56 protein-coding genes, 12 tRNA genes, 1 rRNA gene and 5 pseudogenes (1 of these 74 only partly in view) are annotated in these 56,721 nt (G+C 44.1%); 13 read left to right on the top strand and 61 right to left on the bottom strand.

All coding sequences use genetic code 11. The features are described from left to right. From BLT91_RS25015 to BLT91_RS24990, 7 genes and pseudogenes are all read right to left on the bottom strand, one after another. Window positions 1-26, bottom strand: the 5' portion of a protein-coding gene (locus tag BLT91_RS25015; RefSeq protein ID WP_090826179.1) for a phytanoyl-CoA dioxygenase family protein. 346 nt of this gene lie to the left of the window's left edge; 26 of the gene's 372 nt are visible here — the first part of the coding sequence; the start codon lies at window positions 24-26; its stop codon lies beyond the left edge, outside the window. Between the two features lie 198 nt (window positions 27-224). Then, a pseudogene (locus tag BLT91_RS32380) lies at window positions 225-482 on the bottom strand (DUF1801 domain-containing protein); the annotation flags it as partial. A 113-nt stretch (window positions 483-595) separates the two neighbouring features. Continuing rightward, complete coding sequence (locus BLT91_RS25005; protein WP_090826176.1) at window positions 596-946, bottom strand: DoxX family protein; 351 nt, start codon at window positions 944-946, stop codon at window positions 596-598. Window positions 947-968: 22 nt separating this feature from the next. After that, a complete protein-coding gene (locus BLT91_RS25000; protein ID WP_090797025.1) occupies window positions 969-1,388 on the bottom strand; it encodes an SRPBCC family protein in 420 nt (139 codons plus the stop codon). Further along, complete coding sequence (locus BLT91_RS24995) at window positions 1,385-1,717, bottom strand: ArsR/SmtB family transcription factor (RefSeq protein ID WP_090826173.1); 333 nt, start codon at window positions 1,715-1,717, stop codon at window positions 1,385-1,387. Before BLT91_RS24995 ends, BLT91_RS25000 begins: the two co-directional genes overlap by 4 nt. 1,083 nt (window positions 1,718-2,800) lie before the next feature. Next, window positions 2,801-2,956: a hypothetical protein gene (locus BLT91_RS31985; RefSeq protein WP_175532518.1), complete on the bottom strand. Its 156-nt coding sequence runs from the start codon at window positions 2,954-2,956 to the stop codon at window positions 2,801-2,803. An 18-nt stretch (window positions 2,957-2,974) separates the two neighbouring features. Next, window positions 2,975-3,436 (bottom strand): hypothetical protein, encoded by a 462-nt coding sequence (locus BLT91_RS24990; protein ID WP_090826170.1) that lies wholly within the window; start codon window positions 3,434-3,436, stop codon window positions 2,975-2,977. Between the two features lie 468 nt (window positions 3,437-3,904). Between BLT91_RS24990 and BLT91_RS31980 the strand changes: the two genes are divergently transcribed. Then, the gene (locus BLT91_RS31980) at window positions 3,905-4,060 is read left to right on the top strand and encodes a kelch repeat-containing protein (protein WP_175532517.1); all 156 of its coding nucleotides are present in this window, start codon (window positions 3,905-3,907) and stop codon (window positions 4,058-4,060) included. 359 nt (window positions 4,061-4,419) lie between these two features. Here the strand turns inward: BLT91_RS31980 and BLT91_RS24985 are convergent, their stop codons facing one another. The 3 genes from BLT91_RS24985 to BLT91_RS30955 form a co-directional block, all read right to left on the bottom strand. Then, complete coding sequence (locus BLT91_RS24985; RefSeq protein WP_090826166.1) at window positions 4,420-5,706, bottom strand: Nramp family divalent metal transporter; 1,287 nt, start codon at window positions 5,704-5,706, stop codon at window positions 4,420-4,422. Between the two features lie 500 nt (window positions 5,707-6,206). After that, complete coding sequence (locus BLT91_RS24980) at window positions 6,207-6,431, bottom strand: fascin domain-containing protein (RefSeq protein WP_090826163.1); 225 nt, start codon at window positions 6,429-6,431, stop codon at window positions 6,207-6,209. After that, window positions 6,403-6,615 (bottom strand): fascin domain-containing protein, encoded by a 213-nt coding sequence (locus tag BLT91_RS30955; RefSeq protein WP_141225077.1) that lies wholly within the window; start codon window positions 6,613-6,615, stop codon window positions 6,403-6,405. Before BLT91_RS30955 ends, BLT91_RS24980 begins: the two co-directional genes overlap by 29 nt. 74 nt (window positions 6,616-6,689) lie before the next feature. On the opposite strand from BLT91_RS30955, the gene BLT91_RS33670 reads away from it, so the two are divergent. Continuing rightward, on the top strand, window positions 6,690-6,824 hold the full coding sequence (locus BLT91_RS33670; RefSeq protein ID WP_302847549.1) for a hypothetical protein: 135 nt from the start codon (window positions 6,690-6,692) through the stop codon (window positions 6,822-6,824). A gap of 528 nt (window positions 6,825-7,352) precedes the next feature. On the opposite strand, the gene BLT91_RS24975 is transcribed toward BLT91_RS33670, so the two are convergent. Further along, window positions 7,353-7,622 carry a hypothetical protein gene (locus tag BLT91_RS24975; RefSeq protein WP_090826160.1) on the bottom strand — a complete coding sequence of 90 codons (270 nt, stop codon included), beginning with the start codon at window positions 7,620-7,622 and terminating at the stop codon, window positions 7,353-7,355. 37 nt (window positions 7,623-7,659) lie between these two features. Continuing rightward, window positions 7,660-8,214 carry a hypothetical protein gene (locus tag BLT91_RS24970; protein ID WP_090826157.1) on the bottom strand — a complete coding sequence of 185 codons (555 nt, stop codon included), beginning with the start codon at window positions 8,212-8,214 and terminating at the stop codon, window positions 7,660-7,662. 274 nt (window positions 8,215-8,488) lie between these two features. On the opposite strand from BLT91_RS24970, the gene BLT91_RS24965 reads away from it, so the two are divergent. Then, window positions 8,489-9,751 carry a glycosyltransferase family protein gene (locus BLT91_RS24965; RefSeq protein WP_090826154.1) on the top strand — a complete coding sequence of 421 codons (1,263 nt, stop codon included), beginning with the start codon at window positions 8,489-8,491 and terminating at the stop codon, window positions 9,749-9,751. Between the two features lie 21 nt (window positions 9,752-9,772). After that, window positions 9,773-10,906 carry a DegT/DnrJ/EryC1/StrS family aminotransferase gene (locus tag BLT91_RS24960; protein ID WP_090826218.1) on the top strand — a complete coding sequence of 378 codons (1,134 nt, stop codon included), beginning with the start codon at window positions 9,773-9,775 and terminating at the stop codon, window positions 10,904-10,906. A 9-nt stretch (window positions 10,907-10,915) separates the two neighbouring features. On the opposite strand, the gene BLT91_RS24955 is transcribed toward BLT91_RS24960, so the two are convergent. From BLT91_RS24955 to BLT91_RS31965, 8 genes are all read right to left on the bottom strand, one after another. After that, the gene (locus BLT91_RS24955; RefSeq protein WP_090826151.1) at window positions 10,916-11,131 is read right to left on the bottom strand and encodes a hypothetical protein; all 216 of its coding nucleotides are present in this window, start codon (window positions 11,129-11,131) and stop codon (window positions 10,916-10,918) included. A 254-nt stretch (window positions 11,132-11,385) separates the two neighbouring features. Then, the gene (locus BLT91_RS24950; protein WP_090826148.1) at window positions 11,386-11,793 is read right to left on the bottom strand and encodes a VOC family protein; all 408 of its coding nucleotides are present in this window, start codon (window positions 11,791-11,793) and stop codon (window positions 11,386-11,388) included. Beyond that, a complete protein-coding gene (locus BLT91_RS24945; protein WP_090826145.1) occupies window positions 11,793-12,374 on the bottom strand; it encodes a GNAT family N-acetyltransferase in 582 nt (193 codons plus the stop codon). Before BLT91_RS24945 ends, BLT91_RS24950 begins: the two co-directional genes overlap by 1 nt. Next, a complete protein-coding gene (locus tag BLT91_RS24940; RefSeq protein WP_090826142.1) occupies window positions 12,371-12,604 on the bottom strand; it encodes a phosphopantetheine-binding protein in 234 nt (77 codons plus the stop codon). The genes BLT91_RS24945 and BLT91_RS24940 overlap by 4 nt, the downstream gene beginning before the upstream one ends. Further along, window positions 12,601-14,391: an HAD-IIIC family phosphatase gene (locus BLT91_RS24935; protein ID WP_254777135.1), complete on the bottom strand. Its 1,791-nt coding sequence runs from the start codon at window positions 14,389-14,391 to the stop codon at window positions 12,601-12,603. Before BLT91_RS24935 ends, BLT91_RS24940 begins: the two co-directional genes overlap by 4 nt. 724 nt (window positions 14,392-15,115) lie before the next feature. After that, the gene (locus BLT91_RS31970; RefSeq protein ID WP_175532516.1) at window positions 15,116-15,292 is read right to left on the bottom strand and encodes a YhjD family protein; all 177 of its coding nucleotides are present in this window, start codon (window positions 15,290-15,292) and stop codon (window positions 15,116-15,118) included. 427 nt (window positions 15,293-15,719) lie between these two features. After that, on the bottom strand, window positions 15,720-16,067 hold the full coding sequence (locus tag BLT91_RS24930; RefSeq protein WP_090826139.1) for a VOC family protein: 348 nt from the start codon (window positions 16,065-16,067) through the stop codon (window positions 15,720-15,722). 263 nt (window positions 16,068-16,330) lie between these two features. Further along, window positions 16,331-16,501 (bottom strand): hypothetical protein, encoded by a 171-nt coding sequence (locus BLT91_RS31965; RefSeq protein WP_175532515.1) that lies wholly within the window; start codon window positions 16,499-16,501, stop codon window positions 16,331-16,333. Between the two features lie 571 nt (window positions 16,502-17,072). On the opposite strand from BLT91_RS31965, the gene BLT91_RS24925 reads away from it, so the two are divergent. Both BLT91_RS24925 and BLT91_RS24920 read left to right on the top strand, forming a co-directional pair. Next, complete coding sequence (locus BLT91_RS24925) at window positions 17,073-18,137, top strand: LLM class flavin-dependent oxidoreductase (RefSeq protein WP_090826136.1); 1,065 nt, start codon at window positions 17,073-17,075, stop codon at window positions 18,135-18,137. Between the two features lie 416 nt (window positions 18,138-18,553). Further along, window positions 18,554-19,342, top strand: a complete 789-nt coding sequence (locus BLT91_RS24920; RefSeq protein WP_090826133.1) for an SDR family oxidoreductase — start codon at window positions 18,554-18,556, stop codon at window positions 19,340-19,342. A 420-nt stretch (window positions 19,343-19,762) separates the two neighbouring features. On the opposite strand, the gene BLT91_RS24915 is transcribed toward BLT91_RS24920, so the two are convergent. The 7 genes from BLT91_RS24915 to BLT91_RS24895 form a co-directional block, all read right to left on the bottom strand. Continuing rightward, on the bottom strand, window positions 19,763-20,179 hold the full coding sequence (locus BLT91_RS24915; protein WP_090826130.1) for a helix-turn-helix domain-containing protein: 417 nt from the start codon (window positions 20,177-20,179) through the stop codon (window positions 19,763-19,765). 183 nt (window positions 20,180-20,362) lie between these two features. Next, window positions 20,363-21,835 (bottom strand): S-layer homology domain-containing protein, encoded by a 1,473-nt coding sequence (locus BLT91_RS24910; RefSeq protein WP_090826127.1) that lies wholly within the window; start codon window positions 21,833-21,835, stop codon window positions 20,363-20,365. A 168-nt stretch (window positions 21,836-22,003) separates the two neighbouring features. Then, window positions 22,004-22,168: a hypothetical protein gene (locus BLT91_RS31960; protein WP_175532514.1), complete on the bottom strand. Its 165-nt coding sequence runs from the start codon at window positions 22,166-22,168 to the stop codon at window positions 22,004-22,006. 12 nt (window positions 22,169-22,180) lie between these two features. Continuing rightward, complete coding sequence (locus tag BLT91_RS31955; RefSeq protein ID WP_175532513.1) at window positions 22,181-22,336, bottom strand: hypothetical protein; 156 nt, start codon at window positions 22,334-22,336, stop codon at window positions 22,181-22,183. A 259-nt stretch (window positions 22,337-22,595) separates the two neighbouring features. Then, on the bottom strand, window positions 22,596-23,048 hold the full coding sequence (locus BLT91_RS24905) for a MarR family winged helix-turn-helix transcriptional regulator (RefSeq protein WP_090826124.1): 453 nt from the start codon (window positions 23,046-23,048) through the stop codon (window positions 22,596-22,598). Window positions 23,049-23,077: 29 nt separating this feature from the next. Further along, entirely contained in the window at window positions 23,078-23,845 is a 768-nt protein-coding gene (locus BLT91_RS24900) for a pirin family protein (protein WP_090826121.1), read from the bottom strand. 35 nt (window positions 23,846-23,880) lie between these two features. Continuing rightward, window positions 23,881-24,231 (bottom strand): DoxX family protein, encoded by a 351-nt coding sequence (locus BLT91_RS24895; protein ID WP_090826119.1) that lies wholly within the window; start codon window positions 24,229-24,231, stop codon window positions 23,881-23,883. A gap of 648 nt (window positions 24,232-24,879) precedes the next feature. On the opposite strand from BLT91_RS24895, the gene BLT91_RS30950 reads away from it, so the two are divergent. Next, window positions 24,880-25,137, top strand: coding sequence for a hypothetical protein (locus tag BLT91_RS30950; protein WP_141225076.1), 258 nt, complete (start codon window positions 24,880-24,882; stop codon window positions 25,135-25,137). A gap of 256 nt (window positions 25,138-25,393) precedes the next feature. Here the strand turns inward: BLT91_RS30950 and BLT91_RS24890 are convergent, their stop codons facing one another. From BLT91_RS24890 to BLT91_RS24875, 4 genes and pseudogenes are all read right to left on the bottom strand, one after another. Beyond that, complete coding sequence (locus tag BLT91_RS24890) at window positions 25,394-26,134, bottom strand: SDR family oxidoreductase (protein WP_090826116.1); 741 nt, start codon at window positions 26,132-26,134, stop codon at window positions 25,394-25,396. A gap of 347 nt (window positions 26,135-26,481) precedes the next feature. Next, complete coding sequence (locus tag BLT91_RS24885; RefSeq protein WP_090826113.1) at window positions 26,482-26,784, bottom strand: hypothetical protein; 303 nt, start codon at window positions 26,782-26,784, stop codon at window positions 26,482-26,484. A gap of 192 nt (window positions 26,785-26,976) precedes the next feature. Further along, a complete protein-coding gene (locus BLT91_RS24880) occupies window positions 26,977-27,321 on the bottom strand; it encodes a helix-turn-helix domain-containing protein (RefSeq protein ID WP_090826110.1) in 345 nt (114 codons plus the stop codon). Between the two features lie 481 nt (window positions 27,322-27,802). Next, a pseudogene (locus tag BLT91_RS24875) lies at window positions 27,803-28,531 on the bottom strand (PIN-like domain-containing protein); the annotation flags it as partial. Between the two features lie 373 nt (window positions 28,532-28,904). Between BLT91_RS24875 and BLT91_RS34010 the strand changes: the two are divergent. Both BLT91_RS34010 and BLT91_RS24870 read left to right on the top strand, forming a co-directional pair. Beyond that, window positions 28,905-29,132 (top strand): annotated as a pseudogene (locus tag BLT91_RS34010) (hypothetical protein); the annotation flags it as partial. Continuing rightward, a complete protein-coding gene (locus BLT91_RS24870) occupies window positions 29,106-29,831 on the top strand; it encodes a cyclase family protein (RefSeq protein WP_368086854.1) in 726 nt (241 codons plus the stop codon). The pseudogene BLT91_RS34010 and the gene BLT91_RS24870, both read left to right, overlap by 27 nt. On the opposite strand, the gene BLT91_RS24865 is transcribed toward BLT91_RS24870, so the two are convergent. From BLT91_RS24865 to BLT91_RS24855, 3 genes are all read right to left on the bottom strand, one after another. After that, window positions 29,828-30,736, bottom strand: coding sequence for a LysR family transcriptional regulator (locus BLT91_RS24865; protein ID WP_175532512.1), 909 nt, complete (start codon window positions 30,734-30,736; stop codon window positions 29,828-29,830). The genes BLT91_RS24870 and BLT91_RS24865 overlap by 4 nt on opposite strands. A 241-nt stretch (window positions 30,737-30,977) precedes the next feature. Further along, entirely contained in the window at window positions 30,978-31,841 is an 864-nt protein-coding gene (gene sigJ, locus BLT91_RS24860; RefSeq protein ID WP_090826100.1) for an RNA polymerase sigma factor SigJ, read from the bottom strand. Continuing rightward, window positions 31,819-33,120, bottom strand: a complete 1,302-nt coding sequence (locus tag BLT91_RS24855) for an NAD(P)/FAD-dependent oxidoreductase (RefSeq protein WP_090826097.1) — start codon at window positions 33,118-33,120, stop codon at window positions 31,819-31,821. The genes sigJ and BLT91_RS24855 overlap by 23 nt, the downstream gene beginning before the upstream one ends. A 244-nt stretch (window positions 33,121-33,364) precedes the next feature. On the opposite strand from BLT91_RS24855, the pseudogene BLT91_RS24850 reads away from it, so the two are divergent. Further along, window positions 33,365-34,168: pseudogene (locus BLT91_RS24850) on the top strand (tyrosine-type recombinase/integrase); the annotation flags it as partial. On the opposite strand, the pseudogene BLT91_RS24845 reads toward BLT91_RS24850, so the two are convergent. The 4 genes and pseudogenes from BLT91_RS24845 to BLT91_RS24830 form a co-directional block, all read right to left on the bottom strand. Next, window positions 34,099-34,694, bottom strand: a pseudogene (locus BLT91_RS24845) (transaldolase family protein); the annotation flags it as partial. The pseudogenes BLT91_RS24850 and BLT91_RS24845 sit on opposite strands and share 70 nt — an antisense overlap. A gap of 54 nt (window positions 34,695-34,748) precedes the next feature. Continuing rightward, window positions 34,749-36,248: a glucose-6-phosphate dehydrogenase gene (gene zwf / locus BLT91_RS24840; RefSeq protein WP_090826091.1), complete on the bottom strand. Its 1,500-nt coding sequence runs from the start codon at window positions 36,246-36,248 to the stop codon at window positions 34,749-34,751. Window positions 36,249-36,701: 453 nt separating this feature from the next. Continuing rightward, window positions 36,702-37,445, bottom strand: a complete 744-nt coding sequence (locus BLT91_RS24835; RefSeq protein WP_090826088.1) for an SDR family NAD(P)-dependent oxidoreductase — start codon at window positions 37,443-37,445, stop codon at window positions 36,702-36,704. Between the two features lie 261 nt (window positions 37,446-37,706). After that, on the bottom strand, window positions 37,707-38,465 hold the full coding sequence (locus BLT91_RS24830; RefSeq protein WP_217635276.1) for a glucose 1-dehydrogenase: 759 nt from the start codon (window positions 38,463-38,465) through the stop codon (window positions 37,707-37,709). A gap of 350 nt (window positions 38,466-38,815) precedes the next feature. On the opposite strand from BLT91_RS24830, the gene BLT91_RS24825 reads away from it, so the two are divergent. Beyond that, window positions 38,816-39,103: an ArsR/SmtB family transcription factor gene (locus BLT91_RS24825; RefSeq protein ID WP_090826085.1), complete on the top strand. Its 288-nt coding sequence runs from the start codon at window positions 38,816-38,818 to the stop codon at window positions 39,101-39,103. A gap of 363 nt (window positions 39,104-39,466) precedes the next feature. Here BLT91_RS24825 and BLT91_RS24820 read toward each other — a convergent pair whose 3' ends face one another. Beyond that, window positions 39,467-40,639, bottom strand: coding sequence for an MFS transporter (locus BLT91_RS24820; RefSeq protein ID WP_090826082.1), 1,173 nt, complete (start codon window positions 40,637-40,639; stop codon window positions 39,467-39,469). A gap of 627 nt (window positions 40,640-41,266) precedes the next feature. Between BLT91_RS24820 and BLT91_RS24815 the strand changes: the two genes are divergently transcribed. After that, window positions 41,267-42,457, top strand: a complete 1,191-nt coding sequence (locus BLT91_RS24815) for an MFS transporter (RefSeq protein ID WP_090826079.1) — start codon at window positions 41,267-41,269, stop codon at window positions 42,455-42,457. A 152-nt stretch (window positions 42,458-42,609) separates the two neighbouring features. Next, a complete protein-coding gene (locus BLT91_RS24810; protein ID WP_090826076.1) occupies window positions 42,610-42,900 on the top strand; it encodes an ArsR/SmtB family transcription factor in 291 nt (96 codons plus the stop codon). An 801-nt stretch (window positions 42,901-43,701) separates the two neighbouring features. On the opposite strand, the gene BLT91_RS24805 is transcribed toward BLT91_RS24810, so the two are convergent. The 22 genes from BLT91_RS24805 to rrf form a co-directional block, all read right to left on the bottom strand. After that, on the bottom strand, window positions 43,702-43,971 hold the full coding sequence (locus BLT91_RS24805) for a helix-turn-helix domain-containing protein (RefSeq protein WP_090826073.1): 270 nt from the start codon (window positions 43,969-43,971) through the stop codon (window positions 43,702-43,704). Window positions 43,972-44,138: 167 nt separating this feature from the next. Beyond that, a complete protein-coding gene (gene glmS, locus BLT91_RS24800) occupies window positions 44,139-45,968 on the bottom strand; it encodes a glutamine--fructose-6-phosphate transaminase (isomerizing) (protein WP_090826071.1) in 1,830 nt (609 codons plus the stop codon). A gap of 452 nt (window positions 45,969-46,420) precedes the next feature. Continuing rightward, window positions 46,421-47,761: a phosphoglucosamine mutase gene (gene glmM / locus BLT91_RS24795; RefSeq protein WP_090826068.1), complete on the bottom strand. Its 1,341-nt coding sequence runs from the start codon at window positions 47,759-47,761 to the stop codon at window positions 46,421-46,423. Between the two features lie 30 nt (window positions 47,762-47,791). Continuing rightward, a complete protein-coding gene (locus BLT91_RS24790) occupies window positions 47,792-49,036 on the bottom strand; it encodes a CdaR family protein (protein WP_090826065.1) in 1,245 nt (414 codons plus the stop codon). Next, the gene (cdaA, locus tag BLT91_RS24785; RefSeq protein WP_090826062.1) at window positions 49,029-49,844 is read right to left on the bottom strand and encodes a diadenylate cyclase CdaA; all 816 of its coding nucleotides are present in this window, start codon (window positions 49,842-49,844) and stop codon (window positions 49,029-49,031) included. Before cdaA ends, BLT91_RS24790 begins: the two co-directional genes overlap by 8 nt. Window positions 49,845-50,022: 178 nt before the next feature. Beyond that, window positions 50,023-50,628: a zf-HC2 domain-containing protein gene (locus tag BLT91_RS24780; RefSeq protein WP_090826060.1), complete on the bottom strand. Its 606-nt coding sequence runs from the start codon at window positions 50,626-50,628 to the stop codon at window positions 50,023-50,025. A 69-nt stretch (window positions 50,629-50,697) separates the two neighbouring features. After that, window positions 50,698-51,294 carry an RNA polymerase sigma factor SigW gene (gene sigW / locus BLT91_RS24775; protein ID WP_090826057.1) on the bottom strand — a complete coding sequence of 199 codons (597 nt, stop codon included), beginning with the start codon at window positions 51,292-51,294 and terminating at the stop codon, window positions 50,698-50,700. A 56-nt stretch (window positions 51,295-51,350) separates the two neighbouring features. Continuing rightward, window positions 51,351-52,220 carry a DMT family transporter gene (locus BLT91_RS24770; RefSeq protein WP_175532511.1) on the bottom strand — a complete coding sequence of 290 codons (870 nt, stop codon included), beginning with the start codon at window positions 52,218-52,220 and terminating at the stop codon, window positions 51,351-51,353. 123 nt (window positions 52,221-52,343) lie between these two features. After that, window positions 52,344-55,130 (bottom strand): phosphoenolpyruvate carboxylase, encoded by a 2,787-nt coding sequence (ppc, locus tag BLT91_RS24765; protein WP_090826032.1) that lies wholly within the window; start codon window positions 55,128-55,130, stop codon window positions 52,344-52,346. A 282-nt stretch (window positions 55,131-55,412) separates the two neighbouring features. Further along, window positions 55,413-55,483, bottom strand: a tRNA-Gly gene (locus tag BLT91_RS24760). 6 nt (window positions 55,484-55,489) lie between these two features. Then, a tRNA-Pro gene (locus BLT91_RS24755) sits at window positions 55,490-55,563 on the bottom strand. A 23-nt stretch (window positions 55,564-55,586) separates the two neighbouring features. Further along, window positions 55,587-55,663, bottom strand: a tRNA-Arg gene (locus tag BLT91_RS24750). 46 nt (window positions 55,664-55,709) lie between these two features. Continuing rightward, window positions 55,710-55,784, bottom strand: a tRNA-Gly gene (locus BLT91_RS24745). A gap of 59 nt (window positions 55,785-55,843) precedes the next feature. Beyond that, a tRNA-Leu gene (locus BLT91_RS24740) sits at window positions 55,844-55,923 on the bottom strand. A gap of 19 nt (window positions 55,924-55,942) precedes the next feature. Then, a tRNA-Lys gene (locus tag BLT91_RS24735) sits at window positions 55,943-56,018 on the bottom strand. A gap of 10 nt (window positions 56,019-56,028) precedes the next feature. Next, window positions 56,029-56,100: transfer RNA gene (locus tag BLT91_RS24730), tRNA-Gln, on the bottom strand. Window positions 56,101-56,109: 9 nt separating this feature from the next. Next, a tRNA-Thr gene (locus BLT91_RS24725) sits at window positions 56,110-56,182 on the bottom strand. 12 nt (window positions 56,183-56,194) lie between these two features. Continuing rightward, window positions 56,195-56,270 (bottom strand) — tRNA-Val (locus BLT91_RS24720). 77 nt (window positions 56,271-56,347) lie between these two features. Beyond that, window positions 56,348-56,422: transfer RNA gene (locus BLT91_RS24715), tRNA-Glu, on the bottom strand. A gap of 11 nt (window positions 56,423-56,433) precedes the next feature. Then, window positions 56,434-56,509 (bottom strand) — tRNA-Thr (locus tag BLT91_RS24710). Between the two features lie 2 nt (window positions 56,510-56,511). After that, window positions 56,512-56,587 (bottom strand) — tRNA-Asn (locus BLT91_RS24705). Between the two features lie 5 nt (window positions 56,588-56,592). Then, window positions 56,593-56,709: ribosomal RNA gene (gene rrf / locus BLT91_RS24700) — 5S ribosomal RNA — on the bottom strand. Window positions 56,710-56,721: the final 12 nt, after the last annotated feature.

Raw genomic sequence — 56,721 nt, 5'->3', positions numbered from 1 at the left:
CCGGATTTTAAAGTGAGTTGATCCATGCAATATTCCTCCTTACGGACGAGAGACACTGGATCGGTCACCCAAATTTTATCCTGAACAGCATTGCAGCAGGTCGTGTTCATTTCATCGAAAGAACTGGTTTTGCATAGTACTCGCCATGTTGACGCCTCCTTTTTGGAAATGAAAAAGAGCCCTGCATAGTGGGCTCTCCTACATTTTGCTATAATATTTTCCAATCACTCATGGTCATATTTGCGTTTGGAGGGTTTTGACGTGTTCAGTGCAATGGCGGCGCGGACGAGTGCCATTAGAGCATCCTCATCAATCTGGTCGCCTTTGTGGAAGTCGATGGCCTGCCATTTGATGCCTTCAAGACTGGCGTTGAAGAGCCTTGAAGGATCCTTCAGCGAGGCGCCCTTTAAAAAGGTCATCTTCACGACGTTCTTGTACGTTTCACCGGTGCAGATTACCCCGTCGTGCGACCAGACTGGTGTCCCTCTCCACTTCTACTCCTCGGCAACTTCGGGGTCCTCCTGCTTGATCAGCGCGCGTAGCCGAGAGAGCATCAGCTCTGATGGCGACTCGAGTTTCATTGACCCGCTCTTCTTCATGCTACCTGGTGCAAGACTACCAGAGTCGCTGCAATCAAAGTAATCACAAAGGCCGGTATCGCACTTCCAACAGGATGCTTGACTCTGAAATGTGAAAGGCATGCCACCAGCATCGTAATGCCAATCCAAATGCCTGCCCATACGGCTGCTACCGGATTCCAGTATCCGATAACAAGTCCGGCTGCCCCGGCTAGTTGAACGAGCCCAGTAACAACTCGAAACCATTGCGGCAGTTTAATCGACTCGAACATTTCAACAAAATTTTTCGCACCAGCCAGCTTGCTTCCGCCGCCAAAGGCCATGGAGACGAGCAGAAAACTTTGTAAAATAACAAAAATGATATTCATAAGGCTCTCCTTCCTTTTACAACTAGGCCAATACCTTTTCAAGCTCGCCGCACCATTTACCCCAGCCATACCTAGCGCCTTCGAGACCTTGAGCATTGGCGAATCCGGTTTGTTCGAGATGAAGGTTAACCTTTCCGTCCCCTAAATCCTGCAGCGTCCAGGTTACCGTGTGCTTCTCCCCTCCGCTGGCCCAAGTATAGGACACCCGGTTTGGTGCGTCCACGATAAGCACTTCGCCGTCAATAATGCCATCCCAATATTCGGACGGCTGAGTGCGAAACTGAAAACGGTGTCCTACGACGGGCTCAAAATCATTATCCATCGCCTGACCATTGTGGATGTTGACCACCCACTTGGCAAGCTTGCTTGAATCGGTTAAGGCGGACCAAAGCTTCTCGATCGATGTCGTGTACTGAAAATCCAAGGATAATGCTAAACTCATTCTTCTTCCTCCTCCTCTAATAGTTGGTTCAAGCGCAACATATTCGTACTCCAGAACTTGCCGTAGAAAGCCACCCAATTTTGAATTTCTCTGAGTGGAGAGGCGTTTAGCCTAAATCGCGTTTCTCTGCCGACTTTTCGGTCAAGTACCAGTCCGGCTTCTTTAAGGATTGTCAAATGCTTGGATACCGCTGTACGGCCCATTTGAAACTGTGCCGTTAATTCATGAAGCGGTATCTCCTCTGCCTCTGCTAACAGACGAATTAGTCGGCGCCTAGTCGGATCTGCAATCGCGTCAAAAACATCCCGCAATTGGTTGTTCTCGCTCATAACGCCCCCTCCTAAAAATCTTATTTTCTGTATTATAAATCTATTGATGTACGAAGGGACCGCCGTTTATTTCATCACCTCCTCATAATTGTTTCAAGTGAAACTTATCCAGGTTCCAAACTTTCCAAATGGCTAACTCCTAATTGGACACCATTTAGTGACACTTTAATTATAGGTCACCATTTGGTGTCGTGTCAACAACATTTTTAAACTCCAAAATAAAAATTGTCAGTCAGCAATGTGTGTCAACTATTGATTTTATGCCATTTGGCTCCTTGATTACATGTTAAAAAGTCTCAGTTCGATAATGCCGAAGCTTTAATCATTCATCTAGTATAATCACTTCCTCCATTGCTAAAAAAAACGTTCACACTGTAGAGTGAACGCCTAATTACTTCGAAACTTTATTGTCTACCAACATTATGTTAGCGTTAGTTCATTGGTACTTGAAATCACAAGCGGCTAAAGTAACTCAACTTTATGTAGAAGAGTTATTTGTGATATCTCCCAATCTTTAACTCCATAAAAAGCATAATCTCATCCATATCTCTATTATATGTGCGTTATTCTCTTCTTTAACAGACTCACCGAGGATTAGCCAACTCAAATTAGTTTTAAAAACCCTGTAAATAGATAAGATAGTGTCTATGACGGGTTATATTTATTCCTTTTCAAGCTCACTAAGTGTCGCTTGAGAAATACCAATTAAATTTGAAAATTCGTTCTGATTTAATCGATTGATTTCTGAATTACCCTAATTCGATCACTTAAGGAAGATAGCATAATTGTCTCCTTTCAATATAAAAAAGAAAGTCCCGATGAGTTTTATTCTTCATCGGGATTTTTCTCTCAGAGATCATTTTCCAACATTTTTTACTACTCTCCGACTTTCTTTACTACTTTCCAATATTCTTTACTACTTTCCAACTTTTTTACATAGGTGTTCAGTGAAAATAAAGTATTAGACTACCGATTAACAATTAACTAATCAGGGTTTGCTGAACAATCTGCGAAGCTGTTGCCAAGCGCAAAATCGGATTCAATTAAGTGCCAGCGGGAACCGTCAGCAGAATAACGTAAAACCTACGCTAAGACCTTATCGAACGGATTATTTTCGGTCAAATTCAAAACCACCATAATCAATGACCACGAGCTGCTTATATACGACTCTCGTTCCGCCGGAACCGATGTATTTTTTCCGTTTACTTTTTTCTTCAAATACTCGTTCATTATAGTCAAGGCCATATCCCTCCTTTGTCAATTGCGTTTGAAGTAACACTTATAAAACTTGAAATTTCCATAATCAATCACGATGATCTCTCCATTGGATCTTAATCCTAAGTTGTGATAATTTGGATACCCTTGATAATTTACAACCTCATAAGGTATAATCCCATTTTTCCTAAATTTAGCTCTTAATTTGAATAGTTTTCGCTTATAGTAACCCTTTGATTTGGGAAGATTCGGTTTGTACTTCTTCATGATAATCCAGCCATACTCATTTCCGTGATCTAAAATATTTGCAAGATGCTTCTTTATGCAGGATGGAGCGGTAGTATAGGTGAATACTTCTCTTTTGTTGCTTATTATCCCGTATTTTGATTTGGCTACTTTTAATACATAGCCATTTCTCAGATCATAAACGATCCGTTTCGAGCCAGTGACGATTATCTTTGCTTGTCTAATCATTTTATTAATATCTTTATGCCTATCACTCATACCCGCCTTGCCTCCCCCTATTATACAGCCATAGATATGTTATTCTATTCAATCAAACAACAATCTTTAATAGTTATTTACATATTTTTTACATTTTGGGGGCCAGAATACACGTTCAATACAGTCTTGGTCTGCTTTTTCTGTGATTCAAATATCGATAGGGTATGGCCTCGTCTTTAAACCGGAAGAGCCCAAAAGGCGGAGTATTGCATAAGAGGAGGTATTATCCAACCGGAGAACTCGAAAAAAAGGATCCCGGACACGACGAGGTCGTGAAAAGTGGCGACGGGAAAGCAGAACAGTTTCACCCGGGATTCTATGAATATTTAGACTTCCATGATACACCGTACGGCACTTGTTTGTTACACTCGGCTTGTCAGCGCCCGAGGGCGGCAACATGTATGTGTTGCCGCCAGGGCAAGCTGGGTACGGTCCGTGTCGGAGATCAGGGCGTGATTTACGCCGCCCATGTCACGTACAGCGGCGGCTGGAGATGCTGCTTCCTCCACAACTGTTATCGGAGACGATGTGTATGTTCTGGCTACGCGCGGCAAATCAGTCGCAAATAAAATTTACAAAATCAACCTGAAGACGAATAAAAGCGATAAGATCGTTTCCTTCTGATTTAGTTCATTAGTCTTTCGTATATATCTGACTTTTTCTCCAAGATTCAAAGGTATCAGCTCCAAAATAAAAAATACCCTGTATTATGTTGCATAAGTACAGGGTTTAGCTTCATGATGTCTGATTGCTTGAGTGAGTAAAATGCATAAACGCCATGTAGTCTAATACTTTATTTTCTCAGTCTACAACTTTATTTTCCTAGTCTAATACTTTATTTCAGTCTAATAGCAAACATATGCTTCATAATACAAAAAGCCCTTGTGAATCAAGGACCTTTAAGATGCTAAACTACCACCCAACTCCATAAGCATCAATCAGAGTGTGCCTGTTAAAACTCGAAACTTCAAAGTTTAATCATCTTAGCCAAACGGTAGGCTGCCGCCTACTGTTTGATAAATGAGTAATAGATTTAGTGCTAGAACGAGAATTCCACAAAATATGGATAAGATGTTTATGATCGGTTTATTTGTCATGACTCCCATAATATCTTTACGCCTAGTAAAGTAAATCAAGGCGATAACCTGAGTAGGTAATATAATGCTTAGCACAACTTGGCTAAGCACGATGGATTGGGTCGGGTCAACTCCTGATGCAATAATAATGAATGCTGGCAGCATGGTAATCACTCGGCGCAGCCAGATCGGAATAGTGAATCCGACAAACCCTTGCATAATTACCTGACCCGCCATGGTATCAATTATGGAACTAGATAGACTGGCAGTCAGCAAAGAAACTACGAAAATTCCTGCTGCGGCTGATCCGAGCAACGGCGTCAATATTAGAAACGCTGATTGAATATCCGTAATTTCATTGTTCCCTGTTGAATGAAAGATTGCGGATGCCATAAACATAATTGCGAGATTCACCATGCAGGTAAACGCCATTGCAATAATAAGTTCAATGGTTGTAAACCGCCCAATTCTTATTTTTTCAGTATCGTTTCGTGGAACGATACGTTTTTGTGTTAAACCGGAATGCAGGTATACGGCGTTCGGATCGACCATTGCTCCAATAATACCAACAATCAGTATAATACTCTCAGAATTACCTATCCACGGTACAAGACTATGATAGGCAATCTGTGTAAAATCAGGCTTCAAAAGAAACGTTTCGATGATAAAAGACACCCCGATAACGAGTGCGAGTGCAGTCATAAACCTTTCCAGCGGACGAAAACCGAATCGGTCCAGCATGAGAATTAAATAGGTCGTCATGCCTGTCATCAACGCGGCTGCGAGCATTGGAATATGAAATAACAGATTCAGGCCTAGCGCTGCACCCATAAATCCGGCGAATCCGTTTGCCATTGCGGCTATCTCTGAAAGAATCCACATGGACCATGGAATCCATTTTGGAAAATGATCACGGCACATCTCCGGTAGATTTTTACCTGTTGCGATGCCGAGTTTCGCCGACAGATTTTGAAATAAAATGGCCATGAGAGAGCCTAATACAACTACCCACAACAGGTTGTAACCAAATTTCGAACCAGCTTCGATGTTCGTTGCATAATTTCCGGGATCGATATAAGCCATTGAGACTATCACGCCTGGTCCTAAAAAAGGAATCAAGGCGCGGATACCCTTGCGCTTACCGGCAATTGCTTCACGAGCTGCTTCTATTGTTTTGTTTCTCCTACCATTCATAGAGTTCACCCCCTTTCTACTTTCTACTTTCTACTAGTAGATGAGAGACAAAGGGGATCAGTAACAGATAAATATCACAAGGAATTTACCTATTTTTATAATATAGCCGAGAACACTTTCCGGCCGGTGTTCACAAACATATTATCGTCACACTTCTTCCCTAGGATATCTTCGTGTCATTTGCCACCAAGCCCAAATTAACAGCTAAATATTCCCCGACCGTTCCCATCTGCCTCATAATGGGTAATGTTCATTAATTGGTGCCGCAAAGAGAAGGCACGGGCCTTCGTTCATTCATAGCGCGCGGTAGTGTACGAATGTAGAATGAAAACGATTTCATAATTATTTGCAGTTTACATTTTACTAGTTCTTATCCCTCGTCTAATACGAACGATCAAACGAAAACAAAAACAACCAGCCTTCAAAGGCTGGTTGTTGACAGAGCGTGCATGGGATTTTTATCCGCGAATAGCGTCATGCGGTGCTTTTTGGGATTAATTTTAAGGCGCGGATGCAATGATAAACTCTTCCAAACCGGACGCAACATCCCTGTTCGCATAAAGAACGACGCCTAGGTTCAAATCGGCGGAGACGTATTTATTATTGGCCACCGCTTGAAGAGCCACTTTGCCGCTGCCTCGATCGATGATGCGGAACTTTTCCCAGACTTGAATGGTTGTTGCCCTTGCGATAAATTTAGTGCTCTGGTTCAGATCGGCCGTCAATAATTATTGTTAGCCTTGGACAAAAACGATACTGTTCCGTACGAATTGTCTTCTCCCAATCCCCTACAGTCGTTCGGTTTGCGACCAACGGACTGGCCCCCGCGTTCTCGGCGGTTACGAAGTGATTATTCGCCAATGCTTGGATGCTGGACGTGGCTGTAGGCGCTTGGTCTGAATACTTCATGACTACATTGATAAATCCTGTATTGGCTTGAAAAAAGCTCGTGGCGAATTTGAAGAAAAAGTAAAGAGAACTACATGCAAAAAAATTACCACGGCGTTGAAGTCGTGGTTAATTTACGCGGAGAGCCACAGGCGCTGTGCGGTTGGCACATTAATGAAGCACTTGAAAAGCTTTTTAACAATCAACAAAAGGATGTCCAAAACCAATAGATATCCCTTTATAATTAACATTGAAAGTAGACGTATAAAACCCAACTCAGATTGAGTTGAGTTTCTTCTTTATCGCATTCTGGCCTCAAAATCAATACGCGGAATTCCCAGACAAAGGCTTAGAGAGGAAAACCTTCCAATTTTCATAAGGAAGGTTCTTTAGCATACCTTTTTTTCAGTATAAAGCCTTTGTCAGAATAATTTAAGAGAAAAATGTTGACAAGATGTTAGCAGGTTTTTCAACCAACAACCAAAAAGGAACCACCTGAAGGAGGCTCCTTACTATTCATAACTATCATCAACTCTAAGGCAAATAACCATTTTCTTCGAAGCGAGATGTTTGTCTACCAACTTATAAAATATGTCCAATCAGTACCAATAACATAAGCGTATATTTAATCCATAAGTTATTAAGGAGGCTTGAATATGGGAAGTGGATGCCCATCTAAAAAAACTACGGCAGCATAATTGACTAACAGAACATCTTTTCCCATTCCTGCTCCAATGCAGTCAGATACGCATCGGGGTCTAGATTAAAGCGTCTAATTCGTCCGCGGAAGGTAATATTCGTCGTAACAGGTAAACAGGCCGTTCCAGAAACCTTTTGTGTACCGTACGTAGTACGTTGTCCACCATAAGGACGTCATCGGCCTTTGTGTATGTTAGTTTCATCCATTCCAGCAACGCTGTCATTTCCCAACGAACGGTTTCACTGGTTTTGTCGGTGTCGGGTTCTAAGAGATCCGCAATATGCTCCAGAGGCTTTCGTAATCGAGCCACAGCATCGTAGACAGGCATTAGCAGATCAATCTTACTGAATATTCTGACGATACCTTTAAGGAGCTAGGGCCCCTTTTTTATCCAAGCATCTGGCTAACGAGGCTTGAATCGCTTGCGCGCGTTCATAGATCAGCATGCCAGGCAACTCGAGTGGAGGATCTCCGTCTTCTAATAGCAAGGCGCGTGTGGCCACGATATATTTCTTGGCAATACGTGCTTCAGCCATTTCCAGCGTCGTTTGTTCACCTGCAGAAACGCTCATGGTGACATCTTCGTTTTTGCTAACGCGACTTTCCGTTTGTTCGATTTTACGCTCGACGTCTCGAATCCCGCGCATGCTCTTCTTCAGTTCTGTCTTGAGCTTGCGATCCGCGTCCACCACCGATTTCGCAATATCCTTCAAATAGTGATACTGGCAATACTGATACGGAAAACCGGGCAGCAGGCCTTCAAACGCCAAGCGGATCGAATGCTGACCATCGCTTACGATACCGACAATGGGAAAACCGAGCTCGATGATTGGTTTGATTAACGTTTGTAAATCCTCCACTGTTCCGCTCTTCATATTTTTCGCGGCGAGTACCGTCCCGCTGAATACTTCGCGTAGCACATACAGCGTTTCGTTTCCCTTCTCAGGTTAAACGCCGTCCATGGATAAGATGATGCCGCCGTTTTGTTCCGTCATTTCTGCCAGCACCTTGCGAACATGGTCATCGAGACTAGCCGCACGGCGAATATGGCTAAAATGAATGGATTGAAACGGTATATTTTGCTATCTCCTCGGATGCGGTTTGAAATGGCGGGACGCAATGGAGGTCGATGGTGCATGTTCAGGACGTTACAAGTAAGTTTCGCCATGGCGAAACTCACAGGAGGTGATCAGCATGATCCGCGTAGGGAAAAAAACGACGGCCTCTGCAGCTAAACGCTCGGTGCTGGCTAAGAACCAGATCGCGCGCAAAGCTAACAAAAAGAAAGTAGGAAGAAAGATCAACAGATCTGATTACAATAAAGGTTACAATGTGGGTTTTGATCAAGCATATAATGATGGATTCAACGCAGGGTATAGTCAAGTTGTAGAACAGTATAGTCAAGTAGAACAAGGGAATCAAATTAATTCCATGGAGCCTAATACTTTATTGACGCCGATTGCTCTGGTCATCCCAGCTTCTATGGAATTGCCGTCGTTAAAAATGATGATTTACCATCCGTTCGAACAAATGAAAAAGCTAGGTCAATACAATTTCCAAGTGAGAACAGAGGATTCCGTTAGCCGGGAAGATATTGCATCAGCTGATATCGTTGTATTTGTTCGCAACGTAGAACCTGACGCTTATCGATATTTGGAAGTGGCGCATGAGATGGGAAAACGAACGGTCTATTGTATTGATGATAACTTCCTTGAAATTCCTCAGGGGGCTCTGGCTCAGTATTACCAAGAACCCGTGCGCAAGGAGGCATTCATTAATTTTCTGAGAAATGCTCAAATCATTCATGTTAATTCCGATTATTTCGCGGATTACATTCGTCTTCATTTTAATTCTCGGGTTGCTAATTTTCCGGCAACGGTTGACTTTGAATGGCTGGACCAAGCAGTAGAGCCTGCTAGACAAGACGGTCAAATAGTAATCGGTTATGCAGGGACATACAAGGAGAATGATTTCAAACCGATTATCCCTGCAATCAAACGGCTTCTTAATCAATATGGTTCAAGGATAAGGGTAGAATTTTTTGGTTTTATCCCTTCGTCTTTACAAGGGTACCCGGGTGTAACCCATTTATCATATGAAGGGGATTACCGCAGTTTTATTCATAAGTTGTATCAGGTCACATGGGATATCGGGTTGGCCCCGCTTGCGGATACATTGTTTAATTATTGCAAAACGAATAATAAGTTCCGTGAATACGGAGCTTGCATGATTCCCGGAATTTACAGTGAGGCTCCTGCCTATAAGGGTTCGGTAAACCATAGAGAAACAGGATATATCGTGCCGCATAATGAGGAAGGTTGGTACAATGGCATCAAGCAGATGATCGAGAATCCGGATCTGCGGCAGAAAATAAAGGGGCAGGCAGAAGATTATGCAAGAAGGCACTTCTCGATTGATTCCTGTGTCATGAACTGGCGTAATATGATTTTGAATTAAGACAAAAGGAGGAGATGTTTGTTGAAATCCAAACATATTCCGGTATTACAACCATGCATCGGGCAAGAAGAAGTCGATGCCGTAGTCGAAGTGTTAAAGTCCGGTTGGCTTGGATTAGGGCCGAAGACCGAACAGTTTGAAACAGAGTTTGCCGCTTACGTAGGAAGCCGTTTCATGGTAGCTCTTAATTCCGGGACAGCTGCCCTGCACCTGGCCTTGGAGGTTCTTGACATTGGACCGGGGGATGAAGTGATAGTCCCCCCCATGACTTTCATTTCCACTGTTCATGCTGTTAGTTATGTAGGAGCAACGCCTGTTTTTGCCGATGTGGAGAAAGACACGATGAATATTTCAGTAGCGGAAATCGAACAGAAAATAACGGAAAAAACGAAAGCGATCATTGTCGTTCATTTGGCGGGGCATCCGTGCGATATGGACGCTATCCATGAACTTGCGGCTTCCAAAGGGATTAAAGTTGTAGAAGACGCAGCGCACGCATGCGGTGCAGCCTATAAGGGACGTACCATCGGTTCAGTTAGCGACATCACTTGCTTCAGCTTTCATGCTGTCAAAAATTTGACCTGCGGTGAAGGCGGGGGGATCACCTGCAATCAAGAATGGATAGCGAGAAAGCTGAGGGAAAAAAGATGGGTTGGCATTTCCAAAGATACTTGGATGAGATCCTCGACGGAAAGGGTATACGCATGGCAATATTTTGTCGATAAGGTTGGGTACAAGTATCATATGAGCGACATTCAGGCCGCAATGGGCATCGTGCAGCTTCACAAATTAAAGCAACTCAACGGTCGGCGCAAGGAAATCGCAAGCCGTTACCTGCAGGAATTCAAAGATATTCCGTGGATGGAGCTTCCTAAGGAGAAACCGTATGCGCAAAGCTCCTGGCACTTATTTCAAATCAAGCTGACGAATGAGGATATGAGAGACCGATTAATCGGCCATTTGAAGGATCATAATATAGCGCCGGGGGTCCATTATTATCCTTGCCATCTACATCCCTGCTACATTCATCTAAAGGCAAGCGTTCCTGTTTCTTCAGAAATATGGAAAAAAATTCTAACCGTTCCTATACATCCGAATATGACAGACGAAGATCTGGAACGGGTTATTGATTGCGTCCGACATTTTCAAGCTTAACTGAATTTGTTAGCGGAAGTCCATCGAGGTCGCCACCACGGCCTCTTCATGCTGCGCCACTTGCTCTTTAACCCCCGCAACTTGTTCTGTTTTCTTGAGACCTGTACTGTGTTCTTGAAGAGAATGATCATGATTTTTACCAGTTAGTTCATCTGTACCAAGTTTGTGTTTCGCTTTAGTAAGAATATCACTTAAGTCAAAAATATGACCTATTACTATATTCATGGTGAAGCAGAGTCGTCTCTTGAGACAGGCATGATGAAAATGCAACATTTGGAGACTGGTGACCAAATCTATCCGAGGAAACAGAAAAAGTTGAGACTGCCAGATCAGAAAAACAAGTTACTCGTGATACGTATATGATAAGGAATTGGGATTGGTTTAGTTCAAGCAAAAATAAGATCGCTCTCTGCCTGTGGAACCAGGTGGAGGGCGATCTTTTTCGACAGCCTAAAGGAAACTTAAAGGCTCCCACGTTTTTAGACTTGTATAAGCTCAACGATGAGGAGCGTACGCAACATGAGAAAGGTAATCGTACGCCCGTTAAACACAACCGCCGGAGTCGGTGAAACGATCACACGGGCCCCTTGGGCTTCCAGATCAGAGATTGCCTTATGAATATTCGTGCATTCGAAGCATTGGTGGTACATTTTAAGGCCTTTTGTCAAAATGTTACGCACAGGAGAATATTCCCCTGCTGGTTCAATTAATTCAATGCGAATGGGGCCATTTACCATGAAAATGCCGTTAATACGCTGAAGCGGATCGTGAAACGGCGTACCTTCTATTACATAACCGAGCGACTCATGCGCTTCGATTTCGGCTGCTAACGAATGGCACGCTAAGCCGATGTGATGAAAAGTAAACTCATTAGTTTCAGCTTGCATTACGTCACTTCCTCTAAAAGGCGCTCAGCCATACGGGCGGAAGGCTCAAGCCTTTTCTTGATATATGGCCATCTGTCGGCTGTAACGGTATGGATGATCATATCCATAGGCTTGCCTTGGATGGTGATTCCTTCAGGTTCAATCCCTGACCTTTCAGCCCCGCTGTTATCATGAAAAGAAACAACCTGCTTATTATTGATGACGGTTCTGCTGTATACACTGGATAATCCCAGAATATCAAAAGCCACATGATACATAAGCCACACACTGCCAGGAGCGGCGGGAAACGTCGAGTTCATAATAATTCTGCCCCATTCGGCTATATCCCTGTTCCGGTCATAAATTGCAATGGTTCCTATGGGAGTATTAGAGCGGACTGTTTCGATGCAAAAATAATAATCACCCTCCCGTTCGAAATATCGCTTCAGCCACGCTACATGGACAGAGAATTGTTCATCAAATTCACCAATATATTTTGCTAATTTCGGATCACGCCGCAATTCAAAAATAAACTCGGCATCATCCATCGTCACCGGCCTCAGCCTGATTCCGTAATTTTGAACGGTAATAGAGTGATTCATTTGTCTCCCCCCAATATGCCTACAATATCCTCAAGGCAATTGATGTTCGCAACTTGTTCGGCAGAAAATCTAACATGGAACTCCTCTTCAAGCAGAAGGATCAGTTCCAAATGCTTAAGTGAGTCCCATTGTTCTGTATTGCTGCGATAAATATTGTGATCGGCAGAAACCGGGATTCGTAAAACTTCCGACAGCACTGCGCTTGCCATACTGCGAATTTCGTCCTTCATATGATTTCCTCCACTTTTGCAGGATGATTGGAACATGATGCGCTGACATGAGCGAATAGATCGGTGACGGTTTGATCTATGCCTGGATCGTTTACGAATCGTTGTAACCATTCGCGCGCCGGCGCATTCCGCGGTCCTTCCTGTACCGTTATGATTAATTGCTTAATACCGAGCTCCATTAATCTCTTCAGCAAGCTGGCAAAGGCGAGCGTTTCAATTTCCCTGCCTAAGGCGCGGCAACTGAAAAGCACTTCGATCAGTGTAGCTTTTTCTTGTTCAAGGCGACATATGAATGTGCCAATGATGCCGCTGTCTGAAAGTGTATCAACTAGTTGGACTGTCATAGCCATATATTCGCGTTTTTTTATGATTTGCTCGACTTCCGTTTTACTCATACGCCGCAGCGCGAGATTAAATTGATTCGTTTTATGACTTAATTCATATACCCGGTCTAGGTGGCTCGGTTCGTTGATATATAGGCGAACAATCATCTGAAGACTCTCTAAATAGGAAACATAATCAGACGTCTGCTTTTTAAGCTCTTCCCGGGCTTGATTGGCTTGTATATCCGCTGTTCTTAACGAAGCACTATCATCTTGGCGGAGTTGATAAAGGCCGGGATAGTTACAAATTTTGATAAGGGTTTGTTCTCCAGCCGGATCAGCACGTAGCAATCGGACTGTAGGAGCATGATTGGCCATTTTAAGCAGCTCTGCAGGGTTGTCATCGATGAAAAGTATAGCAGAAGGGTCGATGCTTAGCTTCCGGGATATGTCGATCAAATTCTCTGGTTTGGAATTCCAATTAGCGTTAATGACAGCAAAATCATTCCAGCTTAGTGGGAAATCTGTTCTTTCGTTAAAAAGCCTGAGTACATCTTTCTCCTCATTTCGGCTGCAAATCGTTAACAGTATGCCTGACTGTTTCAGACGCAATAGAACATTTTGCAACTCATAGTGGGCTTTGTTTAAGGTAATTCCATCTTCGCCATCCTCGCCTAATACTCCGGCATATAACGTATCGTCTAAATCCAATGCAATGGCTTTGATTCTAGGAGACAACACGGCAGGCAATAGATGTACCGCTAAATGACGTGCAATTAAAATCGTTGTTTGATCGGAGAAAGGATAGTGGCTTACGCTATCGTTTCTGCTATCGAAGAAAACACCGTCCTGTTCAAGGGCGAGATATGAAAGATCAATTATCCAGCAATCCGAAAGCTCGTCTGAAAGACGGGACAGTGTTTCGTTAAGCTGGCGAACCCACTTGCGTTTTCCGGTCTTAACGCTAAACAACATATCTTCCATCTGAAATTGTAAAGGCCAGTTATTGATTAAAATTGGTTTGTCCGTTTTACTCCTTAAAGTAAGTATTCTCTCCCTTAACCAGACACAGGCAACATCTACCGTCATAGCATCGCGATATAATCTCCAGTCTAGCCAAAGGATAAATACGTCTGCGCTGGCATTACTGCCAATAGATGAAAGGGACGTATCGTACGACGATAAATCAAATGTTTCGTCCACTCCCCATATTTGCATAAAAGGAGATATCACATTGCTAATAAATTCAAACGGTAATGTTCGTTCAACTCTGATGTTTACCTTTAGTTGACTCGGAGATCGCTGTATACGATTAATTTGTTTTCTAGTAGGTAAAGGACCTAGCAGTGTATCTAATTGATCCAAATACGTTAACTGACGGTTGATAGTACTCCCTCCTTCAAAACAGATAGCCTCTCGGCATTCGCCGAGGCTGATGGGACAAGGTTTTGCTTGACCCCCCAAAATAGCCTTCCTCCATTTTCATCCCACATTCGGACTACCAACGCTTTGTCGGCGACGATTCTTCGCGACCTGTATGCTAAATAAAACGTAATGGCTACGACAAATCCCAGAAGCGTTTTAAGCGGACCTGTCCACTCATGGAGAGCCGAACAGTCTGTTCCTGCAAGATGCCTTGCTCTACCAAAATGTGGTACATCCGCATGTATAGCATTATGATGTGCTAACACATCGACGCTTGGTACGCTCCACAGTAAGAAAGAACTTGGAGCCCCAGCAGACACATGTGTTTTCGCTTGCTTCCTAGCCTCGGTTCCATTTTCAAAAAATGAGACCTGCTATGCTCTTTTTTGAAAGTGGATTTCATATCCAAGTTTTCCATGCTTGTTTTTCCCGAATAGAGGCTCATTTCCGCTAGGATTGTTGCTCAAACTCCGAGAGACTATCAGAATAAATTTCTTTATTATAATATAAATTGGCAGTGCAAATGGAAACGGCTGCTATCATGCTATCAAGAGGCCAATTTCGATATAGAGTCGGCATTGTTCGAGGTAAACCAAACAAAAATTGTAACGTAACATAAATTGAAAATGATTGTTTTAAATCAAACTCTGGTGAAGAGTATCTGTTAGATGATAAATTGACCTGGTTGAGTCGCCTTTTCAACGCTTGCATAGAAAGACTGGCAGTCGGATAGGAATATTGTCCGTTCGTATTTTTTGCCCATCTAAACGCGCCTCCGCATGTTCATTAGAGTGGTCATTAGTTCTGCTTTGACCAAACTTCGAAGCATCGTGAAATAATAGATGTATCCTCGGACTTTGTATTCTACCTTAATACCAACTGCATTCGCGGTTGTGCTTAGCACTTTAATATCACGTTTATTCATACTGTTCTTAATCATTTGTAATTGAGGGTAAATAGCGCTCTCCACCTCTCCAAATAAAAGAGAACATGGTTATAAAACGATTTTATCTTTATATATCTTCAGCTCCTCCATGTCCCTGGTTAACATATCGAGCAAAATAGGCAATAATGTATACTCTTTTATTATTTGAACATCCTCGTCATTCTCAATTTTTGAAACAACACTCATTTTTCCTCACCGCCAATCGTATTCGCTATGCAAGTACTAAAAACAAAAATATCCCCCACAGGCCATTTACTGCCAATGAGGGATTTGCTATCCATACTTCAACAATTAAGGTTATTCAATAGATAATAGTCTTTAGTAATGCTGCCCGTTACTTGCATTAACAAAAGAAGCTGCCGCGAGGCAAGCTCTTCACTATCGTTTTCCGTTAGCTCAATAGCAAATGAATTATAACTCGTTATTTCTCCCAAAGCTCGACCAGTCGACCTTCAGGATCTTCAATCCAAATAAACTTTCCAAATTCACTAATCTCTTTTTTCTTTGCAAGAGGTACACCAATATGTTCAAGATGCTTAATAGTCTCGTTTAGATTATGTACTTGGAAATTTAACATCACTTGTTGTTCTGTTGGAAAATAACTGTCATTCTCGGTAAAGAAAGAAAAGATAGTCTCATTTCCTAATTGGGGTTTTATCACAGTCCCATTCCAATTTTCTAATTCAATCTTCAATACTTCACTGTACCATTTTTTTATAACTTCAAGATTCTTCGTTCTCCAAAATATTCCTCCAAAACCTTTTATCATCGTATCTAACTCCTGTCTGTCATCAAACTTTTTAGCTATCCGATTACATTAGATATTCGAGATTTAAATTTAAGTTCCTTTTTCAACTAAACTGCCCTTTACTTTAACAAAAAAATGAGCAGACAGTCCTGGCCCTGACTACCTGCTCATTATTCAGTTTAACTATAGTTACCCGGGAGTTTAACAAAGGATGCTGTTTGATCTCCTAGCAGCCAATCAACAATAAGATCTTGAAGTTCATTTGGCCGAGATATCGATAGTCTTTATTGAATTGTCTCATCTTCTTCTTGCTCATCGTATTTGTTAATATGAGCCGTGATGGCTTCTACCGCTTCATTCACATTAGTTGTAGCAGCAACCTCTTTTACTTCATCCTCAGTTTTATCCAGAAAGTTTGCTTGATCGGCTTTAATTGCATCTAAGCTGTTACTCATATAAAACTCCTCCATTTTTAAGGTAAGGTTTATTCTTCAAATTCAATTTAGTTTTTGCTTTTGGGCCTGAAATTATACCAAGATGTGGAGTCAAAATCAGTGGTTCATACACTAATAAAAGCGCTTCTACGAGATTCATTTATATCGTTCTAGTAATCGACGAGCTTTAATAAAAAGTATTAAAGGTATGGTTAGCTAGTTCGATTAGCTCGGATACTTCTAATTTATTATCACCTAACTGCTCCTTATTCCCATTGAAATAGTAAACAAATCGAGCCAAAAATCCATTCTCACGAGGTACCAATCAATGTTCAAATATATTTTAACTTAAATCGTATGTAAACCAACCTGCAGAAATTATAACACTTTTGAGTTGTTTAAATGCCTCTTCTTCATCGAACAGCAGGCCACCGAGCTTATCATCGGCAGCCTGCTTAATCTTTGTTAAGAGGGTGGCTCCGGTGCCGATATTATGTACATCACGTCAGCTGATAACCGTCTTCGCTTACTTTTATTGAGTTACATTAAAATATAAAGTATAATAAGCGTATCTAGAAGGGAGCGAATCATTATGTCCGATCTTACAACTTCTTCAATCGAAATAGGACTAAGCACATTCCTCGAGGCTGCTCCGAGAGCCGGCGGCGTCACCCACGCCGAACGGCTCCGACAAGCGGTTGAGGAGATTAATCTGGCCGAGCAAGTCGGTCTGGACGTCTATGCGATCGGCGAACATCATCGCGCGGATTACGCGAGCTCGGCACCAGCCGTTATTCTGGCCGCTGCCGCTTCCACGACAAAACGAATCCGGCTCTCGAGCGCCGTGACCGTGTTGTCTTCGGACGATCCGGTTCGCGTGTACCAAGCTTTCTCCACCTTGGACGGCCTGTCCAATGGACGGGCGGAAATTATGGCAGGCCGCGGCTCGTTTATCGAATCTTTCCCATTGTTTGGATACGACTTGAACCACTACGATAGACTATTCGAGGAGAAGCTGGAGCTTCTGCTCGCGATCCGCGAATCGGAGAAAGTAAGCTGGCGCGGCGGCCACCGCCCCGCTATCGACAACCTGGGCGTCTATCCGCGATCCGTACAGGAACCGTTGCCCGTATGGATTGGAACCGGCGGAAATCCGGAGTCCGCGATTCGCGCCGGCATGCTAGGATTGCCAGTCGTCTTTGCGATCATCGGCGGCATGCCGGAGAGGTTCGCTTCTCTAGTCAACCTCTATAAGGAAGCGGCCGCGAAGGCCGGACACGACGTAAGCAAGCTGCAGATCGCGACGCATTCACACGGCTTCATCTCGGATACGACCGAGAAGGCCGCCGACTTGTTCTACCCGTCGACGGCAGCCCAGATGAACACTATTGGGCGCGAGCGCGGCTGGCCGCCATACACCCGCGAATCGTTCGACGCCGCCCGCAGCCTTCGTGGAGCGCTCTACGTCGGCGATCCCGAGTATGTTGCGGAGAAGATCGTGCTGCTTCGCAAGAACCTGGGCCTAACGCGCTTCCTCCTGCACGTGGACGTCAGCACGATGCCGCACCACGAATTACTGCGCACCATCGAACTGCTCGGCACGAAGGTCGCGCCGATCGTCCACAAGGAGCTTGCTCGCGGGGCCTCGCAGGGGTGAGCTTGGCTGTGAATGCCGATTTTTATCGGCATTCACGAAGCGTTCGCAGCGCGTGGAGGCCAGCAATGCGGTCCATCACTCAGCAATGGGTCCTAACCAAGGTGCAAACCCCTGAGTTTATTATATATCCATATTACTAGATATCCCCATAATATTGATTCGCTTTTTTCTAAAACTGGATTTAATTGCAAAGGGCAGCCGATCAACTTTGACCGGCTGCCTTCATCTTAATATTGAACTAAAGGTTCTTCGTTAGTATTCCTGTGGAACGAATTAATATGGAGTTTGAATAAAAAAAAGCGCCTCTGTATGAAGGGAGTACGCAACGGGTCAAAAACGCTTCATATCTGCTGCAACTTCATGTACACTTATTGGTGAAAAGTAACTATTTCAGGGGATTGGAAAGGACGGATCATATGAAAATGAGCGGCAACACGGTTTTGATTACCGGAGGCTCATCCGGAATCGGTTATGAATTTGCGGATCAGCTCTTGAAGCTTGGAAACACAGTCATCATCACAGGGCGGGATCAAGCAAAGCTCGATGCGACGAAGAGAAAGCTGCCTGCAGTTCATACGTTTCAAGGCGATGCGGGGAACCCCCAGGCCATTGCATCTTTGTATGATGCCGTAGTGAAGCAATTCCCCAAACTCAATGTACTGATCAATAATGCAGGTTTTATGCGGAAAATCAATCTTCATAATCAGGAGATCGATCTGGACGAAATCAACCGCGAGATTGAAACGAACCTGAGCGGCCCAATCCGTATGGTGAAGCAGTTCCTGCCGCATTTGAAAACGCAGGAAACGGCGGCGATCATAAACGTCTCATCGGGCCTGGCGTTCGTACCGTTGCCTATCTCGCCCGTATATTGCGCGGCGAAAGCCGGCCTTCACTCGTATACGCAATCGCTCAGAGCACAGCTCAAACACACGAAAGTCCAAGTATTCGAACTCGCTCCTCCGCTTACGCAAACACCGCTGGTCGATATGTTTGATCCTGCAGATTTGGCAGGGAGCAAAGCGATGAGCGTGTCCAAAATGGTTGGGTTCGCGATTAGAGGGATGGAGCACGATGATTTTGAAATTCGGCCCGGCCAGAGCAACGCCTTGAAGCTCATGAACCGGATCGCGCCGAAGTTTATTTTTAAGCAGCTTAGCAAGCCGGTTGACAATATGCTTGGGCTTAGACAGACGAAGAAGTAGTAGGTTTGAGATTTGCGTTTCTGGAGTTTGGCAGGCGCGCTGTTGCTGCACTTTGGTTTTGCCTACTTAGAGATGGGGAAACAATAGAGCTCCCTTATCCGGTTTTGCACAATTTCCTTTACTGAGCAACCTAGTGCACAGCACAGTACGTGAAATACGGATATATACAGTCATGCTTCAGTAGCTAACGTTTCCGTTAGTTGAGTAATGGAATTAACGGATAAAATAACAAGCTGCCTCCATAAATCACCATTAGGAATCCAATTAAAGTGCCTAAACAAAGATAAATAATGCTGTGTACTAAAGTTGATACTTACCTTTGATAGCAAAAAATGTTGACACAATTCCTACAATCAAGGCAGAAATGCGATTACAGAAAAAATGGGCATCTTACAACAACACTATATCAACCGGAAGGTTTTAGAAAAATTCTTTGAAAAAATTGCTCAAAGTATGATTGAAGCTGTTTTTCTTGGTTGTGGTTCGTCTTCTTGTGCTTTTTTTCTTCCTTTGAGGATGTTGCTTTACATCTGATACTTTGGCTTCTACTTCTTTTTCCTTGTTTATATTCCGGTTTAGATGATATGTCCATCTGACTTCTTCGTTTTTTAGCATATTTCGGATCACATAACCATGTTTTTCAAGTTCGTTAATCCCCATCTTAATAGAACGTTCACTATCTTTGCTCGTTTTTTGAATCATTTCTAAGGTAAGGCCCTTTTTCTCGTTCGCTAAAACAATATATAAAAAAAGTCCTTTGGCTTTGAATGATATCTGGACATCATTCAATATAGTATGGGTTAAGTGCCAAATTTCTTCGTTATCGTTCTCTTCCATACACTCTTCCCCCTCCCATGATTTAGGATTTACCCGGCCGTTTTCAATTTATATCTTTATTCGATTTATCGAGTGGAATATCCTGCTATAAAAGGAACAATCGCTAATCTACCCGTAAAAATAACAAAGAGCAGCCCTTCGGTCCTGAACTATCGTTTCTCGTAAGTGATGTTTACCGTCGCTTTACTCCTTTAGTTGAATCCAGCTGTCATACTCGTGGATGGCCCAGCCGGAGAAGGAGGGACGCTTTTGAAGCGTATCGGTCACTTTACCGAGCTCCTGCATCATGACGGCTTGTCCTTTGGTGAAGAAGGTGATGGGGCCTTCGCCGCTAGGCTTCGTTTCGACGGCGACGATGACGGACTTGCCGTTCCGGTCCGCTTGGTCCATTTCAGTCGAAATGCTGGAGAGGATATCTTCCGAATTATCGCGGTAGGCCATTAGGGTCGTTTGGTCCAACTGGCGGATCATCCATTCGGACAACGTGCTTCTTCCGCCTTGCCCATCCGGCACGTTAAATTTCTCGAGCCAGCTCGGCAGGTCCGCTCCGGCAATCAAATCGAGGGTACCCGCTTTGGTTTGCTGTACGAAGCCGCTGATCGTATCCCGCCAGTTCCCAAGCAGCGCATCGCTTTGTTGGGTCCAGACCGGCATGGTGAACGGCTCGACGTCGAGATGGATACCCTTGAAGCGGGCATCGGTCCCGGCGCTGGCATTGTAGGTTTTTACCCAATCGATCAGTTTGTACATTTTCGGCTGGTTGTCGGGCAGGATCCAATTCGGCGCTCCTCCCATGGCATGCACGTCCATGCCGAGAGCGCCCGCTTCCCGAATAAAGTCGGCGTATTGACTGGCCGGCACATCGATGTCCACTTGCAAAAATACGAGATTGATCCGGTGCTGCTTCAGATACTGCAAAACCTCGGATTTGTTCTGCAGAAAGGTACCGGTATTCCATACATACGTGGCCTTTTTCTGCGCGCGGTTTTCAGGAGCGGCCACAGCTGCAGGCTCGGCGGTTGCCACAGGGGTTTTAGGGGTCGACAGCTCTTTCAACGCCGGATCGAGCAGCGCTGCCATTTCCTGCCGGGTCATCGTATCGTGGGGCCGGTACGACCATCCGCCGGCGGTCTGGCTGACGTCCGGGCCGAACCAACGGTGGCCAATGGCAGTATTGACGGCTTCCTGCGCCCAGTCTGCGGGCTTGTCGGAGAAAGCGACCTCCGGACCCACGGTCAGGCCGTGATTCCTTGCATATCGCCATACCATGGAGGCGGCTTCTTCGCGTCTGACCGGCTGATCCGGGGAAAAGGCCGCCGCCGATGTACCTTCGACGATCCCCGCCTGGGTGGCCGCGCGAATGTAGGGCTCCGCCCAGTGGCCACGGATATCGTCAAAAGTGCTTAAACCGCCCGGGTCTTTTAGGCTGAATGCGGATGCTGCGAATTTGGCGAACTGGGCGCGGGTCAACGTTTGTTCCGGCCCATATTGACCGGGCGCAATCCCGTCGGTGACTCCGAGCGTTTTTAAGTCCTCTATGTATGCATGATAGGGGCTTGTCTCCGGCACGTCTGCGAAGCTTGCGGCAAAGGCGGAATGGGTGCCCATGGAGCAGGTAACGAAAGCGGCGATTAGCAGAAATGGACATTTTTTCATTCGAACGTGAGCCCTCCCAACGATTAAACCCGTTTTAATAAGCTTTCGAAATTAGAAGCGGGCATTGGTCGGTCTATTATATAAATACCTTGGATGAATTACTCCTGCAGGCTTCGCCAAGGGGTTAAACAAGAACATATCTCGAGTCGCATTTTTTAAGAGGCTGCCCTATATGATGGTAGCCTCTTTATCGCTATTCTGCCCTTTCGGAGCAAAATGCACAGCCAACGACAACAAACGATGGATTGGTTCCATCGCCGTACCATAGTTTTCCGTTAGCTCAAAAACGTCTTTTGAACAATCCGTGCAGGTATTCTTCCCCTCAATTCTCATACTCCCGACTCCTCAAGCTGTGCTTTTATTCTCTGTCAAAGGTTGGATCTTATGTTGCTGTTCAGCCGTGACAGCTACTACTGCTTTATCTTCCGCGGCTGGATAATCCAAGGTAAAATACCCTTTTCCGATTCGCTCAATATCATCATTTGTTGCCGGTCTAACCACAAAAGCTCTATCCTTGATCCGAATAATTTCTTAACCATAGGTATCAAGCAAATAACCCTCAAGCGGTTTCATCATAAACTCCCCCTACAGTTCAAGCAGTTCAAGGAGTAACCTTTTCGGACTCCCGTAACGGCTGGCTCTCTCTTGTTATCGCTGCTGCTCGCATAAAATAAAAGGAACTATTATAGACAATCGTCTGCAATAGTTCCTTTAAAATTTGGATTGTATAACTTTTCGATTGCGCTTCAGAGAGGAAATATTAATTTAAACTTTGACTAGCACTGAGTCCGAGCCTTTTTAAGAGATCCGTTAATAGTATTTTTTCCTCATTGTTTAAAGAAGACAAATTTTTGGAAATCACTTCAACGTGTTGAGGAAAGATTTCTTGAAATAGACCATGACCTTTGTCCGTTAAAACTACATTTGAAGCTCGCCGGTCTATTGGGCTGGAATGCCTTTTTACGAATTCATTTTTTTCAAGCTTATCCACGACGTAAGTGATGCTCCCACTTGGAATAGACAATTTTTCACTAATTTTTTGGATTGTGTGGGGTCCCTTATTATAAAGGAGTTCCAGAATCGAAAAATTCTCTACACTAATTCCATGTCTTTCTATATCTTTTGCGACATGATCAAAAATAGTTTTACTAGCCTTTAGCCAAACTCTGAAAAGCCGTAAATCAAACTGACTTTGCTCATTTCCTTGATACATTCCTCATCAAACCACCTATTCCATTATGGTTATCTTCGTTTATTGTATAAAGGATAATCAACTTCGGTTGGAATTTCAATCAAAAAGATTCTAAGGTCTTTATCTAAAGCTTGAATTGCTAATTCTCCACCTTGCCCTGATTGAACGATTACAAAATCTTTATGTGTAAAACGAGCTGGATGATTCGTGTCTATTGTTAAAGCCCCATCGCCTCTGATGGCTAAACCAGCTAATGTCCGCTTTTGCGAAAGATTATGGGTATATCTTGTTCCATTTGGGATTCGGATATCCCACATTTGAGCATCTGTCACGATTTTCATTGGTGAATCGTCTCCAAGTATTGTCTTAATCGTCACACCTTCTTTATCGATTACGGAAAAATCCTCAGAGTTGTATTGTGAATAAGTTGGTACATTTTTTATTGCCTGACTTAAATGTGGTTCGAACCAGATCTGAAAAGCTTCCGATGGTTCTTTTAATGCTTCTGCATGATATACGCCGGAGCCTGTTTGCATGAGTTGGGTGCCCCCTTCTTCGACAACACTTTCTGTATCGAGCGTATCACGATGATACGCTTTACCTTTGATTACATAAGTGATGATTTCAAAACCTTGATGCGGATGTAACCCAATTTCTGCTGGTCCCTCAGAAGTTCCCCAAGCCCAATAAAATAATGGTCCTAACCGGTTTATTAATGAGCCTTCTCCAGGAAAACCAATCGGCTTTTGCTCTTTTATTTTACCGCCGTCGAATTCCCCGATCGCTTGATCCTGTGGATTAATTATTTTAACTTCCATCAATATCTTCTCCTTCTATAGGTTAGATGGGGTTATCAAAGCAAAGTTCCGAAATTTATCAGCTCTACTAATCCTAAAATTAATAAAATGATTGGCATCATCATTTGTCGTACATTGTCTTTGATTCTAATATGAGTAAAAATCGCCCCGATCATCGTAATAGCAATTAATAAACTACCCCAAGCGGCGAATGTCCCGTTCCAAATGCCTGCAATAACCAAAACCGCTGAAATGACTTCTACCAGTCCTGTGAATACTCTAAACCACCCGGGATACCCATAATGATTAAATCCCTCCACCATCTGTTTCGATCCGAACTTCATAAATCCAAACATTAAAAAACTTAATCCTAAAATAACTTGAAGAACGGTTGATAAAATACTCATGAACGATCTCTCCTTATATCTTAAAATTATTTATCCTACATTTAGTTATCATAAGTATAGGATATGTATATATCCTAGCATTAGGATATGTTTTTTGTCAACAGAAAAGTGGTGATCTCACATCAGCTATCATCGGCGGTGCAAGCCCGACCATTAGCGCTCTTTATAACGATGCCGATCTTAAAGCAAAAAATCCGATCTACGCTGATCCTGGTTTCGTAGCCGGTATCTCTGCTGCGGTCTCCCGTCCGGTTTTTCCAGTATATCTGAAGCTGTCCGACACCATGCAACCGGAAATTTCCAACGCTTGCGCTACCAGCTATAAGGTGCAGATATCCAACGACAGCGGTTCACCTGTCAATTGGACCGATGTGTTCTCAACCACAAGCGGGAATTTAACTACCTCTTATTAAGAAATATGCATAACCGTGAGGCATTTCACAGCTTACATAGTCCACATGGAGACCAAGTCAGACTTAAAGAGGCTCCTCATCGAAACGGGATATATCTTTCACCTCTTTAGTTTATTTCATAACAAAAAAGGGGGCAGATGATATTCCACTCTATAATTTATTTAGGAATGCTGTTACCGCTGAAGGATAATGCCCAATTGCTGATGGGATTGCCTGTCCTAGTGTTGCTAATATAATGACCATATTGCTTCCCATGTATCTGGGCCTTCGGCAGCTGTCGTCTCGCGATGCGACTAATCTGATTCAAGCGCTCCCTCAACGGAATCAGGAGACTTGCTCGGATATTGCTTATCTTAATGTGGATATTCCAAGCTTTACGTTAACTTACAAAGGCGGTCAGTATGGCGTTCGGTTCAGCGACTTTTGCAGTGCTCTCCCAAGCCTCTTCTATGCCGGCACCAAGTATCAGCTCCAGGACTCCTATAAAGTCTGAAAAATAAAGCCTCCCAGCAAACTGACGGATAGGCGGTCGAGCTATCGGTAGCGGCATGATCACCTACCCACCGCGCGACAGCGCCACGGAAGGGGCATACTAGACGGCGCAGAGCAGCCCCGTTCCACCGCTCGCCGGATCATGTGACCGCAACGCTGATCGCCGACCGGCAATCAGCGGGAATCACGAGAGTGGTGCTTGTCTTCGCTCACCAATGCACTGCAGCCAGATGCACCGCGGGTATATGGTGCTGCGTTCAAAACATCCCGCCGCCGGCGCCGATCGACTGACCGGTGATCCAGCGGCCTTGCTCCGATACCAGGAACCCGACGATATCAGCGATGTCTTCCGGCTCACCGACGCGGCCCAGTGGCGTTTTGGCGATCTCTCTGTCGATAAACTCCTGTCCGACATTGATCAGGGCCGGGGTGAGGGTAGCGCCTGGAAGCACGCTGTTGAAGGTGATGCCCCGAGCGCCCACTTCATGCGCGAGAACTCGAACCAAGTGTTCAACGGCGGCCTTACTCGCCGCATAGATTCCTGTTGTGGCAGTAGGCATGCGAGTCAGTCCGGCTGAGATCGCCACTACCCGCCCGCCATCCGGGATTCGGATGGCGGCTTCACGGAGCGCAATGAAGCTCGCACGTGTGTTGGTGGCAAACACTTTGTCGAAAATTTCATCCGTCGTGTCGATGATGGTGTCGTGGGGAATGACCGCGGCGTTGAGCACCAAGATGTCCACGTGACCGAACTGCTTCTCAGTGAAGTCGAACAGACCTCGCATCTGCGCGGATTCGGAGATGTCGGCCTCCGCGGCGATCGCGCTACCACCGCCTTGTACTTTTCCTTGCACGACCTTCTCTGCGTCTTGACTTTCACTGGGGTAGTAGTTGACTACCACGCTGGCTCCGTCCCGGCAGAGGCGTTCGGCGATGGCCTTGCCGAGTTCCCTCGACGCTCCGGTCACCAACGCAACTTTTCCTTTTAATCCATCCATGTAAATTCCTCCTCTAAATTTTATCCTTGTTCCAGTTATTCTTATTTATAGTTATCCTTTTTATAGATATCCTAACTAAAGGATATTTATATCCTATCATTAGGATATATTGATGTCAACTAAAAACTATCCTGCCCATTAGCACAAAAGGCTGCACGCGGCAGCCTTTTGTGGGTTTGTTCAACTATAGTTCTTCGTTAGCAGAACGAATAGTAGGAATAATATTTCAATTAGGCTATGTTAAATCATAATGTTGATTTTCATCCAAAACCCTGTTGAAAAGGCGGTTATGATTTAGCTGTCTTGACCGTTAGTTTTAGTTTCATGCTGGATTCACTCGTTCACCTTTAACAAAAATCAATTTTGTTCTGACCATATTGTTTTAGCAGCTTAGTTCTTTGCTCCTCCGTTATGCTTTCGACTCCTACTATAACCTTACGTTTTTCTTCATCCACGCTAACTGTATAAATTATAATTCCTTGGCTTTTAAATTCGTCTATTTGTTCCGTTACTTGGTGCTGGATTTCCCGTAATTCAGTGATACTTACTTTTTTATGGGCGCACGTCCTGTATTGTTCTTCATTCGTTAGACCAACCAGAATACGTGCTAATTTACCAACTAATTTAAACAAGGAACGGTACTTTTTCATGTGCCTTGTATGTACGTTATGTTCATGCCACTTCCGAAACAACGGATTGTTACCAATAAGACGTAAGGTCGCTAGATACAAATACTTTCGCAGCGGTACAGGAAGGTTCAATGACAGTTAGTTAGTCTATACTTAAAAAAATAGTCCCGATGACTGTAATAGCTCATCGGGACTAACTAGAAGATCACGACTTTATATCCGATTTGATTTTCCTTTATTTAAAGAAATCTTTATTTTAATGATTTCATATATTTCTTTTTGATCAACCCCATCTAACAACCTATAGTTAGAAATCAAATAATTCTCCTTCTGATAAATAAGAAATTTAAATACATCATTCTCAATAATTATTAAATCATCAATATTGCAATTAAATTGTTTCTTTATATTTAATAAGGTATCAAAAGATGGATTACAATTTCCTTGCTCAATCTCACTTAAATTCCCTTGAGAAATGCCTATTCTGCTCGAGAACTCCACTTGATTCATATTATTTAATTTTCGTAATCTACGAATATTGGGCCCAATATTTATCATTATTTCACATCCAATTAAATAATAGGTGACCCGAACATCTAATTGATCGGGTCACTTGAATGAAAGCCGTTAATTTAGACAAGAATTAATTATTGCGGTTCCATACTTTTGTTACTTGTTCCATATTTTTATTACTGGTTCCACACTTTTTTATCACCAGACAGTTGTAACAGATTACAATAAAGTATTGTTTTCGATATACTTATATTCAAAGGCATTTTCTATATAATGAATAACTAAAAATTACAATAAAGTTTTGTTCTTATTTGCATTTCATTACACATTTTATTGTTTGCTAATAACAAAAAAGTGTTGTTTTCAAGTTCCCTATTATTAAAGGCATTTTCGGACTTTCAATAACCACTTCTCAATAAATTTATGCAAATGCCTCAATATAACCATTTTAATCCAGATCGAAATCCCTTGGGGTTCCCAAGCGGGAATTTCACTATATTGCGGATTAGAAATGATTTTGGTTGGCCTAATCATCTTCTGATTCATCAGGTTCTTCATATTCAAAATCATCATACTCGTCCTCATATTCGTCTCCAAGTGGATCTGTTGAACTGATAACAACAACGTCACCAAATTCGATTGATGTCGATTCGATATCAAGGGTCTTATTAGACTCATCGTGCTGACCTGAAAGTACATCTATGCTTATAGTTACATCAACTTGAGAAACCATAGTCCCACTCAATTCCATATTAGGTTCCTTACTATCAAAATGATAATTATGGTCAACAGCGGCTTCAAACTCAATTGTACAATCAATAAGAACATAATCATCTGAAATCTCATAAGAACTATTTAGTATCTGAATACTCTCAATTACATCTATCATTACAAAATCAGAATTATGATCAGAATTCGCCATTTCTGATAAAGTATCTTGTATTTTACCATACATATTTTCATGAATATACTCTTCGATCTGTCGAAGTAACTCATCATCAAGATCAAGTTTATCGATTAATGCCTCAACATTTTTACTCACAAGTTGGAGGCTCATCCGAACAAAGTCGTTGAAATAGATGACGAATACTTCAGAATTATTTTCTTTTGACTCATTTAGAAGTTCTTCCCTGACTCCAACAATCTCATTTCCCACCAACTTAAACCAATCTTCCTTCTTATCTCGGGTAATGAATAGTAATGGCTTTTTATCTTCATTAGATTTTTTTAAAATCTCTTTCCATACGATTAAATCACCAAACTCATTAGCCTAGCAATCCTTACTCTTTTCATTCGTTCAACCTATTCTAAATGGGATGAAATCCTGCGAATTCACGAGCTTTCGTGAGAAAATTAAATCATATTGAGGGAGCGTAACGATTTACTGTTGATATGGTTCACCGCGCTGTCTGTAACGGCAAGTTTAAGGGGCATCCTTTGCGGGATAGCCCTTTCTTTGAGTTTGCTAATTCAACTCTCTTTCTCCGTTAACAAGGTGCTCGCTGGCCCATTCCATACGATTCATTAATTCCGAACAGGAAATTCGAGATATCCGTATGGGAATGATTCCAATTTAAACTATGATAAGAATAGGTCTTACAACATAATTGAGAAAGGACGAAACAACGATGACGGAAACTGCATTTGTGAACGAAAAGAGGGTACAGTTCGATTTTGAAGTGGATTTTTCCAATGGAGGGGGAATTCAAGGTCAAGGCTTTCGACTCGACATCGAAGGTGAGGATATATCGGATCACGAATTGGCGGATTACATTATAAAAGATCTGCGTTTGCTCATGGTTGGTGAGGTGCGAATTCTCAATAAACAAATCATCCGGGAACGTCATAAGCGCAAAGCGACCGTTGCAAGCAATACAGGAAACCGATCTACTCTTATCGATCTCAGCCACACGGTTGTGAGCGGCCAGGAGACCTATCCGGGCTTTCCGAAACTGCAAGTCTCCGATTATCTGACGTATGAGGACTCTGAAGGTCGTTATGCCCCCGGTGTGACCTTTCACATCGGCCGTGTCGATATGGTAGCCAACACCGGTACCGCCATTGACAGTCCTGCACACCGATATGCCGGCAAACCTGATGTTTCCGGTCTTCCCATCGAGTCGGTCGCGGACCTCGACGGAATTGTCATTCGGCTTGAAGGAATGGAAGGAAGAGCGGTCTCTAGAAAAGCGTTAGCCGCGTGTAATGTCCTTGGCCGAGCCGTTCTTATCGAAACCGGACATGCGAAATTATGGGGCACACCGGAATACTTTAAAGCCCCCCCATATTTGACCCGCGATGCTGCGGAATACTTGCGTGACGAGGGAGCTACTCTCGTTGCTATTGACAGTCTGAATGTCGATGACACTAACGACTTGCATCGTCCAGCCCATTCTGTTCTTCTCGAAGCAGGAATACCGATCGTGGAGAACCTCTGCAACATGGAGCAGCTGCCGACCGAAGGGTTCCGTTTTTCAGCGGTTCCTATGAAGCTTCGAGGCATGAGCGCTTTTCCCGTTCGCGCATGGGCTCGATTGGCTTCAAGCACGGATTAGATTGAATTCGCTTCAGGGCTATTTTGGGAAAAGAACCGAGTTGTCACATCAATAAATGCTTGTACAGCCGGAGATTTCCACCTCCGCTTATGCCACACCAATTGGGTATAAAGCCGATGCTTAGAAAAATCCATGTTGAGCGCAGCCAATCGGCCGTCTAAAAGTTCGGACAGAACAGCCATCTCGGGAAGAACAGCAATTCCCAACTTATTGATCGCGCATTGCTTGATCGCTTCGATGCTGGAGAGCTCTATTCGTTTAACAACGGAGATAAGACCCCGCTCGGCGATCGATTGCTCAAACAATTTGCGATATCTGCACGAAGGTTCGGTTAGTAGAAAGGTTTCTTTTTCAAGAGCGGTATGGTCCAAACCGGAGCGAGCTAGAATATGCCCAGGATGGGTAAGCAGGAGCACCTTTTCCAGAAGCAATGGCATAGTAACCAAACTATTTGAATGAATTCTATCATCAGTTATGATTGCCAGATCGAGATCTTCCAATAGAGCGCGATGCAGATCCGAATACGTGCTTGGTTTCAACTGGACTTCAGCTTCGGGGTGCATGTCATGAAACTGCTTTAAAACAAGAGGAAATCGATAAATGCACAAGCTTTCCAACATCCCGACTCTAATGATTCCGGATGAATCACTCTTCCCTAAAGCAGCACATTTCGCTTCGTTCATCAAGCTCAATAACTGATAAGCAAACGGAAGAAACCTCTGGCCGGGACCGGTTAGGCCTATGGTTCTTCCATTTCGTTCAAACAGAGTGATCCCCATCTCCTTCTCCAGATGTTGAATATGTGCAGTGACGCTGGATTGAGCGTAATTCAGCTTTTCCGCAGCTTTGAGAAAGCTTAATTCTTGAGCAACTGTGCAAAATGTTTCAAGATATTTAAAGTCCATACATGACTCACCTCGCTGTGCTCTGGTTTTATTTTTCCGCATCATTTTTAATTATAGACAATTCTGACACTATTTTGCGCCCGGTCTTTCCCAACTAGATATGTGGGTTGTGGTAAGGCTGTTGTCTCGAAGTATCCCCGCCAAAAAACTTGCCGTTACTTATGGTACGGTTCACCGTGCTATCTGTAACGTTAAGTTTTAGGGCCATCCTATTCGGGATGGCCCTGTTTTTTTCGTCGTTCTATAGATGTCTTAACTTTTCCGGATTGGCGACATTATAGATCGCTTCGATCTTATGATCTCGATAAGCAAAAGAATAAACATATTGAATCCCTTCATCCAAACGAAGGCGGATTCCGGGGAGCCCATTCACCATGAGGAACGAGTACGTAAATTTACCTGCATGCATGTTCAACACTTTTTGATGTAACTTCAGCACTTGCTCAAACCCGACAACAGGCACTTGTGCCGCGCTTACTTTGCCTCCGCCGTCCGTGTAGAGCACAACATTCTCACTAACCAGTTCAAGAAGCTTCGTCGTATTTCCTTGCAACAGTGAATTCACAAACTCTTTAATCTTATCCTCCGCAATGGAAACCGACGGTTGTTGGTCCGGGTCGAAATGGATGCTTTTTTTGGCGCGGTGGAAAATTTGCCGGCAATTCGCACTGCTTTTCCCGACTATATCGGCAATCTCTTCAAACGAATAATGAAAAATCTCTCGAAGAAGAAAAACCGCCCTTTCCGTTGCACTCAATTGCTGCAGAAGCAGAAGATAAGCCGTGGAAATCGACTCCGACCGCAAATACCTATTGGATGGATCGTCGTCCGAAGCCCCTTTTTCAATCAGGGGCTCCGGAAGCCATGGACCGACATACATTTCCCGTTTTTTGGCTGACGAGCGCAGAAGATCAAGACAGCGACACGTTACGATTCTGTATAAGAATGCCCTTTCGTTTCGGATTGTCCCGACGTCAGACAGTCCGTCATAGCTCAAAAAAGCGTCTTGTACGATATCTTCCGCATCCATGACGCTGCCGAGCATTCGATAGGCTAACGAAAACAGCTCCGTTTTATAACGTTTATATAATTCCTCTGTGCTCATAAAAGGCATTCCTCTCCTTACCCTCAAGGGAGAGCATGTGTTGTATGGCTCTTTTGGCGCTTGCCGTCGCGGCATCGACCAATACTTCACCGTGCGACGCCCATTCTCCTGCTACATATAATCCTTGTATTTCCGGAACAGCGGGTCCGGGATTCTCGAGACGTTTCAAATGCATAAAGTCGTGACAAACCGTTATTTTAGGAAGGTATTGATTGACAATCAATTCTTCCCGCCATCCCGGCTGCATCAAATCCAGCACGCCTTCCAGTTCGCGCAAATCTTTATCCGGGTCCGGTTCTTTCCCTTGGTACTTAATGAGCGATATGACTTGCGCGCCATCGTCGCTTAGATAAGCCGAACGCGATTGATTGGAAATAAGCACGGTCTGATCGATCCCGTATGCAAATTGTTGTTTGGGCTTGGGAAGTCGTTTCAAGGCCACATCCAGGCAAGCCGCGGTGACCTCAATCGCTTGTTCTTTCCAGGTATGAAGGGCGGTTTTTTCTGCAAAGGGCACCAACTCATTTGCGATAGAAGGCGATGTGGCAAGGATAACATGGTGCGTATCGATTTTCGTTCCGTCTTCAAAGAGAACCTGCCGCACGATCCCGCCACGGGTATCGATGGACGAGACTTTGGTATTTGTTAATAACCGCACTCCCAGGTCGGATGCCTTTTTCCGCAATTCCTCGATCAATTCGCCCCAGCCACGATCCAGGTACAACGCGCCTTTAAGGGCATTCTGCAGCTGTTTCAATACAGGACCCGCGGCTGGCAAATCCGGCCCGACAACATAACTGGCGGCACGAAGTAACGAATAAAAGATATTGCGCACCATGGGATCTCGCAAATTCCCTTCTACCCATTCGCGGATACTGATCCGGTCAAATTGACGAGTATCCGCTTTTGAAAGTTTCATAAGACAGGAAGCAAACTCCATCTTTCCTTTCCAAGACAACAGCGGGGTCGTAAACAAGGATTTCTTATCCGAAGGCAAGATGTTCAATTTCCCTTTCCAAACGCCATAAGCGAACGATGAAGGCCGCTTTCCTTGCAAGGTCAGCCCGAATTCCCGGAAAGTCGCGTGCGCATCTCCCTTATACAAGGCATGATTGCCCAGATTGAAGTAAGCTCCTTTTTTCTTGTTGGAAATGGCTCTGCCGCCTAAGCGATTCTGTTTTTCAATGACCACCGTTTGTTTCCCGGCTATGGCTGCGTAAATTGCAGCGGTTAAACCCGCAATCCCTCCACCAACTACGACCACATCAACCTTTTGCATCGCTCATCATCCCTTTCAAATTTTACCTATATGTCGGGCAAGGGATGTGAAGTGTGACAGATACGCAAAAAAAATTTAAGGAGAATCTCTTCGCTTACCCGGATTTTTCAATTCGTTTCCTACTTCATGCTTGTTTCTACTCTTCACTTCACCACTATTTATGATATATGGGAAAAATGCATTATTAGGGAGTGTCGATGTGAGAGTATAAGAAGTATTTCTTGATGATTATAGAAAGAGATATTTGCTGTTAGACGAAGAAGGTGTTCCAGTTGTTCCAGTGATTAAATATTTTAAATATCTCGACTTGACAGGGAAAAGCAATAACACCCTAAAGACTTACTGTTATGCGTTAAAACAGTATTTCACTTATCTTGTAGAGCTGCAGAAAGATTATAAAGAAATAGGAGTTAAGGATCTGGCTGACTTTGTAGGATGGTTGCGTAATCCGTTTGAAAGCGGAAGAGTCACTCCATTACGACAGGTTGAAGCGAAAAGAACAGAAAAATCAGTGAATCTTATTATCACGGTGGTAACAAACCTTTATGATTACTTGTACCGTAATCAAGAGATCCAAAACGATATGACTGATAAACTGATAAGGCAGGTATTTAGAAGAGGACATGTCCAATATAAGGGTTTCCTACACCATGTAGATGAGGGAAAACCGACGAATAAGAATATCTTAAAGATGAAAGAACCCAAAAGGAAGCCTAAGGCTTTGCATAAGGACGAAGTAGAACACATCTATCAGTCCACAACGAACATACGGGATCGATTGTTGATTCAATTGTTGTTTGAGTCAGGACTTCGTATTGGTGAAGCGTTATCTCTCTTTATGGAAGACTTCGTATTCGATCACAAGAATGGCCATCGAATACGCTTAACAGATCGCGGTGAATTAGAGAACGGAGCCAAACTAAAGACGGGTGCACGGGAATTGCATGTTTCTCAGGGACTCATGGATTTATACGACGACTACCTATACAACGTGATTGATGATCTTGAGATTGATACAAATTTCGTATTTGTTAAACTGCGGGGTAAGGTGTCTTTAGCTTTAATACCTTGATCGGTTAGTGGATGCTTGGAAATTTGTTCGATGACCGCAAACGGAATCGAAGCAATATGCGCGCCGGCCATCTCAATACGAGTCACGTGATCCGGATGGCGGACGGACGCCGCGATAATTTGCGAATCCAGGTTATGAATACGGAACAATACCACGACTTTCGTAACGAACTGAACGCCGTCTTCCGAAATGTCATCCAGGCGGCCAAGGAACGGCGAGACATAGGAATCGCCCGCGCGAGCGGCCAGCAGCGCTTGGTTCACGGTGAAAATCAGCGTGACGTTCGTTTTCATACCTTTGTCGCTCAAGTAAGGCAAGCTTCAAGTCCACCGAGCGTCATCGGAAGGTTGATGGTGATGTTTTTGTCAAAATTATTGATTTTGATCAGTTCGTTCGCTTGTGCGATCATGTCTTTGGCTATTACCGCATCCGGCGTTACTTCGGCGGAAACCGATTCAACCCCGGGCACTTCCCGCAAAATCTCGGCGATTCGATCTTCAAAAAGATTCGGTCGACGCAGCTCCCATCTTCAACCTTGGAACCGGAATTGGTCGGTTTATGGCATCGAAAGCAGAGGTTCGATTTGTTGTTCAGGTTTGGCATCGAACCACCAATGATAGCCGTCTTTCGCCAATAACGCATCTGTCTCGGAAGATCCATAATATCCTGCTTCATACAAATGGAGTGGAACTAGATTCTCTTCGAATGCTCCTAAGATGGGCTGGACCCATTTCCACGACAATTCGACTTCGTCCCGATGCGCAAAGAACGTGGGATTTCCGTGCAAAGCGTCGTAAATCAAATTTTCGTAAGCCTCTGGAATATCTTCTTGACTCTCATGGAAGTCGAGTTGAATGGATTTATATCCCCCTTTGTGCTGCGGATCCCTCGTATTTAGTTGAAGTGTAATGCCTTCGTTAGGACTAATTTCAAAAACCAGTAGATTAGGTGCTTTTCCATCGGTAGTTCCCTGTGAAGCATCTAATCGCTCCTTGAATTCAATCACGATCCGCGTTGATTTCTCGTTCATTCTTTTGCCTGTTCTGATATAAAAAGGAACACCGCGCCAAAAATAATCATCGATTTGCAATCTTGCGGCAATAAAAGTGTCGTTCATGGATGTTGGAGCGATTCCCGGTTCGGACGTGTAGCCGATTACCGGCTTTCCTTGAACGATACCTGCTTTGTACTGTCCTCGGATTACGCTTGCGCTTACCTCCTCTTTTTGCAGCGGCTCGAGGGCTTCCATCACCTTTTTTTTCTTAAAGCGCACCATTTCGAAGTTGCTGTTCTTCGGCAGGTGACTTGTCAGCATCATCAGTAATTGCAGCATATGGTTCTGGAACATGTCTCTTACCGCGCCTACATGATCGTAGTAACCCGCTCTATCTTCTACGCCGACGGTTTCGTTAGCCGTAATCTGCACGTTGGCAATGTAATGATTGGTCCACAATGCATTAAGGACCGGATTTTGCTGCAAAATCTCAAGCTTCTGCACCATTGGCTTGCCAAGATAATGATCGATTCGGAAAATCTCATGTTCCGCAAAAGCCTGGGCCAGCTTCCGGTTTAAATCCCGAGCAGATTGCAAATCGCGGCCGAACGGCTTCTCAATCACAAGACGCTTCCAGCCATTCTCGGAACCGAGCCCGCTTTCCTGAATGTTCGCAGCGATCGTTTCGAAAAATTCCGGTCCGACAGATAAATAGAATAGGCGATTCGGAGAAACGTGAAGCTCCTCTTCCCGCTGCTCGATAAGATGCAAAAGCTTCTTATAATCCTCTTTACGGCTAATATCCAGAACGCTGTAACGGAATGCTCGCAGGAAGTCTCTGATCAGTGCAGCATTGTTCGCTTCGCGTCTGGAAAAATTATGAATGGATTGCTCGACACTTGCCTTAAAGGATTCATCATTCATTTCTCTTCTTCCAAGACCGATCAAGGCGAACGATTGAGGTAGCTTTTGATCGATAAACAAATTGTACAGGGCAGGGTATATTTTTCTTTTGGCTAAATCCCCTGTCGCTCCAAACAAAATAAACGTGGTTGGATCCATGTTCTTCTCCTTCCGGCATCGCTCTCTTGCTCTCTGTCATTGACGACAGCCGCAGCAATAGCAACAAGACCTCTTTCCTATCCTCTCAAGTTCTGGTTTTTCATCGTAGTATCGTATATAAAACAATACATTTTATTTCACAAAAGATATGGGGGCTTAGGTACAACTGAACCGTTCTTTCCGTTAACTTGATCTAATTCACAGTTCGCATCGGTAACGGTACAAGCGAAATCTCTCAGTTGATCCTAATCGTTTTCGGTACGACCGTTAACCGAAATCTGATTTATCGTTTGCTTTCTTATGTCCTAAAAAAAAGGGGGTGCCCTTCAGATCGTCATGAGATCTAAAGACACGCCCCTTTTTCTGCACTTGGATGAGAGATCTTACATGATGTCGTTTCTAATCATGCCTGGTTCGGTATAACTTTGAAAAAAACTGAGAGAATGTCAATAATTAAACAGCGGTTTGTCCACCGTCGACGGCAAGGTTTGCACCGTGAATGAAGCTAGCACGATCCGTCGCGAGGAAGACGACGGCCTCGGCAATCTCATCCGCTGAAGCAGGACGGCCTGCCGGTGCTTGGGCAGCAAGTTGATCAAGACCTTCGCCCATTGCGTCAGTTCCTTCCGTGCGCGTAGGTCCTGGGCTGACGGTATTGACACGGACACCGCTTGGGCCGTATTCAGCCGCCCACGCTTTGGTAAGTAGGTTGATAGCCGCTTTGCTCGAGCCGTATAGGCTCATACCAGACATTCCGTAATCGGCGACCATCGTCGATATGTTGACGATTGCCCCCTTGCCACTTTCCGCCATCAGCGGCGCCAGTTCGGCGACTAGAAAATATGGTGCTTTGACGTTCAGCGCGTACACGCGTTCAAAATCATCCTCCGTCGTTTCATGCGTCGGTCCAAACGGGAAGATTCCTGCATTGTTGACAAGAATGTCGACTCGGCCGTTACCCAGTTCGACTGCGCGCTTCGCCAGGCTTCTTGCGCTCGACGCGTCGCGAAGATCCGTCTGCACGAAATCTGCCTTTCCTCCTGCTGAGCGGATAGCCGCAACCGTCTGTTCGCCACGGTCCGCATTGCGCCCCGCAACCACGACGTGGATGCCTTGCGCGGCGAGCTGGTTCGCAACTGCCCGGCCAATACCGCTTGTTCCTCCTGTAATAAGTGCTGTAGATTGATTCGAATTCATGTTATTCTGTCTCCTCTCATTTATGGAGTGTTTAATCCATTCTCCGAAATTCATACTAACAAACTATTTTTGGATTGTCAACTCCAAAAAAATTTTATCTTCATTTATTTGACGCCATCATACATCCTTTAAACTCGTACGCCAAAGGTGTTAAGCGAGAGACATTGATTCACACTGCAGTAAGTCTTACTTCGCATTTCCAAGTCTTGAGATCCGATGGAATTCTATTCATTTACTACACATTTTGAAAATCCACTTCGTTTAATGAACCCCGCCGGATGCGTTGATGCGTTCGCCAGTAAGCCACGAGGCATCGTCGGAAGCTAGAAATACGACGGAAGGAGCAATGTCTTCCGGTTGGCCAAAACGGCTTCCAAGCGGTGTGGAAGCAATCAACATATTGCCGAGTTCACTTCCAATAAGACCAATTTGATGCAACCCTTCTGTCTCAGTGTGACCTGGAGCGACGATGTTTACCCGAATATTGCGGGGCCCCAATTCTTTCGCAAGCGCCAATGACAAAGTGTCTACTGCAGCTTTGGTTGATGAATAAAGTGCAGAATGAGGTACTGGATTTTGGCTCGCAATCGAGCTGATATTTATGATGCTGCCACCCTCAGATGGGAAGAATTTTAAAGCTTGCTGAGATGCCAAAATTATTCCCAATACGTTTGTGTTATATTCCCTGTGAAATTCATCCTCAGTAATAGCCTCTACCGGTTCAAATTTAAAGACCCCTGCATTATTCACGAGAATGCTTGGAGCTCCGAACGCTTGATTCGTTTCCTTAAACAATCGCTGTACATCGGCAGCCTTAGACATATCGGCTTGAATTGCAATTGCTTTACCGCCTTTTGCGGTAATGTCCGCGACTACGCGATCGGCTTCCTCTTTGCTTGTAGAATAATTTACAGCAACCGAAGCGCCCTCAACCGCCATGCTTTTCGCAATACCTGCACCAATACCTTTCGATGCGCCTGTGACAATTGCAACTTTACCAGTCAGTTTACCCAATTTCACAATGCTCCTCCTATGAATTTCATTCAATTCGACAATCATAAAAGTGTCGTAATTAGTATATTGCATTGTTCACTCCAATTTGTCAATAAGAAATTTAGATAACCGTCTATCTATCAAATTGTCATCGCAAATCAAAATGGCTGACGCGTATCTCGAAGTTTAAGCGAGTATGCAATTGAGCAGACACGCAGATAATATCCAAAAATGAAAGGGGACGCCGCATAATGCATCGCCCCTTGATTTGTATTCATCATTTCCACCTGTCTTGACCATACGATATGATGAGTATATAATTATATAAAGATTGTGCATTTACTGTGTGTATCGATGTTAGAAAGGAGAGATTATCGATGACCGTCTTAACCGATCAACAATTTGCCAGAATCTCTCGAGCGCTTGCCGAACCAAGACGTTATCAAATGCTCAAAGAAATCAGTGCTTCCAATAATCCGTTGCCCTGCAGTGTATTGCATGAAAACCACAACGTAAGTGCTGCAACCATTTCCCATCATCTTAAAGAGCTTGAAGTTGCAGGTTTAATTGAAAGCATTCGCGAAGGTAAATATATGAGTCTCGTTTTTCAGCCCGACGTACTACGGGTTTATTTAGATAAACTTTCGGAAATATCCGACAAATAAGCTTTTTCGTACCTGATCAAGACACATCAAATTCTGCGTTTCCATTTTCTTTCGGATTTGCATAAATGACCATTCAACACGGGGATTTCCCCCGACTTCTTACCTTTAAGCCCCTGTTTGAGGGGCTTTTTCACATTTTGGACCACTTGTACAGTAACGGTGTACTTCAATGAAGTGGCGTATACCTTTTTCAAACGAATTAAATTTCGTCCTCCCGAGGATATCATCACGCAACGAAATCATTTATTCCCTACGTTCATGATCATTTGGGATTGTATACTTCAAAGCTCTCTTTAACATCATATTGGTGGGGAAGTGACGTACCCCACTCTCGCTGATGCTAATGGGGATGATTGATAAAAATCAGTAGTTAGTTACCGCTTGCTTGGAATGGTAAACCGATGCTCTTATCGAAATGAACACAAATCCTAGCGCCAGCATAAGTAAGCCTGCCCATACGACATTGTGAGTGCCCATACCGGAAATAAATAAACCGCCTACTGACGTGCCAACTGTGATTCCCAGATTTGAGAAGGAAACAAACAACCCGTTAGCAAAATCAGGCGCTTCTGGAGCTGCGGAGGTTATCCAATATTGAGTGATATTGAGTGCTAAGGTGAAAAGAACGCCCCACACTGCAATAAGAATTACCATAATAACTGTTAGATGCCCAAAGAGAAACACGAGCAGATAAACGAATGCTGCAACAAATGGATACACAAACACTGTTTTCACAGCATTGTTACTAAGCCATTTACCGGCGAGCACATTGCCTAAAATGCCAGTTATACCGAATAAAACCAACATGATACTAACTTCTTTTCCAGACATGCGGGTGACTTTATCAAGGAACTCGGCAAAGAAGCTGAAAACAGCATACATCCCTGAAACAATGAAAATAACAGTAGCAAGGCTTATCCAGGTAAGAGGTTTTTTCAATACGCTCAACTGTGTTCCGTATGATAATCTTCCCTTTACAGGCATTGACGGAATGAAGAAAAGAATAGTAAGAAACGTAGCCGCGTTGACCAATGCAAAGAAAAACATTGCAATTTCAAGAGAAGAGACATCCGCGATGAAAGAAGTGATTGGTATTCCTATTACCATCCCAGCGGTAAGGCCCATGAATACTTTGGCTATTGCTTTGGGAGCTTGTTCTTGGCTAACGGAATTGGCAGCTGCTGTAAATGCTGCCGAGAAATAGATAGGATGAAAGAATGCAGGCACAACCCGAGCTATTAAGGCTACTGCAAAGTTAGGCGCAAAAACAGAAATCACATTGGTGATGACGAAAACTCCGACTACCATGAGCATCGCCTTCTTACGATTCATACCTGAAAAAAGCATTGGCGAAAACAGGCCGGAAATCGCAACAGCCAGTGCGAAAAGGCTGACAAGCAAACCTGCTTGGGATACGCTTATACCAAAGTGTTCGGCAATCGGAGGTAAAATTCCGATTACGCCCATCTCCGTATTGATGATACCGAAGATACCGAAAGCAAGGATGTATATAATTATAGATTTAGATTTAGCCACGTACGATTCAACTCCTAAATGTAATGGTGTAGAATACATATTCACTGTAATATGCGCTAAAAACATGCGCGTTTTTTTTTCAATCTCAAGTAGCTACAACATTGTAAAATGCTTAAACACTTCAAACCATCCTCCTTTTCCAACATCAGTTAGACGCTTGCAAGATTATCATATTGTAAAACAATTCGTCAAGTACCTTACTTTACTGATGCTACCAGCGAACCAGAAACAGTATTCCGGATAAGAAAAACCGTCTGGAAAGTGAACCCTGACGGTTCAGCCTGTTAAGAACTTAACAGAGGTATTCCTCGGTTTAACATCACAGTGTTTATCTATTAAGATCGCGGCTTGACAAATCGAGATAGCTGACAAGATCAGACAGCGTCCACAAAAAAAAAAATGGGTTGACTAATCCAAAATTCAATCATATATTTAGACAAGCATCGAACTATTGAGAGAGGGAATTGACATGATCAGCTTGGTTGGCGCTTTGGCTAAATCATTTATACAAATAGAGGTTCAAGGAGAACGGAACGTGAAAAGTCCGCCATAGCTACAATCGTAGACTAGCTTCTCCCTCTTGAAATTTTCCATCAAATCAAACTTAACGTATAGGAGTGATACTTTGTGTCAAAATCATTGATCGTATATATTATTGCATTCGGAATTTTCGGCATCATTAACGCAGAGCTTGGAGTTGTGGGTATTTTACCTCAAGTTTCCGAACGTTATGGCGTCACTGCTTCCCAAGCGGGTATGCTTGTCAGTCTCTTTGCCCTTGTCATTGCCCTTTTCGGACCCTTTATGACGCTATTATTCTCAGGAGTCAATCATAAAAAAATGATGGCTTGGGTACTCGCGATATTTGTTGTATCCAATGTCATTTCTGCGTTTGCCTCAAACTATCCCGTTCTTCTCATTTCTCGGATTATACCTGCGTTTCTGCATCCCGTTTATTTTTCCGCGGCGTTTATTGCGGCTGCCAATTCCGTGGGAAAAGATCAGAGTACGAAAGCGATTGCCAAAGTATTCATGGGCGTTACGGCAGGGATGGTCTTTGGTATCCCGATTACGTCCTACATTTCAAATGTTATTTCGCTTGAAGCATCTTTGTTATTTTGTGGAGTCATTAATTTGATCGCGTTTCTCGGAATCGTCTCCTTCCTTCCTTCGATGCCTGTACATGGAAAAATGTCCTATGCCAAACAATTGGAGATCCTGAAAAAACCTCAGATTTTGTTGACTATAGTCGCTGTAGGGTTAATTCCATCCGGCATGTTTGCCGTTTACAGCTATTTCGCAGAATATCTGGACAAGGTTACCCATATGTCCGGTAAAGAAATCAGCGGCATGTTGATTTTATTCGGAGCCGCAGGCATCGTAGGCAACATTATTGCGGGCAAAGTGTTTAGCCGCAACCTGGTCAGGGCAGCTGTTCTATTCCCCTTAGTATCGGGTGCCGTTTATTTGCTCTTATACTTTATGGGGGCCTATGCCATTCCCATGATTCTGATCATTATCGCATGGGGAATCTTGTTTACAATGGGGCTGAACTTTTCCCAAAACTGGCTGACTTCCGTAGCCTCGGATGCGCCCGAATTCGCAAACGGATTATTTGTATCCTTTACGAATTTGGGAATCACGCTTGGTACCTATTTTGGCGGGTTATTTCTTTCCCACATGGGACCTCATCAGGTTGTCTGGAGCGGTGTTATTTTCCTGGCACTAGGTTTCCTTTCAATCATCCTTCGTGTAGTCCTGTTCGATAAAGCCGTAAAAGTCCGTGCAAGTATAGAGGCAAGCAAGCAAGCGAGTTAATATCCGACAAAAGGGGACGTCAAATGCGGCGTCCCCTATTCTTTCTTTAGTCAGTTCCACCGACTTGACAGATCATTATATGATATGTGTATAATTGTATGAATATCATATGGAATCTACTTTTTAATACTTTCGTAAAGGTGGAGTTATCGATGACCGTCATAACTGATCAACAATTTGCCAGAATTTCAAGATCACTTGCTGAGCCAAGACGTTATCAAATACTAAAAGAAATTAGCATTTCAAACAGTCCGCTGCCCTGCAGTGTATTGCACGAAATTCACAATGTAAGTGCTGCAACCATTTCCCATCATCTCAAAGAGCTTGAAATAGCAGGACTAATTGAAAGCGTTCGCGAAGGAAAATTTATGAGTCTCGTGTTTCAGCCTGACGTCTTACAGGCTTATTTAGATAAACTTTCGGAAATCTCTGGGTTGCAATAGAAATTAAGAACAGAATTCATTAAAGTCGGGTGTTCTCATCGCTCACGGAACTGAATGCCGAAAAATCCGGCTTGTGGTTTACGCCTATTCGCTTGCTTGACGTGTGGGTTGCATTCCGGGGAGCCATTCTTTTACATGCCATTCGCTTGATTTGAACAAACTGATGGCTTTCATCCTGGACCGTTTATAAGGCGTCCATAAAATAAAAGCCCAGGCCTGAATCCAGCCGCAGGCTTGCTAACAATCGCTTGCTTCGTATTGCATAATTGCTCTTCGGCATATCCGCCTCATCATCTGGCGGCACATCAGACGACGAACGAACGAATATGCGCGAGCATGGCGTCCAATACTGCTTCGAGTGGACTCGTCCCCTTGCGGCACTGCGTAAGAAGAAGGCCTCTCTGAAGTGCGGCCAGCAGCACTAGCGCGATTAATTTAATATCTTAACATAATCCAAAATCAAAATTTACTTTTTTTGTAGAAACAAGTTGAACTATAAGTTGTCATCTCCATAAAGCACTTAGGTATATTTAAAATTTCTTAACATCTAAATATGAAAATGTTGAAGAAACCCCTATCGAAGTTTAACAGCCGCAAAAAATTACATCGCGTTCAAGTGTATGGGAAACGATTGAGGTTAACAAAGACAGTCTGAATTAAAAAATAACACCAGTGCAACGGATATTCCGCTGCGCCTGGTGTTATTTAAATTAACTCGTTAGCATATTTAAAAACTATGTCTATCCATAATAATCTGATAGTTAATATTTGTAGAAATTGATATATGTACATTTAATTTATTTATTTCTTTCTTAACTTACTCATTCTAATTTTAAGTTTGATTATTTCATTTATCTCTATGCGATCGAACTCTTCTAACAGTTTGTAATTTGTAAGCATCCCTAACTCTTCTTCAGATAAAAGTGTATCGTTATATTTAGTCAATTGATCTTCAGCAAAAGTTAATTCATCAATACTACATTTAAACCTCGACTTTATTGTCAACAATGTATCTAATGATGGGTTAGAATTGCCTTGTTCAATTTCACTTAAATTCCCTTGAGATCTCATATACTCACTTCCATATTGATAATAAATGTCCCGATCAATCGGTCTGATCGGGACTTAAGTTGAATCAGAACAATACTTTATTGATACTTTAAAATAAGAACAACACTTTATTGTTCAGAACAATACTTTATTGTAAAGAAACAGTTGTTCTCACTGATAAACCAAGCCTACTCCACCGTCACGCTCTTCGCCAAATTCCGTGGCTTATCAACATCATTACCACGTGCCAGTGACGCGTAATATGACAGCAACTGCAGCGGTATAACAGACAAAGCAGGGGATAAAACATCCAGCGTCTTCGGAATAACGAAGGTGCTGTCTACAGACTTCTGCAGCTCAAGCTCGCCTTCCACAGCAATCCCGAGCACATTAGCGCCGCGCGCTTTCACTTCTTTAATATTGCTCGCAGTTTTCTCTAGCAGTTCATGCTGAGTAGCCAACGCAATCACCGGAACACCATCCTCGATTAGTGCTAGTGTGCCGTGCTTCAATTCACCTGCTGGATAGGCTTCAGAGTGAATGTAAGAAATCTCTTTCAGCTTCAGAGATCCTTCAAGGGCTACCGCATAATCTACGCCTCTTCCAATGAAGAAGAGGTTATCATGCTTAGCCATCTCCTCAGCTACCACTTTCAAAGCTTCCGCTTGACCAAGAATCTCTTCTACCTGGGCAGGCAGCTCTTTCAATGCTGTAATCACCCCGGCAATTTCCTCAGCCGTTTGCGTACCAAGTGTTTGAGCTAAGTGTAGTCCAAGCAGATAGAAAGCAATCAATTGCGACGTGTAAGCTTTCGTCGAAGCTACCGCAATCTCAGGCCCCGCCCACGTAGTGATAATATCATTCGCTTCACGAGCTACAGAGCTGCCGACAACATTCGTAATGGCCAGAACGTGTGCACCGCAGCGCTTTGCTTCACGAAGTGCTGCTAGCGTATCCGCTGTTTCACCGGATTGACTCACAACAATAACGAGGGTGTCCTTCGTAATAATCGGTGAACGGTAACGATATTCAGAGGCGACATCCGTTTCCACCGGAATGCGCGCCATTTTCTCAATCACATACTTCCCAACCATTCCTGCATGAAAGGCCGTACCACAGGCAACAATATGAACACGATTAATGTTACGAATCGCTTCTGCACTCATAGTAAGCTCGTTCAGTGTCACTTTACTCCCATCAGGAGAAATGCGGCTTCCCATTGTATCGCGGTAGGCTTTGGGCTGATCATAAATTTCTTTCAACATAAAGTGATCAAATCCGGCTTTTTCCGCTGTCACAATATCCCAATCGACACGAAACATTTCCCTGGAAATAAAATTACCCTCCAAAGTCATTAATTCGACACCATCACGCGTCAAAAGAGCCATTTCGCCATCATTCAAAATAAACACATTACGCGTGTATTCAAGAATAGCTGGGATATCTGAACCAATAAAGTTCTCGCCTTCGCCAATACCGATAATTAAAGGACTGGCTTGACGCACAGCGACAAGTCTGTCTGGCTCATATTCTGTCAGTACCGCTAGTGCGAATGCACCTGTCATGTATTTCACCGCTTTTTGAACGGCTTTGAGAATATCTCCTTCGTACAAGTCAGCGATTAAGTGAGAAATGACTTCAGTATCCGTCTCAGAAACAAATTGGTGCCCTTTAGCTGTTAACTCTTCCTTAAGAGTAATATAGTTTTCAATGATCCCGTTATGCACGACGGAAAACTTCAGCGAATTATCTGTATGTGGATGTGAATTGACATCCGAAGGCTTACCGTGTGTCGCCCAACGCGTATGTCCGATCCCAACGCTTCCGTTCAACGGAGTTTCCTCCAGCTTGGATTCAAGATTCGCAATGCGGCCTTTCGCCTTCTTAATTTGTAAACCATTCGCCGTATACACAGCTACACCTGCAGAGTCATAGCCTCTATATTCGAGCTTTTTGAGCCCTTCCAATAAAATTTCCTGAGAATTACGCTTTCCAATATAACCAACGATTCCGCACATAGTTTAGTACCTCCATAGTTTTATAAGCCTCTTTGACAAGGGCTATTTTTCAAAGATCCTGTTTTAAAAAATTGAAAACCAAATAAACCTTATATAATGGTCGATCACTAAGTTCATATTGTAATTAATGGATGTTGGATACTTGTCAGCCCGGTCGCCCAAGCGTTTTTGCTCTCCAACTTAACGGCACTCCTCATGCCGGAAGGTCCCCGCCGAATGTTTCGAACACCTTCACCTCGTCAACTCACCTGCGTAGTAGTAGCAAACTCACTACATTTCCGTCCCGCTTGCGAGTTCTGGCGCTATTGATTATTGATGAACCCCTACCCTACCTTTCCTTCTTGAGTCACATACATCATATTCATTTTAGAGTAAGCACGCAACTTATTTTTTCTTGGAAAATCCCCCGGTTCGCTATAGACACACGAAAGGGGGCACCAAGACCCTACCTTTTACACCAACTGCTCTTGAATGACCTTTGCAATATCATGGACATAAGCTGCTACTTGATCCTTGTCAGGACCTTCAGCCATAACACGAATCAACGATTCCGTTCCCGATGGGCGCACCAACACGCGGCCGTTATCTCCGAGTTCTTCTTCCACTTTACGAATGACTTCTTTAATCTGAGCGTTATCCTTCAGCTTACTTTTATCCGCCACACGAATATTAACCAGAAGCTGTGGGAATTTTCGCATAATTCCCTTCAACTCACTCAGCTTGCGCCCCGACTGGACAACCGTATTCACCAGCTGCAAAGCAGTAAGAATACCATCTCCAGTTGAGATATAATCCAGGAAAATCACATGCCCCGACTGCTCTCCGCCAAGATTATAACCGCCTTTACGCATTTCTTCCATCACGTATCGATCACCTACAGCGGTTTGCAGTGCCTTAAGACCTGCCTTTTCAATCCCCTTGAAAAAGCCAATGTTCGCCATCACCGTTGTCACAATCGTGCCGTGGTTCAGCTTACCTGCGCGGTTAAGCGCATCGCCCAAAATACTAAGAATGAAGTCGCCGTCGACTTCCTCGCCCTTCTCATCGATCGCGATTAGACGATCCGCGTCGCCGTCAAAAGCAAGACCAATGGCTGCGCCATGTTTCACCACTTCTTCGCGCAGCTTCTCAGGATGTGTGGAGCCGCAATGATCATTGATATTGCGGCCGTTCGGCTCTGCTCCGATGGTGATGACTTCCGCTCCCAGCTCGCGGAACACCTTAGGGGCAAGCTCGAAGGCTGAGCCGTTCGCACAGTCAAGCACTACCTTGTATCCGGCGAAAGACTCGGATACCGTCTCCTTCAAGAACGCCAGATACGCGAGCTTCGCTTCGGGATCATCTGAAACCGTGCCAATCTCGCCGCCAACCGGGCGGGGCAATTCATCCACAGCCGCGTCAAGCAGCTGTTCAATTTCAAGCTCCGTCTCATCAAGCAGCTTGAAGCCGTCGCCCCCAAAAAACTTAATTCCATTATCCTCAACAGGATTATGTGAAGCGGAAATCATAACGCCCGCATCCGCTCCGAGCTTTTTAGTCAAATAAGCTACCGCCGGTGTACTGACGACACCGATGCGAATAACTTCAACACCAATCGACAACAAACCAGCTACGAGAGATGCCTCAAGCATTGGACCCGAAATTCGTGTATCTCTCCCGATAACGACCTTCGGATGCTTCGCCTGTCTAGTTAGCACGTAACCGCCGCAGCGGCCAACTTTATAAGCTAACTCTGGTGTCAGTTCGCCATTTGCAACGCCTCGTACACCATCCGTTCCAAAATATTTCCCCATGTCTATATTCTCCTCTTTCTTTTACACTCCTTATGGAGTTGCTGCTTTAGCTGCTTTCTCGCTGATTTCTACTGTTGCCTTGACTTCTTGCGGCATACCAAGCTTCACATAGGTCGGCAAGTTTAATGTCACCTTTAGCTCATGCTTGCCTGGCGGTAAATTACTAACATCGAGGATCGCCTGTACATCCTGCACTTTTATTTGTTCAATGAGCGTAGGAGCACCCTCTACCGTAATGTTCAGCTGAGCTGACTCCGGCTGTGTAACTTTTGTAACATAGTTTTCATTTTGACCAATAATCGTGATAGGTACATTCTCCAAAGCCTTCGTGATGGAAGGAACAATTTCCACGCGCACCGTTACTTTGGCAGGATCCAGTTGAGTTACTTTATTCCTCAAGGGAATGTCCAGTGAATATTCCTTCGTTTCCTTCAAATCCTGTACACTAATCTGCGGACCTTGATAAAATTCTAACCGACCCACAACATCTTGAGTTCCGTAGACCGTTACCTTGTCCGGATTTTGCGTTACCAGAGATATCGCGAATCCTTTCGGCGGCTCTCCGCTAATTTTCAATTGCAGCGGTATGGTCTGGAACGGACTCGTAATTGGAACCTCGACATCAACTACAGACGGATTCATATTTACCGTTACTTCTTTACCATCCTTATCATAAGCCTGCAGTCTCACTTGCTTCGTGACCCCAGACTGGGCCTTATCGACCGATACCTCGCCGCGAACATTCTCGATCTGCTCAAGTTTGCTGGTTTGCGCAGTAATATACACCTTGTTAGGCTTCACGATCGGCTGTCCAGCTTTGAGACCGGCTGCTGGAGTTCCTTTAACATTAATAACGACCGGCACTTCTTTCATTTGCAGCTCTTCGATTATCACGTGGACGGTTCTTGGAACGATTTGAACATCGACATCCGACGGAAAGCCAACCGGCTTTAACGTAAGCTGATGATCCCCTTTGCCCACTTTCGTCAAATCGAGCTCAATCTGATACGAATTACTAGTCGTCACTTTCTTAACCGAAGATTCCTTCCCTTTCAGAATCACCTGTACATTAGAAGGAGCCATCGACGAAATATAATAATGACTTTCATCATACTTCGTCGTAATCGCAACGTTATTAATTGTTTCTTCCCGCTCTCGCAGAGGTGAGTTCCCGGATATATTCGTCTCTTCCATGTGGACAACCACCCACAGCAGAATACCTATAACCAGTGCAACAATCCGTACCACATTCGTATTTCTCAGCCATTTATCCATTCGAACGGCCCCTCCATTTCAAGAAAGGGTTTTTCTCGTTTGCTTTCGCCTTCGGCTTCAGCTCTTCAAACAATTTCGCAATTAGCGATTCTTCCTTAATATCCCGAACAATATGACCATTCATCGTTAGCGAAATTTGTCCCGTTTCTTCCGAAACAATGATACACATACCGTCGGAAACCTCACTCATTCCAATGGCAGCACGATGCCGAGTCCCAAGCTCTTTACTTATGAACGGATTCTCAGACAAAGGTAAATAACAACCAGCAGCCATTAACTGACCTTGTCGAATAATCACAGCGCCATCGTGAAGCGGCGTATTCGGAATGAAAATATTAATTAATAGCTCCGCGCTGATCTTGCTCTCTATCGCAATACCGGATTCCACATAATCGGTTAGGCCGGTCTCTTTCTCGAAAACAATCAAGGCCCCTATCTTTCTTTTCGCCAAATAATTCGCTGCCCGAATCACTTCACTAATCCGCTTATTCACATCCTGATCCTCTTCTGTTGAAGATCGGCTAAACAGTTTACCGCGGCCTAACTGCTCCAACGCGCGACGCAGCTCAGGCTGAAAAATAATGATAACTCCCAGAACCCCGAACGTAAAGGTTTGGTTCATCATCCATTGCAGCGTACTGAGCTTAAACCAAATACTAAACACCCATGTTATGACGACAACAAGGATACCCTTCATGAGTTGAATAGCCCTTGTCCCACGCACCAACAGGATTAGTTTATAAATCACATAGCTAACGATCAGAATATCTACGATATCCTTAGCCGAGATGCTCGTGAGTAAGTCCATTTATTATTCTCCCCCAGGCGACTGAACACAGTGATCTCTATATTAGAATCATAACATAAACCTAGTTATACTTCTATTTTTCTCTCCTCATAAGGACGTCTTCCAAGCCTAATTAGTTCATTTTTCCTATAAAAAACGTCCCCCTCTGGCTGCAAGCCAAATGGAAGACGTTCAAGAACTAATGCGAGAGCATTCCTACGAACTCGCCTAATTTATACCAGATCCAGCCCAATGCTTCATCGACTTGCGTGACTTGCCCAGAGATATGCGCGGTTGACGCCAGATTCAGACTGCCATCAATGACGGTCAAGTTCCCTGTCACATCGCCTTCAACCTTCAGTTTGCCTCGTTGTACAACGAGATCCCCTTTAACGGTGTGGCCCTGTGGAACAGTAACTGTATCGCCCTCAATAACAACGTCCTGTAGGTTACTTCCCTTCACCATCAAATTCGTATCATCATTCCACATGGACATGAAGCTTCCGAACATGACAGTTGCGAAAACAACGGCTACGGAAACAGCAGGATGCTTGCGAATCCAACCCATCCAGGTATTCCGTTTCTTCGTTAATGGCAGTCCGCTCATGATCTGTGCAGTCAACGTTTCAGATGCTCTCACAGGAGGCAGCATTCTAACCATCGCATCTGTTTTCTCCAATTGTTTGAACAAAGCATGACATGCTTGGCAGGATATCAAATGCTCCTTCAAACGCTGAGAATCCGATCCTTGCAAATCACCGTCGAGATATTCATGTATGAGCGGGAGGGCTTCTTTACAATTCATGATTCAGCCACCCCTTTCTTAGACTTTTGCATGTTGTGGTATACCATACGTTTGGATTTCAAATATGTTTCACATTGGAACAGGATTTGTACTAGCATCTTGTTCCTCCTGCTCTAGCTTCTTTCGCAAGTATTCGCGCCCGCGATGCACGCGCGTTTTGATCGTTGTAACAGGCATATCAAGCACATCGGATATCTCCTGAAGAGACATATCATGAAGATAACGCAGAATAACAACGGATTTATATTTTTCTGGCAAAGTATCAATCGCTCTGCGAATTTGTTCCTGTGTCTCAGACACAATAACTTGCTTCTCAGGTGTGTCTTCCTGACTTGGGAGCATAGCATAATAATCATTGCCTTCTCCGTCCGGCATCTCCGCGTCTAGTGAGTACGTGTTCTTTCGTCGGCGCAGCTTATCGATACACAGATTCGTCCCAATACGAAAAATCCAAGTCGAAAACTTCTGATTCTCATCGTATTTGTGCAGATTGGTATACACACGCAAGAACGTCTCCTGCACCGCATCCTCGGCCTCTTGCTTGTTATTCAGCATACGGTAAGCCAAATGAAAAATCTTATCCTTATAGAGCTCCACAAGCTCTGCAAAAGCATTCCGATCCCCATTCCTGGCCAACTTAGCCAGACGTACTTCTACAAAGTTCAATTCGCTTTCCTCCGGCTTCTCGACAATTCGACTTCCTAAATATACATACGCAGAAATTACGTTTTGTTTTCAGATATAAGGATACCACCCAGAATCAAACCCATCCCTAACCATTGTATCCCATTTACAGGCTCGCCAATAATTAAATATGCAGCAACTATCGCGACGGGGAGTTCCACAGATCCAAGCATTGCTGCAAGCGTACTACCAATACGCGGAATACCTATGTTAAAAGTCACTGTCGGTATGACCTGACCTAGAAGGCCGAGAAGAAGTCCCCATAGCAGCAGCGCTCCTCCATTCTCATGCACAAAAACCGTTGGAGGATACAGGATATACATCACAGGCATCGCCGCGGTAAGCATGATAGCAGAATTCATAAGAGGAGGCAGCGTACTAACAACTTGTCCCGTAAAAAAGAGGAATATACTGTACGTCAAAGCCGACATCAAGCCATAACCAATTCCAAGAAAGCTGAGCTGCTCCCAGTTCGTGTCTATGACATTTACAGCCAGTAAAGTCCCTACCAAGATTAACAGAATCGCGAAGCTTTCTGCCTTTCTTGGAAGTCTCCGTTTCACGATACAATCCATAGCAATCGTCATCCAAGTAAATTGAAATAAAAGAATAATCGATAAGGAAGCATTCAGCTCTTTTAAAGCAATATTGAAAAAGACCGTCGTTAAAGCCAAACCAAAAATGCCGATCAAACCAAGTTTAATCCAAGGACCTTTAAAAGGATTGACCCATGATTTTTTGTGAAAAAGAATCAAAACCCATACAAACAGAGTTCCCATTGTCATTTGTGCCGGTGTAATTTGCCCATCAGAGAATCCTTGATCATAGGCAATCTTGATAAAAGTGGAAAGTAAGCCGTAACTTGAAGCCCCTATTATTACAAGGACCATCGCTAACCATCGCCCCATGCTGCTGCACATCTCCTATCTATGGGCATTAGTGTAAGGACAGGAAAAGTCGAGCAGCCTGCAAACTACATGGCCCCCGACTTTATCATCCTGCATCTTTCTTCTACGCTCTAAGTTTTTTTATCAGCCTGTATTTCTAAGCCCTGCGGCTATTCCGTTAATCGTTAGCAAGACTTCACGAAGCAGGATAGCATCATCCTCGTTGTTCTCCCGTAGTGCACGAAGCTCCGTAAGCAGCTCTACTTGCATATAGCTTAGCGGATCTACATAGGGATTTCGCAGACGGATGGACTCCTGAATAACTGGAACATTATCCAAAATCTCTTGCTGACCTGTAATCTGTAAAATGATGGACGAAGTCAATTCATATTCTTCTCTAATGAGATTGAAGATACGCTCTGCAATCGCTGATTCTTTAACCAAGTTGCCGTACTCCTTAGCAATTTGAAGGTCTGCCTTAGCAAGAGCCATTTGCAAATTATCAATCATCGTTTGGAAAAACGACCATTCCTCATACATTTCTTTTAAAGTTTGTAAGTTCGCTGCGTTCCCCTGATAGAAGCTTTGAAGACCTGACCCCGCCGCGTACCAAGCAGGAAGCAAATATCTGGTTTGCGTCCAGGAGAATACCCACGGAATCGCGCGCAAATCTTCGAATTTATCGCTATTCTTACGCTTGGATGGACGTGAGCCGATATTCAGCTCGCCGATCTCAGGAAGCGGTGTGGATTCTTTAAAGAACGTTAAGAAATCTTCGTCCCGGAAAATAAGATCCTGATACTTCGTCTGTGCCTGCTCCGAAATGCCGCGCATAATATTCTCCCACTTGTCTTCCAGTGGAAGTCTTTGCGGAGAACGCGATAATTTGGACGCTGTAATTAACGCAAATGTCGCCTGCTCTAAGCTGCGGTAAGCAATGCCTTGCAAGGAGTAGCGGGATGATAATACTTCGCCTTGCTCCGTAATTTTAATTCCGCCACCGAGCGTTTCAACCGGCTGAGCCAGAATGCTGCGGTTAAGCGGCATACCGCCGCGTCCAAGTGCTCCGCCACGGCCATGGAAAAACTTTAGCTTCACTCCGAATTGTTTCGCCGCTTCTGTAATATCCTGGAGCGCCATACGAAGCTCCCAGTTCGCTGTGATCACACCGCCGTCTTTATTGCTGTCAGAGTAGCCAAGCATAATCTCATGCAGCTGTGTTACAGGGTCAAGGCTAGCTTTGTAAGCAGGGATCGCTAACAACGTCCTCATAATACCAGGAGCCGCATGCAAGTCATCGATCGTCTCAAACAAAGGTACAGATTGAAGCGTACTAGTCACGCTGCCGTCGCTCTCTTTGCGGTATAAACCGGCCTCTTTTGCAAAAACAACAACCTCCAAGAGATCACTAGCCCCTGTAGTCATACTAATGAGATAGCTATTAATACAGTTGCGCCCGAATTCCTTCTGCGCTTCGCCTACCGTATGATAAACATCTAAGCATTCCTTTGTACCTTCGGAGTAATCCAAATACGAGGATGTGATCGGTCTAGGATCATTCAGTACATCCGTTAAAAGACTGATTTTCTCCTCTTCAGAAAGCTTGCTGTAATCACTCGTTATGCCCATTTTCGCCAAAATCTCAGTCATTGCTAGCTCATGCTCTTTACTGTGTTGTCTGATATCCAGAGCAGCCAAGTGGAAGCCGAACAGTTCAACCTGACGAATAAGCTTTTTAATATATTTGTCAGCTACATAGTCAGCAAAATGTGTTCTCAAGCTAGCTTCGATGATTTTCAAATCACTGATAAACTCTTCTGGACTGTTGTATTTCTGATTTGTAGGGACATTTGGATTGCCTGTGTTATGAACCTTTTCGATCATATATGTCGTCTTGATGCGATAAGGCTCCTTCTCGTTACGCCAAACATCTTGCGTATTCCCAAGAGCTTCACGATCACTTTGAATTGATTCAATTAAAGCGTCGCTAATGTTCACAATGCTTTTACTGAAGCTCATATGCTCAAGTGTTTCTTTGAGAACTTCTTCATACTTTTGCAAGGCCAGCTGACGATGCAAACCTAGCGTTTCCCATGTCACATTGGCTTTAACCGACGGGTTACCATCACGGTCTCCACCAATCCACGAACCGAATTTCAAGAAGGACGGCACATGCCAACTGTCTTGCGGGTAATATTTATTTAAACAGCGCTCAAGCTCATGATAGATCTCTGGAAGTACGTCAAACAATGTTTCGTCAAAATAATACAAACCATTACGAACTTCATCGATAACCGTTGGTTTCCGATCGCGCAGCTCGTCCGTTTGCCATAAGTTTAGAACCTCTCCAAGCAGCTTCTCACGCAATTGCTCACGCTCACGGTAAGTCAGCATCGGATTATCCAGTTTCATCATATCATCGGAAATACGAAGATTAATATCAAGTACTGCTCTGCGCATGGCTTCCGTTGGATGTGCGGTCATCACAAGTTCCAAAGAAACAGCTTTAAGAATTTCTTGAACCTCTTCAAATGGAATATGATTATTCTTTAACTCTTGTACAATACTCTCAATGGAACCTGGCTGCACGGACTCACCTGAGGAACGCTCGTAATCTCTTTTACGTCGAATCCGATGGTTCTGCTCAGCAATATTAACAAGCTGGAAGTAAATAGCGAATGCCCGAATCACTTGATGACGGATCTCCGGATCTAGTGAAGAGATCGTATTTTTGAATTCATCGTATATCTCGATAACATAGTGTGCTCTTAAAGATTTACTCATCTCACGAATTTTCTCGACAACATCAAGCAAGTCTTTACCACCTTGATGTACCAGAACTTCACCTAGTATGTGCCCCAAGAAGCGAACATCCCTGCGCAGCAGGTTATTCGTTGCTTGCTTCTGTAAGCCGATAACATTCTCTAACATAACTCTCCACCTCGTCTATTCACTATGATGCATTAATGCTTCTCTCTATAAAAGCCTTACGTTAGAAAAACTCATTTCAGAATATTTTACCACATTCCGTCTTCTGCATATAGTATCAAAATAAAAAAAGACCCTTTTGGGTCGTGGTAATTAATGTATCGTTTCGTCTTACTGCCTACACGGTTTCTTTCCATCTGTTCACGGACGGTCGAACTTCTGTGGCTTCTCTTCCCTCCCCGTTCAAAAGAAAAAGACCACCCGAAGGTGGTCCTATTTCTTTAAAGCGGGTGATGGGAATCGAACCCACGCTACCAGCTTGGAAGGCTGAAGTTCTACCATTGAACTACACCCGCGTGATATCGGGACGACACGATTTGAACATGCGACCCCCTGCTCCCAAAGCAGGTGCTCTACCAAGCTGAGCTACGTCCCGATATGTTGATAACTTATAAAAAATGGCGCGCCCTGAGAGATTCGAACTCCCGACCTTTTGATTCGTAGTCAAATACTCTATCCAGCTGAGCTAAGGGCGCTTAGATAAATGCGAAGCATTTATAGCTTCGTAAGCCTAAACTTAAATGGAGCGGAAGACGGGGATCGAACCCGCGACCCTCGCCTTGGCAAGGCGATGCTCTACCGCTGAGCCACTTCCGCATAGGGATCCCCAAGAAATTATATGATTTTCTAATGAAGATCATTTCTTGGGAATATGATGCGCGTAGAGGGACTTGAACCCCCACGGTCACCCGCTAGATCCTAAGTCTAGTGCGTCTGCCAATTCCGCCATACGCGCATGCTGTAAATAAGGCAAATGGTGAGTCATGTAGGATTCGAACCTACGACACCCTGATTAAAAGTCAGGTGCTCTACCAACTGAGCTAATGACTCAAGAGAAGAACTGGGGATCAAGGATTCGAACCTTGGCATGACGGAGTCAAAGTCCGTTGCCTTACCGCTTGGCTAATCCCCAATAAGAACATGCCGTCGAGAGGACTTGAACCCCCAACCTACTGATTACAAGTCAGTTGCTCTACCAGTTGAGCTACAACGGCATATGAATTTAATGGTGGAGGCTGACGGGATCGAACCGCCGACCCTCTGCTTGTAAGGCAGATGCTCTCCCAGCTGAGCTAAGCCTCCATGGGATGATGAATTGGAGTCCACGCAAAGTGTTCGGATTAAGCTTCGTCAGCTTTACGTCACTTTGTGGGAATTATTGGTGACCCGTAGGGGACTCGAACCCCTGTTACCTCCGTGAAAGGGAGGTGTCTTAACCACTTGACCAACGGGCCTTAAAAATTACTGGAGCTTCCAACCGGAATCGAACCGGTGACCTCATCCTTACCATGGATGCACTCTACCGACTGAGCTATGGAAGCAATGGCTCCCCGAACAGGACTCGAACCTGTGACAACTCGATTAACAGTCGAGTGCTCTACCAACTGAGCTATCAGGGAAAACTGCTTGGCAACGTTCTACTCTCCCAGAACCCTGCGGTTCAAGTACCATCGACGCTGGAGGGCTTAACGGTCGTGTTCGAGATGGGAACGCGTGGGTCCCCTCCGCCATCATCACCAAACAGTCAAAGCGT

It is taken from the genome of Paenibacillus sp. yr247 (assembly GCF_900103825.1).
In the GTDB taxonomy this organism is placed as follows: Bacteria; Bacillota; Bacilli; order Paenibacillales; family NBRC-103111; genus Paenibacillus_E.
The sequence above is the reverse complement of the archived record's forward strand: the minus strand, read 5'-3'. Positions and strand labels throughout refer to the sequence as shown.

Excerpts from the sequence above, each read along its gene's own strand:
- BLT91_RS25005 (WP_090826176.1), bottom strand. The coding sequence starts at position 946 with ATGAATATCATTTTTGTTATTTTACAAAGTTTTCTGCTCGTCTCCATG.
- BLT91_RS25000 (WP_090797025.1), bottom strand. The coding sequence starts at position 1,388 with ATGAGTTTAGCATTATCCTTGGATTTTCAGTACACGACATCGATCGAG.
- BLT91_RS24995 (WP_090826173.1), bottom strand. The coding sequence starts at position 1,717 with ATGAGCGAGAACAACCAATTGCGGGATGTTTTTGACGCGATTGCAGAT.
- BLT91_RS24990 (WP_090826170.1), bottom strand. The coding sequence starts at position 3,436 with ATGAGTGATAGGCATAAAGATATTAATAAAATGATTAGACAAGCAAAG.
- BLT91_RS31980 (WP_175532517.1), top strand. The coding sequence starts at position 3,905 with ATGTCACGTACAGCGGCGGCTGGAGATGCTGCTTCCTCCACAACTGTT.
- BLT91_RS24985 (WP_090826166.1), bottom strand. The coding sequence starts at position 5,706 with ATGAATGGTAGGAGAAACAAAACAATAGAAGCAGCTCGTGAAGCAATT.
- BLT91_RS30955 (WP_141225077.1), bottom strand. The coding sequence starts at position 6,615 with ATGAAGTATTCAGACCAAGCGCCTACAGCCACGTCCAGCATCCAAGCA.
- BLT91_RS33670 (WP_302847549.1), top strand. The coding sequence starts at position 6,690 with ATGCAAAAAAATTACCACGGCGTTGAAGTCGTGGTTAATTTACGCGGA.
- BLT91_RS24975 (WP_090826160.1), bottom strand. The coding sequence starts at position 7,622 with ATGCCTGTCTACGATGCTGTGGCTCGATTACGAAAGCCTCTGGAGCAT.
- BLT91_RS24965 (WP_090826154.1), top strand. The coding sequence starts at position 8,489 with ATGATCCGCGTAGGGAAAAAAACGACGGCCTCTGCAGCTAAACGCTCG.
- BLT91_RS24955 (WP_090826151.1), bottom strand. The coding sequence starts at position 11,131 with ATGAATATAGTAATAGGTCATATTTTTGACTTAAGTGATATTCTTACT.
- BLT91_RS24950 (WP_090826148.1), bottom strand. The coding sequence starts at position 11,793 with ATGCAAGCTGAAACTAATGAGTTTACTTTTCATCACATCGGCTTAGCG.
- BLT91_RS24945 (WP_090826145.1), bottom strand. The coding sequence starts at position 12,374 with ATGAATCACTCTATTACCGTTCAAAATTACGGAATCAGGCTGAGGCCG.
- BLT91_RS24940 (WP_090826142.1), bottom strand. The coding sequence starts at position 12,604 with ATGAAGGACGAAATTCGCAGTATGGCAAGCGCAGTGCTGTCGGAAGTT.
- BLT91_RS31970 (WP_175532516.1), bottom strand. The coding sequence starts at position 15,292 with ATGATTAAGAACAGTATGAATAAACGTGATATTAAAGTGCTAAGCACA.
- BLT91_RS24930 (WP_090826139.1), bottom strand. The coding sequence starts at position 16,067 with ATGATAAAAGGTTTTGGAGGAATATTTTGGAGAACGAAGAATCTTGAA.
- BLT91_RS31965 (WP_175532515.1), bottom strand. The coding sequence starts at position 16,501 with ATGAGTAACAGCTTAGATGCAATTAAAGCCGATCAAGCAAACTTTCTG.
- BLT91_RS24925 (WP_090826136.1), top strand. The coding sequence starts at position 17,073 with ATGTCCGATCTTACAACTTCTTCAATCGAAATAGGACTAAGCACATTC.
- BLT91_RS24920 (WP_090826133.1), top strand. The coding sequence starts at position 18,554 with ATGAAAATGAGCGGCAACACGGTTTTGATTACCGGAGGCTCATCCGGA.
- BLT91_RS24915 (WP_090826130.1), bottom strand. The coding sequence starts at position 20,179 with ATGGAAGAGAACGATAACGAAGAAATTTGGCACTTAACCCATACTATA.
- BLT91_RS24910 (WP_090826127.1), bottom strand. The coding sequence starts at position 21,835 with ATGAAAAAATGTCCATTTCTGCTAATCGCCGCTTTCGTTACCTGCTCC.
- BLT91_RS31960 (WP_175532514.1), bottom strand. The coding sequence starts at position 22,168 with ATGAGAATTGAGGGGAAGAATACCTGCACGGATTGTTCAAAAGACGTT.
- BLT91_RS24905 (WP_090826124.1), bottom strand. The coding sequence starts at position 23,048 with ATGTATCAAGGAAATGAGCAAAGTCAGTTTGATTTACGGCTTTTCAGA.
- BLT91_RS24900 (WP_090826121.1), bottom strand. The coding sequence starts at position 23,845 with ATGGAAGTTAAAATAATTAATCCACAGGATCAAGCGATCGGGGAATTC.
- BLT91_RS24895 (WP_090826119.1), bottom strand. The coding sequence starts at position 24,231 with ATGAGTATTTTATCAACCGTTCTTCAAGTTATTTTAGGATTAAGTTTT.
- BLT91_RS30950 (WP_141225076.1), top strand. The coding sequence starts at position 24,880 with ATGACCATATTGCTTCCCATGTATCTGGGCCTTCGGCAGCTGTCGTCT.
- BLT91_RS24890 (WP_090826116.1), bottom strand. The coding sequence starts at position 26,134 with ATGGATGGATTAAAAGGAAAAGTTGCGTTGGTGACCGGAGCGTCGAGG.
- BLT91_RS24885 (WP_090826113.1), bottom strand. The coding sequence starts at position 26,784 with ATGAAAAAGTACCGTTCCTTGTTTAAATTAGTTGGTAAATTAGCACGT.
- BLT91_RS24880 (WP_090826110.1), bottom strand. The coding sequence starts at position 27,321 with ATGATAAATATTGGGCCCAATATTCGTAGATTACGAAAATTAAATAAT.
- BLT91_RS24865 (WP_175532512.1), bottom strand. The coding sequence starts at position 30,736 with ATGGACTTTAAATATCTTGAAACATTTTGCACAGTTGCTCAAGAATTA.
- sigJ (WP_090826100.1), bottom strand. The coding sequence starts at position 31,841 with ATGAGCACAGAGGAATTATATAAACGTTATAAAACGGAGCTGTTTTCG.
- BLT91_RS24855 (WP_090826097.1), bottom strand. The coding sequence starts at position 33,120 with ATGCAAAAGGTTGATGTGGTCGTAGTTGGTGGAGGGATTGCGGGTTTA.
- zwf (WP_090826091.1), bottom strand. The coding sequence starts at position 36,248 with ATGGATCCAACCACGTTTATTTTGTTTGGAGCGACAGGGGATTTAGCC.
- BLT91_RS24835 (WP_090826088.1), bottom strand. The coding sequence starts at position 37,445 with ATGAATTCGAATCAATCTACAGCACTTATTACAGGAGGAACAAGCGGT.
- BLT91_RS24825 (WP_090826085.1), top strand. The coding sequence starts at position 38,816 with ATGACCGTCTTAACCGATCAACAATTTGCCAGAATCTCTCGAGCGCTT.
- BLT91_RS24810 (WP_090826076.1), top strand. The coding sequence starts at position 42,610 with ATGACCGTCATAACTGATCAACAATTTGCCAGAATTTCAAGATCACTT.
- BLT91_RS24805 (WP_090826073.1), bottom strand. The coding sequence starts at position 43,971 with ATGAGATCTCAAGGGAATTTAAGTGAAATTGAACAAGGCAATTCTAAC.
- glmS (WP_090826071.1), bottom strand. The coding sequence starts at position 45,968 with ATGTGCGGAATCGTTGGTTATATTGGAAAGCGTAATTCTCAGGAAATT.
- glmM (WP_090826068.1), bottom strand. The coding sequence starts at position 47,761 with ATGGGGAAATATTTTGGAACGGATGGTGTACGAGGCGTTGCAAATGGC.
- BLT91_RS24790 (WP_090826065.1), bottom strand. The coding sequence starts at position 49,036 with ATGGATAAATGGCTGAGAAATACGAATGTGGTACGGATTGTTGCACTG.
- cdaA (WP_090826062.1), bottom strand. The coding sequence starts at position 49,844 with ATGGACTTACTCACGAGCATCTCGGCTAAGGATATCGTAGATATTCTG.
- BLT91_RS24780 (WP_090826060.1), bottom strand. The coding sequence starts at position 50,628 with ATGAATTGTAAAGAAGCCCTCCCGCTCATACATGAATATCTCGACGGT.
- BLT91_RS24770 (WP_175532511.1), bottom strand. The coding sequence starts at position 52,220 with ATGGGGCGATGGTTAGCGATGGTCCTTGTAATAATAGGGGCTTCAAGT.
- ppc (WP_090826032.1), bottom strand. The coding sequence starts at position 55,130 with ATGTTAGAGAATGTTATCGGCTTACAGAAGCAAGCAACGAATAACCTG.